Origin of the sequence: Streptomyces sp. NPDC048172, from assembly GCF_043202595.1 — a bacterium.
Classification (GTDB): Bacteria; Actinomycetota; Actinomycetes; order Streptomycetales; family Streptomycetaceae; genus Streptomyces.
Map to the genome: position 1 here is coordinate 1 of NZ_JBIDAT010000009.1, position 55,143 is coordinate 55,143.

General features: G+C 73.9%; 53 protein-coding genes, 1 pseudogene and 1 riboswitch (1 of these 55 only partly in view). Of the genes and pseudogenes, 25 read left to right on the forward strand and 29 right to left on the reverse strand.

Features of this window, described 5'->3' with window-relative positions:
- Positions 1-89: 89 nt before the first annotated feature.
- Positions 90-992, reverse strand: coding sequence for an SDR family oxidoreductase (locus ACGF3A_RS33870; protein ID WP_393734277.1), 903 nt, complete (start codon positions 990-992; stop codon positions 90-92).
- Between the two features lie 71 nt (positions 993-1,063).
- On the opposite strand from ACGF3A_RS33870, the gene ACGF3A_RS33875 reads away from it, so the two are divergent.
- Complete coding sequence (locus ACGF3A_RS33875; protein ID WP_393734278.1) at positions 1,064-1,816, forward strand: TetR/AcrR family transcriptional regulator; 753 nt, start codon at positions 1,064-1,066, stop codon at positions 1,814-1,816.
- 117 nt (positions 1,817-1,933) lie between these two features.
- Here ACGF3A_RS33875 and ACGF3A_RS33880 read toward each other — a convergent pair whose 3' ends face one another.
- Positions 1,934-3,091 carry a TetR family transcriptional regulator gene (locus ACGF3A_RS33880; protein WP_393734279.1) on the reverse strand — a complete coding sequence of 386 codons (1,158 nt, stop codon included), beginning with the start codon at positions 3,089-3,091 and terminating at the stop codon, positions 1,934-1,936.
- A 184-nt stretch (positions 3,092-3,275) separates the two neighbouring features.
- Between ACGF3A_RS33880 and ACGF3A_RS33885 the strand changes: the two genes are divergently transcribed.
- Together ACGF3A_RS33885 and ACGF3A_RS33890 are read left to right on the forward strand one after the other, a co-directional pair.
- Positions 3,276-3,926, forward strand: coding sequence for a transcriptional regulator (locus ACGF3A_RS33885; RefSeq protein WP_393734280.1), 651 nt, complete (start codon positions 3,276-3,278; stop codon positions 3,924-3,926).
- Positions 3,923-5,527, forward strand: a complete 1,605-nt coding sequence (locus ACGF3A_RS33890) for a pyruvate, phosphate dikinase (protein WP_393734281.1) — start codon at positions 3,923-3,925, stop codon at positions 5,525-5,527. Before ACGF3A_RS33885 ends, ACGF3A_RS33890 begins: the two co-directional genes overlap by 4 nt.
- A 57-nt stretch (positions 5,528-5,584) precedes the next feature.
- On the opposite strand, the gene ACGF3A_RS33895 is transcribed toward ACGF3A_RS33890, so the two are convergent.
- The 3 genes from ACGF3A_RS33895 to ACGF3A_RS33905 form a co-directional block, all read right to left on the reverse strand.
- Complete coding sequence (locus ACGF3A_RS33895; RefSeq protein ID WP_393734282.1) at positions 5,585-6,235, reverse strand: class I SAM-dependent methyltransferase; 651 nt, start codon at positions 6,233-6,235, stop codon at positions 5,585-5,587.
- A gap of 195 nt (positions 6,236-6,430) precedes the next feature.
- Positions 6,431-6,805: a VOC family protein gene (locus ACGF3A_RS33900; RefSeq protein WP_393734655.1), complete on the reverse strand. Its 375-nt coding sequence runs from the start codon at positions 6,803-6,805 to the stop codon at positions 6,431-6,433.
- A 55-nt stretch (positions 6,806-6,860) separates the two neighbouring features.
- Entirely contained in the window at positions 6,861-7,637 is a 777-nt protein-coding gene (locus ACGF3A_RS33905) for an oxidoreductase (RefSeq protein WP_393734283.1), read from the reverse strand.
- A gap of 122 nt (positions 7,638-7,759) precedes the next feature.
- Here ACGF3A_RS33905 and ACGF3A_RS33910 point away from each other — a divergent pair, with 122 nt between their 5' ends.
- Together ACGF3A_RS33910 and ACGF3A_RS33915 are read left to right on the forward strand one after the other, a co-directional pair.
- Positions 7,760-8,320 carry a TetR/AcrR family transcriptional regulator gene (locus ACGF3A_RS33910; protein WP_393734284.1) on the forward strand — a complete coding sequence of 187 codons (561 nt, stop codon included), beginning with the start codon at positions 7,760-7,762 and terminating at the stop codon, positions 8,318-8,320.
- A 211-nt stretch (positions 8,321-8,531) separates the two neighbouring features.
- Positions 8,532-8,741 carry a hypothetical protein gene (locus ACGF3A_RS33915; protein ID WP_393734285.1) on the forward strand — a complete coding sequence of 70 codons (210 nt, stop codon included), beginning with the start codon at positions 8,532-8,534 and terminating at the stop codon, positions 8,739-8,741.
- Positions 8,742-8,842: 101 nt separating this feature from the next.
- On the opposite strand, the gene ACGF3A_RS33920 is transcribed toward ACGF3A_RS33915, so the two are convergent.
- A complete protein-coding gene (locus tag ACGF3A_RS33920) occupies positions 8,843-9,235 on the reverse strand; it encodes a nuclear transport factor 2 family protein (RefSeq protein WP_393734286.1) in 393 nt (130 codons plus the stop codon).
- A 71-nt stretch (positions 9,236-9,306) separates the two neighbouring features.
- Between ACGF3A_RS33920 and ACGF3A_RS33925 the strand changes: the two genes are divergently transcribed.
- Positions 9,307-9,888: a PadR family transcriptional regulator gene (locus tag ACGF3A_RS33925; protein WP_393734287.1), complete on the forward strand. Its 582-nt coding sequence runs from the start codon at positions 9,307-9,309 to the stop codon at positions 9,886-9,888.
- Positions 9,885-10,682, forward strand: a complete 798-nt coding sequence (locus tag ACGF3A_RS33930; protein WP_393734288.1) for an SGNH/GDSL hydrolase family protein — start codon at positions 9,885-9,887, stop codon at positions 10,680-10,682. Before ACGF3A_RS33925 ends, ACGF3A_RS33930 begins: the two co-directional genes overlap by 4 nt.
- Positions 10,683-10,724: 42 nt before the next feature.
- Here the strand turns inward: ACGF3A_RS33930 and ACGF3A_RS33935 are convergent, their stop codons facing one another.
- The 5 genes from ACGF3A_RS33935 to ACGF3A_RS33955 form a co-directional block, all read right to left on the reverse strand.
- Positions 10,725-11,294: a type 1 glutamine amidotransferase domain-containing protein gene (locus ACGF3A_RS33935; protein WP_393734289.1), complete on the reverse strand. Its 570-nt coding sequence runs from the start codon at positions 11,292-11,294 to the stop codon at positions 10,725-10,727.
- A gap of 278 nt (positions 11,295-11,572) precedes the next feature.
- A complete protein-coding gene (locus tag ACGF3A_RS33940; protein WP_393734656.1) occupies positions 11,573-12,349 on the reverse strand; it encodes an ABC transporter ATP-binding protein in 777 nt (258 codons plus the stop codon).
- Between the two features lie 74 nt (positions 12,350-12,423).
- Complete coding sequence (locus ACGF3A_RS33945; RefSeq protein ID WP_393734657.1) at positions 12,424-13,464, reverse strand: FecCD family ABC transporter permease; 1,041 nt, start codon at positions 13,462-13,464, stop codon at positions 12,424-12,426.
- 32 nt (positions 13,465-13,496) lie between these two features.
- Positions 13,497-14,540 carry an ABC transporter substrate-binding protein gene (locus ACGF3A_RS33950; protein ID WP_393734658.1) on the reverse strand — a complete coding sequence of 348 codons (1,044 nt, stop codon included), beginning with the start codon at positions 14,538-14,540 and terminating at the stop codon, positions 13,497-13,499.
- Positions 14,541-14,613: 73 nt separating this feature from the next.
- Positions 14,614-14,824, reverse strand: a riboswitch (cobalamin riboswitch).
- 40 nt (positions 14,825-14,864) lie between these two features.
- Positions 14,865-16,373 carry a SulP family inorganic anion transporter gene (locus ACGF3A_RS33955; RefSeq protein WP_393734659.1) on the reverse strand — a complete coding sequence of 503 codons (1,509 nt, stop codon included), beginning with the start codon at positions 16,371-16,373 and terminating at the stop codon, positions 14,865-14,867.
- A 251-nt stretch (positions 16,374-16,624) separates the two neighbouring features.
- On the opposite strand from ACGF3A_RS33955, the gene ACGF3A_RS33960 reads away from it, so the two are divergent.
- Positions 16,625-17,014 carry a MerR family transcriptional regulator gene (locus ACGF3A_RS33960; protein WP_393734290.1) on the forward strand — a complete coding sequence of 130 codons (390 nt, stop codon included), beginning with the start codon at positions 16,625-16,627 and terminating at the stop codon, positions 17,012-17,014.
- 30 nt (positions 17,015-17,044) lie between these two features.
- Here ACGF3A_RS33960 and ACGF3A_RS33965 read toward each other — a convergent pair whose 3' ends face one another.
- Complete coding sequence (locus ACGF3A_RS33965; protein WP_393734291.1) at positions 17,045-17,668, reverse strand: TetR/AcrR family transcriptional regulator; 624 nt, start codon at positions 17,666-17,668, stop codon at positions 17,045-17,047.
- Positions 17,669-17,762: 94 nt separating this feature from the next.
- On the opposite strand from ACGF3A_RS33965, the gene ACGF3A_RS33970 reads away from it, so the two are divergent.
- The 3 genes from ACGF3A_RS33970 (at position 17,763) to ACGF3A_RS33980 (ending at position 20,968) form a co-directional block, all read left to right on the forward strand.
- Positions 17,763-19,100, forward strand: a complete 1,338-nt coding sequence (locus ACGF3A_RS33970; RefSeq protein ID WP_393734292.1) for an MFS transporter — start codon at positions 17,763-17,765, stop codon at positions 19,098-19,100.
- A 66-nt stretch (positions 19,101-19,166) separates the two neighbouring features.
- Positions 19,167-19,685, forward strand: coding sequence for a MarR family winged helix-turn-helix transcriptional regulator (locus ACGF3A_RS33975; protein WP_393734293.1), 519 nt, complete (start codon positions 19,167-19,169; stop codon positions 19,683-19,685).
- Positions 19,686-19,717: 32 nt separating this feature from the next.
- Complete coding sequence (locus ACGF3A_RS33980) at positions 19,718-20,968, forward strand: Bcr/CflA family efflux MFS transporter (protein ID WP_393734294.1); 1,251 nt, start codon at positions 19,718-19,720, stop codon at positions 20,966-20,968.
- Between the two features lie 11 nt (positions 20,969-20,979).
- Here ACGF3A_RS33980 and ACGF3A_RS33985 read toward each other — a convergent pair whose 3' ends face one another.
- Positions 20,980-21,930, reverse strand: a complete 951-nt coding sequence (locus ACGF3A_RS33985) for a universal stress protein (protein WP_393734295.1) — start codon at positions 21,928-21,930, stop codon at positions 20,980-20,982.
- 183 nt (positions 21,931-22,113) lie between these two features.
- Here ACGF3A_RS33985 and ACGF3A_RS33990 point away from each other — a divergent pair, with 183 nt between their 5' ends.
- On the forward strand, positions 22,114-23,100 hold the full coding sequence (locus ACGF3A_RS33990; protein WP_393734296.1) for an Acg family FMN-binding oxidoreductase: 987 nt from the start codon (positions 22,114-22,116) through the stop codon (positions 23,098-23,100).
- Positions 23,101-23,128: 28 nt separating this feature from the next.
- On the opposite strand, the gene ACGF3A_RS33995 is transcribed toward ACGF3A_RS33990, so the two are convergent.
- The 3 genes from ACGF3A_RS33995 to ACGF3A_RS34005 are packed head-to-tail and all read right to left on the reverse strand — an operon-like array spanning position 23,129 to position 25,492.
- The gene (locus ACGF3A_RS33995) at positions 23,129-23,674 is read right to left on the reverse strand and encodes a class I SAM-dependent DNA methyltransferase (RefSeq protein ID WP_393734297.1); all 546 of its coding nucleotides are present in this window, start codon (positions 23,672-23,674) and stop codon (positions 23,129-23,131) included.
- A 32-nt stretch (positions 23,675-23,706) separates the two neighbouring features.
- Entirely contained in the window at positions 23,707-24,777 is a 1,071-nt protein-coding gene (locus tag ACGF3A_RS34000) for a sensor histidine kinase (protein ID WP_393734660.1), read from the reverse strand.
- Between the two features lie 10 nt (positions 24,778-24,787).
- A complete protein-coding gene (locus ACGF3A_RS34005; protein WP_393734298.1) occupies positions 24,788-25,492 on the reverse strand; it encodes a response regulator transcription factor in 705 nt (234 codons plus the stop codon).
- An 87-nt stretch (positions 25,493-25,579) separates the two neighbouring features.
- Between ACGF3A_RS34005 and ACGF3A_RS34010 the strand changes: the two genes are divergently transcribed.
- The 3 genes from ACGF3A_RS34010 to ACGF3A_RS34020 all read left to right on the forward strand — a co-directional run bounded on the left by ACGF3A_RS34010 (position 25,580) and on the right by ACGF3A_RS34020 (position 28,261).
- Entirely contained in the window at positions 25,580-26,227 is a 648-nt protein-coding gene (locus ACGF3A_RS34010; protein WP_393734299.1) for a D-alanyl-D-alanine carboxypeptidase family protein, read from the forward strand.
- A gap of 68 nt (positions 26,228-26,295) precedes the next feature.
- Positions 26,296-27,324 carry an endonuclease/exonuclease/phosphatase family protein gene (locus tag ACGF3A_RS34015; RefSeq protein WP_393734661.1) on the forward strand — a complete coding sequence of 343 codons (1,029 nt, stop codon included), beginning with the start codon at positions 26,296-26,298 and terminating at the stop codon, positions 27,322-27,324.
- Between the two features lie 130 nt (positions 27,325-27,454).
- Positions 27,455-28,261, forward strand: a complete 807-nt coding sequence (locus ACGF3A_RS34020) for an SDR family NAD(P)-dependent oxidoreductase (protein ID WP_393734300.1) — start codon at positions 27,455-27,457, stop codon at positions 28,259-28,261.
- 13 nt (positions 28,262-28,274) lie between these two features.
- Here the strand turns inward: ACGF3A_RS34020 and ACGF3A_RS34025 are convergent, their stop codons facing one another.
- Positions 28,275-28,880, reverse strand: a complete 606-nt coding sequence (locus tag ACGF3A_RS34025) for a hypothetical protein (RefSeq protein ID WP_393734301.1) — start codon at positions 28,878-28,880, stop codon at positions 28,275-28,277.
- Positions 28,881-29,006: 126 nt separating this feature from the next.
- On the opposite strand from ACGF3A_RS34025, the gene ACGF3A_RS34030 reads away from it, so the two are divergent.
- Positions 29,007-29,957 (forward strand): phosphotransferase family protein, encoded by a 951-nt coding sequence (locus ACGF3A_RS34030; protein ID WP_393734302.1) that lies wholly within the window; start codon positions 29,007-29,009, stop codon positions 29,955-29,957.
- 24 nt (positions 29,958-29,981) lie between these two features.
- Here ACGF3A_RS34030 and ACGF3A_RS34035 read toward each other — a convergent pair whose 3' ends face one another.
- Genes ACGF3A_RS34035 through ACGF3A_RS34050 form a run of 4 tightly spaced genes read right to left on the reverse strand, consistent with a single transcriptional unit; the run spans position 29,982 to position 34,551 of the window.
- Positions 29,982-30,275, reverse strand: a complete 294-nt coding sequence (locus tag ACGF3A_RS34035; RefSeq protein ID WP_393734303.1) for a transcriptional regulator — start codon at positions 30,273-30,275, stop codon at positions 29,982-29,984.
- Complete coding sequence (locus ACGF3A_RS34040; protein WP_393734304.1) at positions 30,272-30,766, reverse strand: hypothetical protein; 495 nt, start codon at positions 30,764-30,766, stop codon at positions 30,272-30,274. Before ACGF3A_RS34040 ends, ACGF3A_RS34035 begins: the two co-directional genes overlap by 4 nt.
- A gap of 27 nt (positions 30,767-30,793) precedes the next feature.
- Positions 30,794-33,544 carry a cation-translocating P-type ATPase gene (locus ACGF3A_RS34045; protein WP_393734305.1) on the reverse strand — a complete coding sequence of 917 codons (2,751 nt, stop codon included), beginning with the start codon at positions 33,542-33,544 and terminating at the stop codon, positions 30,794-30,796.
- A 14-nt stretch (positions 33,545-33,558) separates the two neighbouring features.
- On the reverse strand, positions 33,559-34,551 hold the full coding sequence (locus ACGF3A_RS34050) for a polyphosphate kinase 2 family protein (protein ID WP_393734306.1): 993 nt from the start codon (positions 34,549-34,551) through the stop codon (positions 33,559-33,561).
- 525 nt (positions 34,552-35,076) lie between these two features.
- Here ACGF3A_RS34050 and ACGF3A_RS34055 point away from each other — a divergent pair.
- The 3 genes from ACGF3A_RS34055 (at position 35,077) to ACGF3A_RS34065 (ending at position 40,664) form a co-directional block, all read left to right on the forward strand.
- The gene (locus tag ACGF3A_RS34055; protein WP_393734307.1) at positions 35,077-36,231 is read left to right on the forward strand and encodes a PP2C family protein-serine/threonine phosphatase; all 1,155 of its coding nucleotides are present in this window, start codon (positions 35,077-35,079) and stop codon (positions 36,229-36,231) included.
- Between the two features lie 170 nt (positions 36,232-36,401).
- Positions 36,402-38,126, forward strand: a complete 1,725-nt coding sequence (locus tag ACGF3A_RS34060; RefSeq protein WP_393734308.1) for a hypothetical protein — start codon at positions 36,402-36,404, stop codon at positions 38,124-38,126.
- 90 nt (positions 38,127-38,216) lie between these two features.
- Positions 38,217-40,664 carry an NB-ARC domain-containing protein gene (locus tag ACGF3A_RS34065; protein ID WP_393734309.1) on the forward strand — a complete coding sequence of 816 codons (2,448 nt, stop codon included), beginning with the start codon at positions 38,217-38,219 and terminating at the stop codon, positions 40,662-40,664.
- 213 nt (positions 40,665-40,877) lie between these two features.
- Here the strand turns inward: ACGF3A_RS34065 and ACGF3A_RS34070 are convergent, their stop codons facing one another.
- The 3 genes and pseudogenes from ACGF3A_RS34070 to ACGF3A_RS34080 all read right to left on the reverse strand — a co-directional run bounded on the left by ACGF3A_RS34070 (position 40,878) and on the right by ACGF3A_RS34080 (position 43,752).
- Positions 40,878-42,395 carry a potassium/proton antiporter gene (locus ACGF3A_RS34070; protein WP_393734310.1) on the reverse strand — a complete coding sequence of 506 codons (1,518 nt, stop codon included), beginning with the start codon at positions 42,393-42,395 and terminating at the stop codon, positions 40,878-40,880.
- 40 nt (positions 42,396-42,435) lie between these two features.
- Positions 42,436-42,759, reverse strand: coding sequence for a DUF3040 domain-containing protein (locus ACGF3A_RS34075; protein ID WP_393734311.1), 324 nt, complete (start codon positions 42,757-42,759; stop codon positions 42,436-42,438).
- Positions 42,760-42,794: 35 nt separating this feature from the next.
- Positions 42,795-43,752 (reverse strand): annotated as a pseudogene (locus ACGF3A_RS34080) (SLC13 family permease).
- A 237-nt stretch (positions 43,753-43,989) separates the two neighbouring features.
- Between ACGF3A_RS34080 and ACGF3A_RS34085 the strand changes: the two are divergent.
- The 3 genes from ACGF3A_RS34085 (at position 43,990) to ACGF3A_RS34095 (ending at position 46,286) form a co-directional block, all read left to right on the forward strand.
- A complete protein-coding gene (locus ACGF3A_RS34085) occupies positions 43,990-44,943 on the forward strand; it encodes a HAMP domain-containing sensor histidine kinase (RefSeq protein WP_393734312.1) in 954 nt (317 codons plus the stop codon).
- Positions 44,940-45,608, forward strand: a complete 669-nt coding sequence (locus tag ACGF3A_RS34090; protein ID WP_393734313.1) for a response regulator — start codon at positions 44,940-44,942, stop codon at positions 45,606-45,608. Before ACGF3A_RS34085 ends, ACGF3A_RS34090 begins: the two co-directional genes overlap by 4 nt.
- 180 nt (positions 45,609-45,788) lie before the next feature.
- A complete protein-coding gene (locus ACGF3A_RS34095) occupies positions 45,789-46,286 on the forward strand; it encodes a GtrA family protein (RefSeq protein WP_393734314.1) in 498 nt (165 codons plus the stop codon).
- 16 nt (positions 46,287-46,302) lie between these two features.
- On the opposite strand, the gene ACGF3A_RS34100 is transcribed toward ACGF3A_RS34095, so the two are convergent.
- Positions 46,303-47,181 (reverse strand): NAD(P)-dependent oxidoreductase, encoded by an 879-nt coding sequence (locus ACGF3A_RS34100; RefSeq protein ID WP_393734315.1) that lies wholly within the window; start codon positions 47,179-47,181, stop codon positions 46,303-46,305.
- 48 nt (positions 47,182-47,229) lie between these two features.
- Positions 47,230-48,021, reverse strand: a complete 792-nt coding sequence (locus ACGF3A_RS34105; RefSeq protein WP_393734316.1) for an alpha/beta fold hydrolase — start codon at positions 48,019-48,021, stop codon at positions 47,230-47,232.
- Positions 48,022-48,136: 115 nt separating this feature from the next.
- Between ACGF3A_RS34105 and ACGF3A_RS34110 the strand changes: the two genes are divergently transcribed.
- Positions 48,137-48,646: a MarR family winged helix-turn-helix transcriptional regulator gene (locus ACGF3A_RS34110; RefSeq protein ID WP_393734317.1), complete on the forward strand. Its 510-nt coding sequence runs from the start codon at positions 48,137-48,139 to the stop codon at positions 48,644-48,646.
- Here ACGF3A_RS34110 and ACGF3A_RS34115 read toward each other — a convergent pair whose 3' ends face one another.
- Complete coding sequence (locus tag ACGF3A_RS34115) at positions 48,647-49,255, reverse strand: CatB-related O-acetyltransferase (RefSeq protein ID WP_393734662.1); 609 nt, start codon at positions 49,253-49,255, stop codon at positions 48,647-48,649. It abuts the gene before it with no gap.
- A gap of 38 nt (positions 49,256-49,293) precedes the next feature.
- Positions 49,294-49,977: a DUF5701 family protein gene (locus ACGF3A_RS34120; protein WP_393734318.1), complete on the reverse strand. Its 684-nt coding sequence runs from the start codon at positions 49,975-49,977 to the stop codon at positions 49,294-49,296.
- A gap of 164 nt (positions 49,978-50,141) precedes the next feature.
- Here ACGF3A_RS34120 and ACGF3A_RS34125 point away from each other — a divergent pair, with 164 nt between their 5' ends.
- The gene (locus tag ACGF3A_RS34125; RefSeq protein ID WP_393734319.1) at positions 50,142-51,026 is read left to right on the forward strand and encodes a LysR family transcriptional regulator; all 885 of its coding nucleotides are present in this window, start codon (positions 50,142-50,144) and stop codon (positions 51,024-51,026) included.
- Here the strand turns inward: ACGF3A_RS34125 and ACGF3A_RS34130 are convergent.
- Complete coding sequence (locus ACGF3A_RS34130; protein ID WP_393734320.1) at positions 51,015-54,404, reverse strand: BTAD domain-containing putative transcriptional regulator; 3,390 nt, start codon at positions 54,402-54,404, stop codon at positions 51,015-51,017. The genes ACGF3A_RS34125 and ACGF3A_RS34130 overlap by 12 nt on opposite strands.
- A 104-nt stretch (positions 54,405-54,508) precedes the next feature.
- On the opposite strand from ACGF3A_RS34130, the gene ACGF3A_RS34135 reads away from it, so the two are divergent.
- Positions 54,509-55,143, forward strand: partial view of an FAD-dependent oxidoreductase gene (locus ACGF3A_RS34135; protein ID WP_393734321.1) — the start only. Its footprint extends 928 nt past the window's final position; 635 of the gene's 1,563 nt are visible here — the first part of the coding sequence; the start codon lies at positions 54,509-54,511; the stop codon falls past the right edge of the window.

The following is a 55,143-nucleotide window of genomic DNA, read 5'->3' on the forward strand; positions in this document are numbered from 1 at the left end:
AGTGGCTCCTTCCTCCGCCTTGCGATCGCACGCACCAGACGCCACCGGGCCCGCCCTTCGGGCGGACGACGCTACTTTGAAGACACTCCCTAGCGGAAGTCCTCCACGCGGTCCCGTGCCCATTGCGCGAACGTCCGTGGCGAACCGCCCGTCACGGACCGCACGGTGGGCAGCGGGCCGAGGGTGCTCGGGTCGAAGTCCCCGGCGGTCCCGGCGTTCCCGGCGTTCCCGGCGTCCGCGGGGTCGGCCGGGTTGCCGTCGTAGTCGGTGAATCCCAGCAGGAAGTCCGCGGCCTCGGCGGCGAGTCCCCCGATCCTCCGGTAGATCTCCCGCGCCTCCGCCGCGGTGACCTCCTCGAACCCGACCTCTTCGCCGAGCGCGTCGGCGATGGCCCTGACCTGTTCGCGCGAGGTGATCATCTCCGGTCCGTTGACGTCGTACGCCTTGCCGTGGTGCCCGCGCCCGTTCTCCAGCAGGGCCGCGAGCGCCGCGTCGGCGACGTCCCGTTCGTGCACGGGGAACCAGGCCGAGTCCGGGTTCGCGTCGCGCACCACCCGCTCGGCCCGGATCGACGGCCCCCACAGCGCCAGCTTGTTGGCCGCGAACTCGCCCGGCCGGATGTGCGTCCACTCCACGCCGGACCGCACGCCGGACTCCTCGACCGCCCGCTCGACCGGCGGATGGAACGTCGTGTCGAAGCCGCCGGTCACCGCGCCCGACGAGAGCACGACGATCCGCTGTACGCCCGCCCGCACGGCACGCTCGACGATCTCCTTCGCCGTCGACGGCTCCGGGAAGAGGAACATCCGGTCCACGCCGTCGAAGGGCACACTCTCCGGCGCGGTGAGGTCCCCTTGAACGACCTCGGCGCCGGGCAGTTGCGCCCTCGCCGGGTTCCTGGTCAGGGCCCGCGCCTCGATCCCCGCCTCGACCACGCCCGCCGTCACATGCCGTCCCACGTTCCCGGTCGCCCCGGTGACCAGCACTCGCACTTGCGCCTCCCTTTTCCGTACGGCCTACGGATATTTTTTACCGTACCATCTACGGAAAAGGAGGAGGCGCGATGGAACGCAGCGGCGGCGGAGACCCCCGGGAGACCCTGCGCCTGCTCTGGCGCTCCCCGCAGGCCCGTTCGGGACGTGGCAGACCGCCCAAGGTCTCCCTGGAGAAGATCGTCGCCGCGGGCACGGCGCTGGCGGACCGGGACGGGCTCGACGCCATGACCATGGAGCGGCTCGCGGCGTCCCTCGGCGTCGGCACGATGACGCTCTACACCCACGTGCCCGGCAAGGCCGAGCTGGTCGACCTGATGGTCGACTCCGCCCGGCAGGAGCTCGACCTGACCCCCGCGGGCTCGTGGCGTGACCGGATCGAGCGCTACGCGCAGCAGACCACGGCGCTGCACGGACGCCACCCATGGCTGCGCGCGGTCTCGACCGTACGGCCGCCCCTCGGCCCCGGCCTGCTCGCCAGGGACGACTTCCTGCTGGCCGCCCTGTCCCTGACCGGCCTGTCCGCCGCCGAGAGGTCGGCGGCGAGCGACTCCCTCGTCACCTTCGTCGACGGCGCGGCCGCCGCCCTGGCCGAACACACCCACGCCGAGCGGATCAGCGGCCAGTCCGACGAGGACTGGTGGGCCGACCGCCAGGAGTTCTGGGAGTCCTTCTTCGACCCGGCGCGCTATCCGGCGATCGAACAGACCTGGCACAACGGCGGCTTCGACCGTGACGCGGCCAAGGCCGCCGCGAACGCGTTCGAGTTCGGCCTCCGCGCCCTGCTCGACGGCATCGCCGCGACGGCCGAACGGAATCGCTGACCGCACGGACACGCCCTCGGCGGACGGGGCGTCGGCGAGCGGAGAGCACGGGACCGGTGAGCCGTGGGCCCCACGGCGCCCACGGTGCACACGTACGACGGAACAGAACCCGCCGCCCTACTCCTCCGTCGCGCCGCTCCCACTCCCGCTCCCGGCGCGTGCCCCGCCCGCGCCCCGGAGCTCGGTCGCGGCGACCGCGTACCCCGCGCCCCGGCCCTCCGCGCGGGCCACGACGAGGCCGTCGCGCACCCGGACCGCGGTCTCGGTGAGGTCGTCGGGGACGGGGTGCCCGAGGGCGGCGGAGACCGTTCCCCCGTCTCCCCCGCCCGCTCCCTCGTCTCCCTCGTCGAACACGACGCGCAGTGCGGGGAGTTCGCCGGGTGGGAAGACCCGGCGCAGGGAGGCGACGAGGTCGATGACGCGCAGTCGGGCCAGCTGCCCGGCCTCGTCGGGGCCGTCCGTCACCACCACCACCGTCACCGCGTCCCCCGGGGCGGCCGAGCGGACGGCCTCCTCGGCGGCGGACAGCCGCCGTACGCCCAGGGCGACGACCACGCCGTCCTCGGCCAGGGCGACCTGACGGCCGGTCAGCTCGTCGCGTACGGCGGAAGGCGGCGACCACGGGTCCCGGGCGGACCGGGCCGGGGCGACGAAGGGCAGGTGGGGGAAGGCCGCGTCGTCGGCGAGCGGGAGGCTCGCCAGATGCTCGGCGGCGCGGGCCAGGTCGAAGGGGTCGCCGACACCGGGCGCGTTCTCCGCGAGCGCGGCCGCGCCGTGCAGCAGGGTCAGCGTCAGCTCGGCCAGCCGTACCCGCCGGGCGCCGTCCGGGGCGTGGTGTTCGAGCGCGAGTGCCAGCAGCACGGCCTCGAACCGCAGGATCTCAGCCAGCGCGGCGCGGGACGGCTCGGTCTCCAGTACGCCGGTCAGCGAGCGGAGTTGCAGCCGGCCGCTGCCCGGGGTGTCCGCGCCGAGCGGGAGGCGTTCCAGCCAGACCCGGGCGAAGGCTCCCAGCGCCGGCCCGGTGGAGCCGGGTGGGACCGCCGGGGGCTCGGCGGCCGTACGGGCCCGGTCGGCGAGGTCGCCGAGGACCGCCAGGTAGAGCGCCCGCTTGCCGGTGAAGTTGGAGTAGACGGCGCCCCTGGTCAGCTCGGCGCGATCGGCGATGCGGTCGATCTTGGCCTCCGCGTACCCCCGCTCCGCGAACTCCCGCCGGGCCGCGTCGAGCACCGCCGCACGGGTCCGGCCCTGCTGCTGGGCCCGGGTCAGTCTCGCCATCCGTATCCCCTTCCACTCGGGCCGTGTCATGATACAGAGGGCATCCAGATGATGGCGTCATCGGAATGTGGTGAACATCGGAAGTGGGTCCGTGAGCGACTCGGGCCGCCGCCAGGAGTGACACCTCGACATGAACGGACCCCAGAGCATGAACGAACGTCAGAGCATGGGCGGATCTCAGAGCATGAACGGCCCCCCGAGCATGGACGGACCCGGGGCCGCCACCGGCCACGCGAGCCTCCTGGTGCTGCGCGGCCTGCGCTGCGCCGGTGCCGCCGGTCTGCACCGCCTCCACCTCGTCACCGGGCTCGACGAGGCCGATGTCGAGTCCGAGCTGATCGACCTCGGCCGCGCCGGTCTCGCCCGTCGGCTGCCCGGCGGCCTCCCGGGGACGGGGTGGCAGCTCACCGGCGCGGGCAAGGACTCCGACGCCGAACGGACGGCCGGGGAACTGGAGTCGGCGGGGGCCCGGCCCGCCGTGACGGCCGCGTTCGAGCGGTTCCTCGTCCTCAATCCGGAGCTGCTCGACCTGTGCACGGCGTGGCAGCTCCGCCCCGTCGACGGCATGCTGAGCGCCAACGACCACCGCGACCCCGCCTACGACGCCCGGGTCCTCGCCGGCTTCGTGGAGCTGGACCGGCGCGCGTCCGGCGTCTGCGCCGAACTGACCGCGGCGCTCCCCCGGTTCGGCCGCTACCGCACCCGCCTCGCCGGGGCCCTCGACCGCGCCGCCGCCGGCGAACTGGCCTACGTGACCGACGACACCGCGTCGTACCACACCGTCTGGGCCGAGCTGCACGAAGACCTGCTCACCACCCTCGGAAGGGAACGATGAGCCCGCGCCCGGACCCGGCCTGGATCCGGCCGCTCTCCGCAGAGGCCGAGGAGACGGCCGACGTCCTCGGCGGGAAGGCGCACGGCCTGGTGCTCCTCGACCGGCTCGGACTGCGCGTGCCGCCCGGGTTCGTCCTCACCACCGGGGCGTGCCGCGCCTTCCTGCGGGACGGGCGCGTCCCCGACGGTCTCGGCGGCGAACTCCGGGCGGCCGTGGCGGATCTCGAACGCGCCACGGGACGGAGGTTCGGTGGCCCCGACCGGCCGCTCGCGGTCGCCGTCCGCTCCGGCGCGGGCGTGTCGATGCCGGGCATGATGAGCACCGTCCTCAACCTCGGGCTCACCACCGGGGCCACGGAGGGACTGGCGGCCGAGACGGGCGACCGGGCGTTCGCGGCGGACTCGCGGCTGCGGTTCCTGACCGGCTTCGCCTCGGCGGTCACCGGTACGGACGCGGCCGCGCGCGCCGTGGGTGCCGCGAGCGGAGGAGCGGAGGCCGTCGAGCGGCTCGTACGGGAACGCTGCGGCAGGGAGATCCCCGACGACGCGGCGGGCCAGCTGGAGTGGGCGGTCGAGGCGGTGTTCTCGTCCTGGAACACGCCCCGCGCGCGGACGTACCGCACCCTGCACGGCATCCCGGACGACCTCGGCACCGCCGTGGTCGTGCAGTCCATGGTGTTCGGCAACCGCGACGCCCGCAGCGGCACCGGAGTCGCCTTCAGCCGCGACCCCCGTACCGGCGAGAACCTTCCGTTCGGCGAGGTCCTGTTCGGGGGACAGGGAGAGGATGTCGTCTCCGGCAGGTCGAGGACCCGGCCGCTGGGCGACCTCGCCACGCGCGAACCGGCAGTCTGGGCCGAGCTGTCGGACGCCCTGCGCCGGATCGAGGAGCACTGCCGCGACGCCTGCTACGCCGAGTTCACCTTCCAGTCCGGCGAGCTGTGGATGCTCCAGGTGCGCCCCGGGCGGTTCGTCGGCGCCGCCGCCGTCCGGGTGGCCACCGAACTCGCCGAGGCGGGCACCATCGGGCGCGCCGAAGCGCTGCTCCGCGTCTCCCCGCGGCAGTTGCGACTCGTACGGACGCCGCGCATCGACCCGTCCGGGGCGTACGACCTCCTCGGCCGCGGCATCGGCGCCGTGCCCGGCGTCGCGACCGGGCGCGTCGCGACGACGGTGGACGCGGCGGTGCGCATGGCGCGGGAGGGCCCGGTGATCCTGGTCCGCCCGGAGACCTCGCCGGACGACATGCGCGGCCTCGCCGCCGCCACGGGCATCGTCACCGCGCGCGGCGGACCGGCCAGCCACGCGGCGGTCGTCGCACGCTCCCTGGGCAAGCCCGCGGTCGTCGGCGTCGACGGCCTCACGGTCGATACGGAGGGCGGCCGCGCGGCGGTGGACGGACGCGCCGTCGGCACCGGCACCCTGCTCACCCTCGACGGGACCAGCGGCGAACTCGCCCTCGGCGCCCCGCGCGTGGTCACGGACACGGCCGACGCCCCGCTGCGACGGCTGCTCGCCTGGGCCGACGAGATCTCCGGCGACGACTCCGCCCGCGACGAGACCCACCGCCTGTCAGCGGCCCACGCGGCCCTGCGCCGCTGACGCGACACCAGGCACCAGGCACCAGGCGCCAGGCGCCAGGCGCCAAGGACCATCCCCCTAGCGGCGAGCCAGCAGCACTCCGCCGAGCGTGCGTGCGGCCGTGGTGAGCGTGGGGTCGGGCTCGGCGGTGAAGCCCGCCTCGTCGAGCCAAGAGGCCACTTGGTCCGGCTGTCGACGGCGGACGTAGGACTCCGGCCACTCCGCGCCATCCGCCGCGCCGTCCCGCCGCGACTCGGGCGGGGCGGGGTCGCCGACGTGGAAACCCAGCAGCAGCAGACCGCCGGGCCGCAGCGCCCGGCGGAAACCGGCGAGGACCGGGGCGATCGCGTCGTCGGGGACGTGGATGATCGAGTACCAGGCGAGCAGCGCGGCCAGCGAGCCGTCCGCGAGGCCGAGCCGGGTCATGGACCCCACCTCGAACCGGACGCCCGGATGCTCACGCCGCGCCACCTCGATCATCCGGGGCGACAGGTCGATGCCGAACGCGTCCACGCCGAGGTCCCGCAGATGGGCGGTGATCCTCCCGGGCCCGCACCCCACGTCCGCCACGGGCCCGCCGCCCGCTGCCCGCACCCGCTCGGCGAACACCGCCATGACGTCGCGCTCTGGCGGCAGTTCGGACAGGAGGTTCCGCGTCTCGTCCGCGTAGCCGGTGGCATCGGCGTCGTAGGACGCCCGGGTGTCCGCCAGCCATCCCCCGCTGGTCACGACGGCCGGGGCGTCGCGCTGATCGGGCCCGAAGGGCAGCGGCCGACGGCCGGGCGGACCGCCGTACCGGCGCCGGTGCGGCGTTCGCGGTCGATGGTGATCGTCACGGTGCTCACGGGTCGTTCCTCTCTCCGTCGTCCCAGGTGACCGGCGCGAGGGAGTTGGCCCCGCTGCTTCACCCTCAGGACAGTCAGGCTAGGCCGGTCGCAGACAGAAGGGGTGTCCGGCGGGGCTGGCGTAGACACGGCTGGTCTGCTGCGCGTCCTGGGGGACGTCGCCGGTGGGCCGTAGCCGGGTGGCGCCCGCTCCGGTCGCGAGGCGGTCGGCGGTGGCCAGTTCGTCGACGGCGAAGTCGAGGTGCATCTGCTGCGGGGCGCCGTCCGGCCAGCCCGGGGCGACATGGCCGGGGGCCGCCTGGATCACGAGGACCGGGACGCCGGAACCGGGCGCCTGGATGAAGTGGTGGGTGGGTGTGCGGGTGACAGAGCCGCCGAGCAGCCGGTGCCAGAAGGCGCTCTCGGCCTCCGGTTCGGCGGCGTCGATGATCACGGAGCTGAGGGAGATGTGCACGGTGCCGTCCTCTCGTACGTACGTGTGGGGGATGCCGATCGCCACGCGGAGCGCCTCAGAGCGCCGGGACGATGCCGCCGTCGACGCGGAACTCGGCGCCCGTGAGCCACTTGGCGCGCCCGGAGGCGAGGAACGCGATCATCTCGGCGACGTCCTCGGGGTCGCCGGGCCGGCCCATGGGCACCTTCAGGTGGTCCACGATCTGCCGCTCGACCACGTCCCGTCCGACGCCCTGCCGGTCGGCCATCCGCTGGAGGTGGGCGGCGGCGCCCTCCGTGACGACGAAGCCCGGCAGGACGCACACGACGCGCACCCCGTGCTCGCCCACCTCGGTCGCCAGCTCCCGGCTGTAGGCGTTGAGCGCCGCCTTGGCCGCGGCGTAGGACGCCTCCGTGCGCTGCGGAAGACGGCTCGCGATCGAGGAGACGTGCACGACGACGCCGGACCCCCGCTCCACCATCCCCGGCACCAGGGCCCGGTCCAGGCGCACGGCGCCGAGCAGGTTCATCTCCAGGTCGGCGCGCCAGGACTCCTCCGACCTGCTCAGGGTCGGCGCCGGGGCGCTCGCCGCGCCCGCGTTGTTCACGAGCACGTCCACCCCGCCCACACGGTCGGCGACCCGCCGCCCGAGCTCCGCCACGCCCCGCTCGGTGGAGAGGTCGGCCCGGATGAACGTGGTGGCCGCCAGGTCCTCCCCCGGTTCGCTCCGCGACGCCGTCAGTACGGTCGCGCCCGCGGCGGCGAAGCGGCGTGCGGTCGCCGCGCCCAGGCCGCGGCTGCCGCCGGTGACCAGCACCCGGAGCCCGTCCAGTCCTTCTCCCACGATCGTCATGAGCGCCCTCCCATAAAATGAACCCGACTCCGGAAACCATACACAAACGGAGTCGGACTCACCTTATGGAGGCTCCGTTGTCATCGCTGTCATCGTCGTCATCGTCGTCGTCATCACGTCCGATGCGCGCCGACGCGCGGCGCAACCGGGAGGCGCTGCTGACCGCGGCGCGGGAGGCGTTCCTCGGCGGCGACACCGACGCGCACGTCGAGGAGATCGCCCGCAGGGCCGGAGTGGCCGTGGGCACGCTCTACCGCCACTTCGAGACCCGCGAGGCCCTCGTCGAGGAGGTCTACCGCAAGGAGGTCGACGAACTGTGCGCCGCGCCCGGGGAGCTCCTGGACCAGCACGCGCCGCACGAGGCCCTGCGGCGCTTCCTGCTGCTCCTCGTGGACCACGCCGCCGTGGGCAAGGGAATGGGCGCCGCGCTGGAGAGCATCATGGCCACGGACTCACCGGTCTTCGACACCGCCCGGTCCCGGATGGCCGACGCCCTCACCCGCCTCCTCGACGCGGGCACCGCGGCAGGCACCCTCCGCGAGGGCGTCACCGGCCCCACGCTGCTGCGCGCCCTGGGCGGCATCTGCGCGATGCACGCCACCGAGGGCTGGCAGGACGAGGCCCGGCAGATCACCACCGTCCTCTTCGACGGCCTGCGCCACGGCGCCCCGCGGGCGAGTTGAGCCGTCACCGGAGCCACCGCCCGCCCGCGTGACGGTGCGCTGGGGCGAGTGGCGGAGGCCCGGGCCGCCACGGGGCTGTCGGGCGCGGCCGACGGAGTGACTCCTCGGTCGTCCGTGCATATCCGGGACAACCGCGCGGGCAGCTCTCCTCCGTCCTGAACAGGAAGAACGGCTGCGGCATGCCCAGCCGGTGCCCACTGAGGAGTTCCACGTGAAGACCACCCAGGCGATCGCCGCTGCCCTGCTCGTCGGAGCCGCCGTCCTCGGCGCCGCAGGCTCCGCTTCCGCCGCCCAGACCGGCGGCGACCCGATGTCGGGCATCTCCCTCCAGGCGACCGACGCGTCGCTGGCCAAGGCGGGACCCGTGGCGGCGGGCGGCGGCAGCCACACGAAGGCGGGCCTCGTCGGCCCGTCGTTCTGACCCTTCGACGCGCGGTCACCCCGGCGCGAGGACGGGCCCTGCCCGGCCTCCGCCCGGGGCGGCGTCTCCCGAGGCCAGAGGGGCCCGCGCCTCGGTGACGGTCACGTTCCCGCCGCCTCCGCGGCGATGCGGTCGAACTGGGCGCCCATCGCCTCCGCCAGCGCCTTGGCCGCCGACAGCGGGCGCACCATGACCTGGAAGTCGTCGATCCGGCCGTCCACGTCGAGGTGCAGGAAGTCGCAGCCGTGGACCTCCAGGCCGGAGACCCGGGCCCGGAAGACCAGCGCGTGGTCGCGGCCGTCGGGGCCGGTGATCTCGCGGACGTAGCGGAAGTCCTCGAAGACGCGGGAGACCCCGCGCAGGATCGCCGCGGTGATCGCCCTGCCCTCGTACGGGCTGAAGGCGACCGGACTGGTGAACACCACGTCGTCGGCCAGCAGTTCCTCGATCGCCTCGTGATCCCCGGCCTCCACGGCCGCGCGGAACGCCTCCATGCGTCTCACCTCATAGTCAATTCGTTGAATAAGTGCGGATGAGAGTAATCGCATGCGCTACCGTGAGCCACATGGCACTGCGCAACGCGGTACTCGCCGCCCTCCTGGAGGGCGAGGCGTCCGGATACGACCTGGCCAAGGGCTTCGACGCGTCGATCGCCAACTTCTGGATGGCCACCCCCCAGCAGCTCTACCGCGAGCTGACCCGGATGGAGACCGAGGGGCTGCTCGCCGCGCGCGTCGTGCGGCAGGAACGGCGGCCCGACAAGCGGCTGTTCTCCCTCACCGGGGCCGGGCGCGCGGCGCTGCGGGAGTTCGCCGCCGAGCCGCCCCGGCCGGGCAGCATCCGTGACGAGCTGATGGTCAAGGTCCAGGCCCTGGACGAGGCCGGTCCCGAGGTCGTACGGGAGTTCGTGGAGGAGCGCGCCCAATGGGCCCGCGGCAAGCTCGACCGCTACCACCGGCTGCGCGAGCGGCTGCTCGACGGCCGCTCCGAGGACGACCATCTGCGCGACGCCGAGCGCGTCGGCCCCTACCTCACGCTGCTGCGCGGCATCTCCTTCGAGGAGGAGAACCTGCACTGGTGCACCCGCGTCCTGACCGTCCTCGACGCCCGCGCGGAAAGCCGGGGCAGGGCGGGGGACCCCGCATGAGCGACGGCCGCTACGGCCACTACGATCGCTACCGGCGTTACGTCGCCCTCGGCGACAGCCAGACCGAGGGCGTCGGGGACGGCGACGACGCCACGGGGCTGCGCGGCTGGGCCGACCGCCTCGCCGAACGGCTCGCGGGCGCGAACCCCGGCCTCGAATACGCCAATCTCGCGGTCCGGGGCCGTCTCGCCGGGCAGGTCCGGGCCCAGCAGCTCGCCTCGGCGCTAGAGCTGCGCCCGGACCTGGTCACCGTCCTGGCCGGGATGAACGACCTCATCCGTCCCGGTTACGACGCGGACGAGGTGGCCGGTCATCTGGAGGCCATGTTCGCCGCGCTGACCGCCGCCGGCGCGCGGGTCGCCACGCTCACCTTCCCGGACGTCTCCCGCATCACCCCGCTCGCCCGGCCCCTCGCGCCCCGGGTGGCCGTGCTCAACGACCGTATCCGCGCCGCCGCGCGACGCCACGGGGTCCTCGTCGCCGAGACCCACGGCCATCCGGTCGTCACCGACCCCCGGCTGTGGAGCACCGACCGCCTGCACGCGAGCCCCCTCGGCCACCAGCGGATCGCCGACGCCGTCGCCCACACGCTCTCCGTCCCCGGCGCCGACACCTCCTGGGCCGAGCCGCTGCCGCCCGCGCCCGCTCCCGGGCGCGTCAGGGCGACGGCGGCCGAGCTGCGCTGGGCGGCGACGTTCCTCGGCCCCTGGGCGGGCCGCCGCCTGCGCGGCCGCTCCTCCGGCGACCATCGCACCGCCAAACGCCCCGAGCCGCTGCCGGTGGCGGTGACGTGACGGTGACGGTGACGGCAGGGGCCTGAACCGCGCCGGTCCGGGTCAGTCCGTGGCCGTGACGAGGGCCGTGCGCATCTCCCGGACGAAGGCGTCCAGGTCGTCGGGAGTGCGCGAGGTGATGAGCGTCCAGCCGCCCGAGCTGTCGGTGGCGGCCTCCTCGTCCACCCAGTCGCCGCCCGCGTTACGGATGTCCGTGGCCAGCGAGGGGTACGAGGTCAGCCGCTTGCCCTTGACCACCGCGGCCTCGACCAGGGCCCAGGGGCCGTGGCAGATCGCGGCGACGGTGCTCCCGGCGGAGGTGAAGGCGCGCACCAGCTCCACGGCGTCGTCGTCGAGCCGCAGCGCGTCGGCGTTCAGGGTGCCGCCGGGGAGGAGGAGCAGGTCGTAGTTGCTGTGGTCCGCCTGGGCGACGGTGAGCGCCGGGGTGAGGCTCTCGCCCGGATCCTTGTCACCGACGAGCGTCTGGACGATGCCCGAGGAGACGGCGGCCACGTCGACCTCGGCGCCCGCGGCCAGCAACTCCCGTACGGGTACGAAGAGTTCGTCCTGCTCGACGCCGTAGTTGGAGACGACGGCCAGCACGCGCTTGCCCGTCAGGTTCTCGTCCGCCATGGCTTCCGCCCTTCCGTGCCGTGTGTGCTCGCGGGGTTCCCGCGTGCCCTTCCGCTGCCGCGGGAAACACGGGAGGCCCGGTCTTCGGGCCGACGATCCGGTCGGGCCCGCCATGGCCACCCGTCCCGCTCCCGACCGTAAGCCCCGTGCCGCGTGCGCGCAGCCGGGCGCCCCTCGGGCGGGGCCCTTCGCGGGGCCCCTTCGCCCGGGGCCGGGGCAGGTGCCCCGTCGGCGCCGCCGCCGCGACCGGCGTCCTGGCCCTCGGGCGCGGCGTGCGTTCAGGCCCGGTCCGGCGGAACCGATTCGCGGCGGAGGAAGCGGATGACCGGGTGGCCGGGGGCGTGCGTGATCTCGGTGCGTACGCCGTAGACGTCCTGGACGAGGGAGGGCGTGAGGACGTCGGCCGGGGTGCCTTCGGCCACGGTCCGGCCGTCGCGCAGGACGAGCAGGCGGTCGCAGTACATGGCGGCGAGGTTGAGGTCGTGCAGGGCGATCACGGTGGTCACCGGCAGGCTCACGACGAGGTCGAGCAGGTCGAGCTGGTGCTGGATGTCGAGGTGGTTGGTGGGCTCGTCGAGGAGGAGTTCGCGGGGCTCCTGGGCGAGCGCGCGGGCGATCTGGGCGCGTTGGCGTTCCCCGCCGGAGAGGGTGTGCCAGGACTGGGCGGCCCGGTCGGTCAGGCCCGTACGCGCGAGGGCCGCGGTGACGGCCGGTGCGCCGGGGTCCGGTGCCGGGGACCACGCGCGGCGGTGCGGGATGCGGCCCAGGGCGACCACGTCGCGGACGGTGAGTTCGGTCCGGGTGTGCGCGTGCTGCTCGACAGCGGCGACGCGGCGCGCGGTGGCGCGGCGGCCGACCTCGGGCAGGGGGCGGCCGTCCAGGGTGACCACCCCCGTGGAGGCTGCGAGCACGCCGGAGAGCAGGCGCAGCAGCGTCGACTTGCCCGAGCCGTTGGGGCCCAGCAGGCCGACGGTCTCGCCGGGGCGCAGCGCGAGCGTGACGCCGTCGACGAGGAGACGGCCGTCGGCGCGGCGCCCCACGCGCTCGGCACGCAGGCCGGGGCCGGGGTCGGGGTCGGGGTCGGGGCCGAGGCCGGGGTTCTCCGGGCACGGTGTCGGCTCGTACGTGCTCACGCTCGCCTCCGGTCGCGGTAGAGGACGGCCACGAAGGCCGGGACGCCGATGAGGGAGGTGACCACGCCCACCGGCACCTCCTGCGGGTCGACGACGGTGCGGGCAAGGGTGTCGACCCACACAAGGAAGACGGCCCCGGCCAGCGCGGTGACCGGCAGGAGCCGGGCGTGGCCGGGGCCGGTGAGCGCGCGGGTGGCGTGCGGCAGCACGAGGCCGACGAAGCCGATCGCCCCGGCGCAGCTGACGAGGGCAGCGGTCAGCAGCGCCGTCACGCACAGCAGAACCGTACGGGCGCGGGCCACCCGCACCCCCAGTCCGGCGGCGGCCTCCTCGCCGAAGGCGAAGGCGTCCAGCGTGGTGGCGTGGCCCAGGCAGACGACGAGGGCGACGACGAGTACGGCCGCGCACAGCAGCACCTGGCCCCAGTCGGCCCCGGAGAGCGAGCCGAGCAGCCAGAACAGCACGCCCTTCGTCGTCTCCGCGTCCGCGGAGGTGAGCACGGTGAACGAGGTCAGCGCCGAGAAGAGCTGCATGGCGGCCACGCCGGACAGCACGACGCGGTCGGGACTCGCGCCCAGGGTGTGGCTCAGTACCAGGACCATCGCGAAGGAGAGCAGCGCACCGACGAAGGCACCGGCGGACAGCGACACCGCTCCCGCTCCGACCCCCAGCACGGCCACGGCGACGGCGCCCGTGGAGGCGCCGGAGGAGACGCCGAGGACGAAGGGGTCGGCGAGCGAGTTGCGCAGCAGCGACTGCATCACGGCGCCGCACAGCGCGAGTCCGGCGCCGCAGACCGCGGCGAGCACGGTACGCGGCATCCGCAGGTTCCACACGATGCCGTCCCGCAGCGGGGTCAACTCGCTGCGCTCCCCGCGCAGATGGGCCGCGACCGAGGTCCAGACGTCGGTGGTGGAGATGTCGGCGGGCCCGATGGTCACCGCGAAGGCGAGGGAGAAGGCCAGCGCGGCGAGGCCCGCGCAGGCCAGCAGCGGCGTACGGAGCGTACGGGCGGCCGTAACGGTGCGGACGGTCACGGCGGTACGTGCGGTATGCGCGGTACGGGACGTCACTTGGCGAACCCGAGGTCCCGCAGCCCCTCGGCGACCTGCTCGACGCCCTCGACGGTCCGGATCGAGGGGTTCATCGCCTGACCGCTGAGCAGGATGAAGCGCTTCTTCTTCACGGCGGTCAGATGGCGCGTGGCGGGGTTCTTCTCCAGGTACGCGATCTTGGCCTTGGCGCTCTCCGCCGTCTCCGACTTCCGCGTCAGGTCGCCGAGGACGAGGACGTCCGGGTCCCGGTCGGCCACGGTCTCCCAGTTGATCTGCGGCCACTCGTCCTCGGTGTCGGAGAAGGCGTTCTTCGCGCCGACGGCGCGGGTGATCGCGCCGGGGGCGCCGCAGCAGCCCGCGAGGTAGGGCGACTGGGCGTTGGCGAACCAGTACATGAGGGTGGTGTCGCGGACTTCGAGGCCGTCGGTGGCCTTCCGTACGCGCTCCTTCAGCCGGGCGACGAGCCGGTCGCCCCGCTTCTCCACGTGGAAGGCCCGGGCGAGGTCCCGTATCTCGCCGTAGACGGTGCCGAGGCCGAGCGGCTCGCTGCGGGACCCGTCGCCGCCGCTCTCGTTGACCTTGCCCGCGGCGCAGTCCGACGGGGAGACGTACGTGGGCACGCCGAGCTTCTCGAACTGCTCCCGGGTGGCCACGCCGCCCTTGCCGAGCGTGGAGACGAAGGAGGCGGTGACGAAGTCGGGCTCGGAGTCCAGGACCTTCTCGAAGGAGGGGTTGTTCTCGGCGAGCCGCGGCACGGAGCCGTTGGCCTTCCCCAGCCCCTTCATCACCGGGTCGGTCCAGGTGGCCGTACCGGCCAGCCGGTCTTCGAGGCCGAGGGAGAGCAGGATCTCCGTGGTGCCCTGGTTGAGGGAGACGGCGCGGCGCGGCGGCGTCTTCAGCTCGACCTCGTGGCCGCAGTTGCCGAGCGTACGCGGATAGCCGGGGGCCGCCGCCTTCTCCTGTCCGGCCCCGCCCCCGCCACCACCTCCGCACGCGGTGAGCAGGAGTGCCGGGGCGAGCAGAAGGGCCGCGCCGCTCCGGGCGCGGAAAAGGGGCATACGAGACACGGGTGTGACCTTGTGCTGTCGGGGCTCGGGAACGCGGAGCCTGGCCTGCGGGATCCCTCGACGCGCGGGGCGTCGAGGTGCCAGCAGGTCTTCGGACTCGGGTTCGTCCGGACGGAGCGCCTTCCCGGTGCCGTGCGCGCCGGTCCTTCGACCGGCCCGCACCGCCCCAGTGGCGACACGTGCCCCGCCCGTCCCCCTCACCGCTGCGCGTCAGTTCCGGATTCTCACCGGATTCCCTGGCCTCGGAGGGCGCGACTGGCCCCGGCAGCGTATCAACAGGGCGATCGCCCCAGCTCGCGGTGGGTTCCGGTGCCGTCAGTCGCCGCCCGCGAGTTCGCCGGTGAGCTTGGCGTGCAGGCGGGCGCTGGGCTGGTTGAGGCCGATGATCTCGACGGCCTTGCCGCGCTGGGCGTACTTCGTCTCGACGGCGTCGAGCGCGGCGACGGAGGAGGCGTCCCAGATGTGCGCCGCGGTCAGGTCGATGACGACCTTGCCGGGGTCGCCCGCGTAGTCGAACCGCCCGACCAGGTCGTTGGCGGAGGCGAAGAAGAGTTCGCCGGTGACGGAGTAGACGACGCTGCTCCCGTCGGGGTCGGTGACCGAGGTGACGTCGGCCAGGTGCGCGACGCGGCGGGCGAAGACGACCATGGCGGTGAGGGTGCCGACGACGACGCCGATGGCCAGGTTGTGGGTCGCGACCACGCAGGCGACGGTCACGACCATGACCGTGATCTCCCCGGCGGGCATCCGCCGCAGCGTCTTCGGCGCGACGGAGTGCCAGTCGAAGGTCGCGAAGGACACCATGACCATGACGGCGACGAGCGCGGCCATGGGGATGTCGGAGACCACGGGCCCGAAGACGACGCAGAGCACCATCAGGAAGGCCCCGGCCAGGAAGGTGGAGAGGCGGGTACGGGCGCCGGAGACCCGTACGTTGATCATCGTCTGGCCGATCATCGCGCACCCGCCCATGCCGCCGAAGAAGCCGGTGACGATGTTGGCGACGCCCTGGCCGACCGACTCGCGGGTCTTGGAGGAGCGGGTGTCGGTGATCTCGTCGACGAGCTTCGCCGTCATCAGCGACTCCATCAGCCCGACCAGGGCCATCGCGAGCGCGTACGGCGCGACGGTCGTCAGCGTGTCCACCGTGAACGGCACGTCGGGCAGGCCGGGTACGGGCAGCGAGGAGGGCAGTCCGCCCTTGTCGCCTACGGTCGGCACCGCGATCCCGGCCGCGAGGGTGATCGCGGTGAGCACGACGATGGACACCAGCGGCGCCGGGACGGCCCTGGTGACCTTCGGGAAGAACACCATGAGCGCCAGCCCGCCCGCGAGCAGCGGATAGACGGCCCAGGGCACGTCGTGCATCTCCGGCACCTGCGCCAGGAAGATCAGGATCGCGAGGGAGTTGACGAAGCCGACCATCACGCTGCGCGGCACGAACCGCATCAGCTTCGCCACCCCGAGCGCGCCGAGCACGATCTGGAAGACCCCGGCCAGGATGACGGCCGCGACCAGATACCCGAGCCCGTGCTCGCGGTTGAGCGGCGCGATGACGAGGGCCACGGCGCCGGTCGCCGCCGAGATCATGGCGGGCCGCCCGCCGACGACCGCGATCGTCACGGCCATCGTGAACGAGGCGAACAGCCCGATCGCCGGATCCACTCCCGCGATGATCGAGAACGAGATCGCCTCGGGTATCAGCGCCAGCGCCACGACCAGCCCGGCCAGCACCTCGGTACGCAGCACCTTCGGGGAGAGCGAGGAGGGACGGAGACGGTACGGGCCGCGCGGACCGCGCAGGCGCGCGCCCGGGGACAGCATGGGTGAGGGCAAGGGGAAGAACACCTGTCGGGCTCGGGCACACCGCGCCGACGGGCGGCCGGACGCAGGCGTGCGTACGCGTCACCAGGGGCCTCATCGCCCCCGGTGCGGGAAGTGGGGAGGTGCGGGGGACAATTCCCGCACCGCGGGTAACGGCAGCGGAGACTGCCGCTCCGACCCTCGGCAACTCTACCCTAACGTTAGGGTAGAGATCTGACCCCGCCCGAGTGAGCGACGAGGAAGGCACCCGCGTGAGCAGCGAGCACATGCAGATCGGCGAGGTCGCGGCGCGCACCGAGCTGTCGCTGCGCACCATCCGGCACTACGAGGAGACCGGCCTCGTCCGCCCCTCCGCCCGCTCGCAGGGCGGCTTCCGGCTCTACACCGAGTCGGACGTGGCGCGGCTGATGGTCATCCGCCGCATGAAGCCGCTCGGCTTCACCCTCGACGAGATGCGCGACCTGCTGGAGGCGACGGACCGTCTCGACTCCGGCGAGGAGCTGTCCGACGCCGAACGGACGGCACTGCTGGAGCGGATCCGCGGCTTCGAGGAGGCGGCGCAGCGCCGGGTGGCCGATCTGCGCACCCAGCTCGCCCGCGCGGAGGAGTTCGCCGCCACGCTCGCGGCACGCCTCCCTTAGAGACGTACGCACCGTCGGCGGCCCTACGCCTCACGGGCCCCCGGGAACCTCCCCCTGGCCGAAGAGCTGGTCGAGGTGGCCGCGCAGGATGCTCAGGGCCGCCTGCGGGGTGCGCTGCCCCACCAGGACGCCGGTCCCCAGACCGTGGCTGAGTGCGAGGAGGCGGGCGGCCTCGCCCCGCGCGTCCCGCTCCTGACCGAGCGCACCGTCGTCCTGCGCGCGGCGCAGCGCCTCGGTCAACTGCCGCTCCAGCCGGTCGGGTCCGGCCACGAAGGGCTGGGCCGCCAGCTCCGGATCCGTCATGGCCAGCGTCGCATACGAGGTCCACACCAGGTGGAAGTCGCGGCTGGGCCCGTCGGTCGGCAGCGCCTCCGCGAGGAAGGCATCGATGAACGCGTGTGCCGTCACCGGACCGGGCAGAGCCCCCAGCCGCGCCGACCACCGCTGGTGGCTCTGCTCCTCCAGCCGTTCCAGGGCGGCGTGCATCAGCTTGCCCTTGGTCTCGAAGTAGTACTGCACCAGCCGCAGCGACACGTCGGCCTCGGCCGCGACGCCGCGCATCGTGACCGCGTGCAGGCCCTCGCGCGCGGCCAGCCGGACCAGCGCCTCGGCGATGTGCGCCCGCCGCCGGGCGTGATCGACTCGTTTCGGCACTCCGCTGCTCCGTTCCCTCTCGCTCGCGTCGCTTTTGATGATACATCTGTACCATCAAAAGCGGGCGATGCGTGGCGGAGGGCGGGAGGGGCGGATGAGCATGGCGGTGCTGTGGCTGGCCTGCGCGGCCCAGTTCATGGTCGTGCTCGACGTATCCGTGGTGAACGTCGCCCTGCCCTCGATCCAGTCCGCGCTCGGCTTCGACCCGGTGGGCCTGCAGTGGGTGGTGGGCGGCTACGCCCTCGTCTTCGCGGGCTTCCTGCTGCTCGGCGGCCGACTGGCCGACCTGTACGGACGGCGCCGGGTCTTCCTGTGGGGACTGGCCCTCTTCTCCGCCTCCAGCCTGGTCGGCGGCCTCGCCACCACGCCCGGCGTGCTGATCGCGATGCGCGCCGTCCAGGGCCTGGGCGCCGCCGTGCTCGCCCCGGCCACCCTGACGATCCTGACGACCAGCTTCCCCGAAGGGGAGGGCCGCACCAGGGCGTTGGCGGTCTGGACCGCCGTCAGCTCCGCGGGCGGCGCGGCGGGCAACCTCATCGGCGGCGTCCTCACCGAATCCCTCTCCTGGCGCTGGATCCTGCTGATCAACGTCCCCATCGGCGCCGTCGCCGCCGTGACCGCTCTCCGCCTGCTGCCCGCCGACGCCGCGCGAGCCACGCGGCGACGGCTGGACGCCGCAGGAGCCGCGCTGGCGACCGTGGGCGTCACGGCAGTCGTCCACGGCGTGACGCAGTCCCGGACGCACGGCTGGAGCGGGACGTCGACGCTCGCCGCACTGGGCGTGGGCGCCGTGGCGCTGTCCGCGTTCTCCGTGGTCGAGACGCGGTACGCCCCCGCTCCCCTGCTGCCCCCGGGACTGATGCGGCTGCGCGCTGTCCGTACGGGCAACGTGGTCATGCTGCTGGCCGGGGCCTGCTTCATCCCGATGTGGTACTTCCTCTCGCTCTACATGCAAGACGTCCTGCACTACGGCGCGTTGGCCACCGGCGTGGGCTTCCTGCCGCACACCGTCGCCGGAATCGCGGGCGCCCGCCTCGCCCCGGCCGTGATGCGGCACACCGGCGCCCGCGCCCTGATCGCGCTCAGCGCCCTGCTGTCCGCGGCGGGCTTCGCATGGCAGAGCCAGATCGGCGCCGACAGCGGCTACTTGAGCGGCCTGCTCGGCCCCGCACTCGTCATGTCCACCGGCATGGGTCTGCTGATCACCCCGCTCACCGCCACCGTCACCTCCGGCATCGACCCGCGCGACGCGGGCGCGGCCTCCGGCCTGATGAACGCCGCACGGCAGATCGGCGGCGCCGTCGGCCTGGCGGCCCTCGTCGCGCTCGCGGCCGATTCCTCTCGGCATGTGTTCCTGGCCCTCGCGGGCATCTGCGCGACGGTGGCCGTTCTCGCGGCGACACTGCCACCCCCCACCAGGGATAGAAAGTGAACACGTACTTTTCCACTCCCCATTACGGGTTGATGAGCGAGACAGATAAGCATTAGCTTGTCATTCATGGATGAGGTTGCGGGCTCGTACGACGAGCGGGATCTGTTGCTGGCGGAGTCGTTGCGGTGGGGTGTCTCCCGGCTGTCGTCCCGGCTGCGTGCCGAACAGCCGGGCAGCGGGCGGGCGCTGACGCGGCTGGCCGCCTCGGTGCTGGCGAACCTGCGCCACGGCGGCCCGCTCACCCCCTCGGAACTCGCCGGGATCGAGGGGCTGCAGACCCAGTCGCTGACCCGGGTGCTCAACGACCTGGAGGAGCAAGGTCACATCCGCCGCACCCGCAGCGAGGTGGACGCGCGCCGGCAGGACATCACGCTGACCGACGCGGGCCGGGACGCGCTGCGCGCGCACGTACGGGACGGCAACGCGTGGCTGGCGGCGGCGCTGCGGCAGACGCTCTCCCCGGCCGAGCGCGGGGTGCTGCAGATCGCCGCCGGGCTGCTGGAGCAGGTCGCCGTGGCCGAGGTCGACGGAGAGGCACCGAAGGACTCCCGCGCCTCCGGCGACGGCGCGCCACCCGCGCTGTGAGGCCGTCGAGGCCCTTGAGGTCCTTGAGGCCGTTGAGGCCGTTGAGGCCGGACGCGCGCGGCACCGCGCACCCGCCCCGCGCCGAGAAGGGCGCACCGCGCTCGCGGGGGCGGCTGCTGCTGGTGCTGGCCGGGCTGAGCGGGGCCAGCCCGCTGGCCACGGACATGTACGTACCCGGACTTCCGGACGTGGCACGGTCGTTGGGCACGGACGCGTCCGGCGCGCAGACCTCGCTGACGGCCTTCCTCGCGGGCATCATCGCCGGGCAGCTCCTACTGGGTCCCCTCAGCGACGCGGTCGGACGGCGCCCGGTCCTGCTGTGGGGCACCGCCCTGTTCACCCTCTTCTCCCTCGCGTGCGCGGCGGCCCCCACGCTCGCGGTGTTCGATGCAGCGCGGGTGGGGCAGGGTGCGGCGGGGGCTGCGGGGATCGTGGTCTCCCGCGCGGTCGTCACGGACCTGTTCGACGACCGCGAACTCGCCCCCGTCTTCTCCCGCCTGGGCGCCATCACCGCCGCGGCTCCCGTACTGGCGCCACTGGCCGGAGGCGCCCTGCTGCTGCTCCTGCCCTGGCGCTCCGCCTTCGCCGCTCTCGCCCTCGTCGGCCTGCTGCTGACGGCGGGCGTGGCGCGCTGGATCCCCGAGTCGCATCCGCCGCGGGCGCGCCTCGGTGGCGGACTGTCCGGGAGCCTGCGGGCGATCGGCCGGGTCGCGGCGGACCGTGCGGTGCTCGCGCCCGTACTCACCCTCGCGTTCGGCGGCGCGGCGGTCTTCGCGTACATCGCCGGGACGACCTTCGTCTTCCAGGACATCCACCACCTCTCCCCCGCCGTCTCCAGCCTCGTCTACGGCGTCAACGCGCTCGGCAACATGACGGGCAGCCTCGCCTACGGCCGCCTCGCCCGCCGCCGGTCCACCGAGACCCTGCTCGTGGCGAGCAGCGCGATGGCCCTGACGGGCCCCGTACTCCTGCTCCTCGTCCAGGCCGTCACCGGCACCGGCACCGGGATGCTGCTCACGTGGCTGTGCCTGCTGCTGGCCGTCACCGCGTTCGGCGTCTTCTTCCCCGCCGTGGTCACCCTCGCCCAACGCCGCGGACGCGCCGCCCCGGGAGCCACCTCCGCCCTCCTGGGAGGCGGCCAGTTCCTCCTCGGCGCGGCCGCCTCCCCCCTGGTCGGCCTCTTCGGCACCCACAGCCCCGCCCCCATGGCCACGGTGATGGCCATCAGCCTCCTCCTGGCCACCCTCGCGGCCCTGGCCACCCGGAGGGCTGCGTCCGCCTGACGTACGTCGGGTCAGGCCGCCGTGCGGGCGGTCATGGCCGTGTCCCGGCGTACGACCGTGAGCGGGCACTGCGCGTGCTGGAGGAGGGCCTGGCTCACCGAGCCGAGCAGCAGTCCGGTGAAGCCGCCCCTGCCGCGTGCGCCCAGGACCAGCAGTTGTGCGTCGGCGCTGGCGTCGATGAGTGCGGGACGTACGTGGGCCCGCTCGGTACGGACCGAGGCGCGGACGTCCGGGTGCGTCTTCCGGTGGGCGGCGATCGCGAGTTCGGCGACCTCCTGGTCCCGCGCCCGGTCCGCGTCGTCCCGGCCCGTGTCGCGCGGGTAGTCCTCGAAGAGCAGCGCGTCCATGGCGCTCATGCCCGCCGGGGCCGGGCCCGGGCGCGGGGGCGAGACGTGCAGGGCCACGAGCGGGGCGCCGCGCAGCCCGGCCTCCGCGAAGGCGAAGGCGGCGGCCGCGTCGCTGTCCTCGGAGCCGTCGACGGCCAGGAGCACCGGACCTTCCGGCGCCTCCCGCCCCCGGTGTACGAGGACGGGGCACGGGGCGCTCGCGCTCATGTGCACGGCGACGGAGCCCACGGCGGCGGCGAAGGCGCCCCGGCCGCTGGAGCCGAGCACGAGCAGGTCCGCCTCCTGGGCCAGCACGTCCAGCTCTCTCAGGGGCTGGCCGATGACGATCTGCCAGGTGACCTCCACGTCCGGCTCGGCCTCCGTGGCCCGGTGCACGGCGTCCGTCACGATCTGTTCCGCCTGCTGGTGCAGGGCGCTGTCCGGCGGGGGCAGCGGCATGCGGGCGGTGGCCATCAGGGGCCAGGCCAGTACGTGCACCACGTGCAGCGCCCCGCCGCGCAGCCGCGCCTCGCGCGCGGCGAGCGCGGCCGCCTCGGCGCCTGCCTCGGAGCCGTCCACCGCCACCAGCACACGGCTCTCGCCCCGGTCCTCGCCCTGCGCCCCAGGTGCCGTCATCCGAGCCACCTCCAGCATCGGCGGCCCGGTCCGGCCGCCCGGAGCCCCAGCATGGACGGGGCCCGTCCGGCACGCATGTCGGCGGTCCCGACGGCGGTCGCGACCGCGTACGCCACGACGGGCGGCGTGGACCGGCACCGCATACGCTGGACGGGAGCGCTCGGCCCCTCAGGGAGGTGCCCCGTGACAGGAGAGGTGCTCGACGCGGAGACGGTGGCGGCACTCGTGGAAGACGCCACGGCCGCTCCCTCCATGCACAACGCGCAGCCGTGGAAGTTCCGCTTCCTCCCCGGCAGCGGCACCTTCCAGGTGCGCTCCGACCTCGACCGCGCCCTGCCGAAGGCCGACCCCACCACCCGCGCCCTGCACCTGGGCTGCGGTGCCGCCGTGTTCAATCTGCGGGTCGCCGCGGCCCACGCGGGCTGGGACCCGGCCACGCGGCTGCTGCCCGACCCCGAGGACACGGAGCTGCTCGCGACCGTACGGCTGGCGGAGCCCGTCGCGCCCGACGGCGTCCTCACCCGGCTGTACCCCGCGGTCCACCGGCGGCACACGAGCCGCGCCCCGTTCACCGGCGAGGAAATCCCGGCGGACGTCAGGGACGCGCTCGGCGAGGCCGCTCTCGCGGAGGAGGGGCGGCTGACGTTCCCCGACGCGTGGCACGTGGAGTCCCTGCTGGAACTCGTCCGGGACGCCGAGGACCTCGACACCCTGAACCCCGTCGTCGCCCGGGAGACCGCGCACTGGGTGCGCGTGGACGACGCCGCCGGTGCGGCAGAGGACGGGATCCCCGCGCACGCCCTGGGGCCGCGCAAGCACGGCGGGAAGGCGCCGGTGCGGGACCTCGCGGGCGGGCGCGCCGTGGCGGGCCGGGAGACGGCGGCGTTCGAGCAGACGCCGCAGATCGCCCTCCTCGGTACGGTCTACGACCGTCCGCTGGACTGGCTGCTGGCCGGGCAGGCGATGGAGCGGGTCCTGCTCGTGGCCACCCTGAACGGGCTCTCGACCGCCCTCAACTCGCACGCCCTCGAATGGCCCGAGCTGCGCTGGGACGCCCGCGACCCGCGCTCCGCCATGGGCTACGTGCAGATGATGCTGCGCCTCGGGTACGGCCCGGAGACGCCCGCCACACCGCGCCGTCCGGTGCAGGAGGTGCTCGAATTCGAGTGACCGCCCGCTGCCGGGAACCTGCCAGCGCTCAGCCGTGCCTGCGGTGCACCGAGACCGCGTACGCCCCGCCCTCGTAGGGCTCGCGGGACCATGTCGCGTACCGCGTCTCGGGGGCGAGGCCCGCCGCCGCGCAGTGCGCGTCGTAGTCGTCCGCCGTGTAGCCCCGGTCCAGGGAGAAGCCCGCGACCAGGTGGCCTCCCGGCCGTACGTGCGCGGCGACCCCGGCGACCAGCTCGGGCTCCGTGCCGGGCGCGGTGAACAGGGGGACGTTGCCCGCCATCACGACCACGTCGAAGGTCGTCCCGAGGTCGAGACCGGCCAGGTCGCTCAGGCGCCAGGGGATGCCGGGGGCGAGGCGCCGGGCGGTGGCCAGCATCGAGTCGTCGACGTCCACCCCCACCACGTCGATCCCGTGCCGCGCCAGCTCGATCGCGACCCTGCCCGTACCGCACCCCGCGTCCAGGACGCTGGACGGCCCCAGCGAACGTACGAGCGTCGCCTCGCCGTGCACGTCCTTGCCCTCGGCGGCGATGCTGTCGAACCTCGCCTGATACTCCTCGCCGTTCCACGCCATACGTCCACCCTGGCACATCCGCCACTGGTGCCTCACCCGGCGGGCAGCTCCACGGTGACGCGGAGGCCGCCCTCGGGGCGTGGGGTGAGGGTGAGCGTGCCGTCGTGGGCCCGGGTGATCGTCTGGGCGATCGTGAGGCCGAGGCCGACGCCCGCGTGGTCGGCGTGCACGCGTTCGGTGCCGCGCTGGAACGGTTCCGTGAGCGTCGAGGCCCGCTCCGGGCCGATCCGCTCGCCGGTGTTCTCGACGGTGAGCACCACGGCGCCGGGGCGGACCTCGGGGCGGGCTTCGGTGCGGACCCACGCGGTGCCCCGGTCGGGCAGGTTGTGGACGATCGCGTTGTGCACGAGGTTCGTGGTCAGCTGCAGCAGGAGCGCCTGCGAGCCGGTCGTCGGGGCGACGTCGCCGCTGGTCCTGAGCGTGACGCCGTGCCGTTCCGCGAGCGGGAGGAGCGTTTCGGTGGCCTCTTCCGCCAGGAGGGAGAGGTCGACGGGCTCCGGGACGAAGGAGCGCTGGTCGGCGCGGCTGAGCAGGAGCAGGGCCTCGGTGAGGTCGATCGCCCGGGTGTTGACGGCGTGCAGACGGCCGATGATCTCGCCGGTGTCCTGGCCGGGGTCGGTACGGGCCACGTCGAGCAGCGCCTTCGAGACCGCCAGGGGGGTGCGCAGCTCGTGGGAGGCGTTGGCGGCGAATCTCCGCTGCTCGGCGACGTGCGCCTCCAGCCGGGCGAGCATCACGTCGAAGGCGTCGGCGAGTTCGCGGAACTCGTCCTTCCGGCCGGGCAGCCGGATCCGGTGGGAGAGCGATCCGCCGGTGGCCATGCGGGTGGCGTCCGTGATCCGGGTCAGCGGGGCGAGCATACGGCCGGCGAGGATCCACCCTCCCAGGAGGCCGAACAGCAGCAGGAAGACCATGGCCGAGACGGCCGCAGGGGCGAAGGTGCCCACGAGGAGCTGGCGATTGGGGTTGTCGTAGAGGGTCCGGCGGTCCCAGTCGTCGGGCACGTACTGCAGGAGGAACATCCACACGGCGGCCAGCAGCAGGCAGCCCGCGACCATCACGAACCCCGCGTAGCTGAGGGTGAGTTTGAGGCGCACGCTCAGCCCGGGTGCTCTAGGCACGCTCGCCTCCTCCCCCGCCCTGTCCGGCTGCGCCGGGTGCCGTGTCGATGCGGTAGCCGACGCCCGGCACGGTGGCGATGACCCAGGGTTCGCCGAGGCGTTTGCGGAGCGCCGAGACGGTGATGCGTACGGCGTTGGTGAACGGATCGGCGTTCGCGTCCCACGCCCTTTCCAGGAGTTCCTCGGCGCTGATGACACCGCCTTCGGCGGCGATCAGGACTTCGAGCACCGCGAATTGCTTTCTGGTCAGCGCGACATAACGGCCGTCCCGGTAGACCTCCCGGCGGAACGCGTCGAAACGCAGGCCCGCGATCTCCCGTACGGGCGGTCTGTTGTGGGCGCGTCTTCGGTCGAGGGCCCGGAGCCTGAGCGCGAGTTCCTGGAGTTCGAAGGGTTTCGTGAGGTAGTCGTCCACGCCGAGTTCGAATCCGGTGACCTTGTCGCCGAGCCGGTCGGCCGCGGTGAGCATGAGGATCGGCATGCCGCTGCCGGAGGCGACGATGTCCTGGGCGATCTCGTCGCCGGTCGGGCCGGGGATGTCGCGGTCGAGGACGGCGATGTCGTAGGCGTTGACGCCCAGCATCTCCAGGGCCGTACGGCCGTCGCCCGCGATGTCGGCCGCGATCGCCTCCAGGCGCAGGCCGTCGCGGATCGCTTCCGCCAGAAAGGGCTCGTCCTCGACGATCAGCACGCGCATGACCTCGATGCTACGAGGCGGCACATATCGTCGGCGTATCGAAAACCCCATACGTGCCGGCAACACCGCGCTTCCTTCACTGGCGGTATGGACCACACTCCGCGCTCGGCGCGCATCCCTCTCCGCCGGATTCACCGGCGATTCCTCGTCGGCCTGATTGCCGTCTTCGCGGCGATCGCCGCGCTCCTCAGTTATCAGGCCAGGAATTCCTCGTCCTCCTCGCCTCCCTCCTTCTCCTCTCCCCCGGGCTCCTCGTCTCCCCCGGGTGCGAAGGACGAGGCCGACGGCGCCGTCCCCGACGGCACGACGGTCCTCGACGAGGGCGTCCCGGCGGTGGACAGGCTCAGGCCGGAGCTGCGCGAGGCGCTCCGCCGGGCGGCGCGGGCCGCGCGGGACGCCGGGGGCGACGTGCTCGCGTTCTCCGTCAACAGCGGCTGGCGTTCCGCGGAGTACCAGGACCGGCTTCTTCGCGAGGCCGTCTCCAAGTACGGCTCCGAGGCCGAGGCCGCCCGGTGGGTGGCCACCGCCAAGACCTCGCCCCATGTGTCGGGGCAGGCCGTCGACATCGGCAGCTCCAACGCGACGGCCTGGCTCTCCGAACACGGCGACGAGTACGGCCTCTGCCAGGTCTACCGGAACGAACCCTGGCACTACGAACTGCGCCCCGAAGCGGCCGAGGACGGCTGCCCGCACATGTACGCCGACCCCACCCAGGACCCGAGGATGCGCAAGTGACCGCCGACGAGCGAGGGCAGACGATCGAGCGGACCGAGTCGGCTGAGGGGACCGAGCCGACTGAGCGGATCGAGGCGACCGAGCGAACCGAGGAGGAGGACCTCGCGCGGGAGCCCTCCCCCCGGCCGGGGCCCTGGCGGCGCGGCCTGGTGCTCGCTGCGACGGCGCTGCCGCTCGGCCTCCTCATGCTGCTGCACGCGCACGTCACGGACCGCGCGGGCCTCGGCAGCCTGCTGGAGACCTTCCTGCCGTGGTCCGGCCTGTTCGTCCCGCCGCTGCTGGCCGGGGCGCTGTGGCGCCGCTCCGCCTCCGCGCTGCTGGCGCTGCTGCTGCCGACCGTCGTGTGGCTGAGCCTCTTCGGCGGGCTGCTGACCGACAAGTCCCACGCGGGCGCGGGCAGCGCGCTGACCGTGGTCAGCCACAACGTCGGCGCCGACAACCCCGACCCGGCCCGCGCCGCCCGCGAGCTGACCGCCTCCGGCGCGGACGTACTGGCGCTCCAGGAGATCACCCCGCAGGCGAGGCCGCGGTACGAGAAGGCGCTCGCGAGGGCCTACCCGCACCACGCGGTGCGGGGCACGGTCGGCCTGTGGAGCAAGCTGCCGCTGTCGGGGACGCGGCCGGTCGACACGGCGACGGACGTCGGGCCGCTCGCGGACACCAAGCCGCTCGCACGCAGGCTGGCCGACACCCGGGCGCTGCGCACCACCGTGGCCACGGACAAGGGCCCGCTGGCGGTGTACGTGGCCCACCTCGGGTCCGTGCGCGTCCTGCCCCGGACCGGCTTCGCGACGGACGACCGGGACCGTGGCGCGCGGGCGCTCGCCAAGGCCGTCGCCGCCGAGCGCGAGCGCCGGGTGGTGCTCCTCGGCGACCTCAACGGCACAGCGGACGACCGCGCGTTCGCGGGCCTCACCGCACGCCTGCGCCCGGCACAGGAGGCGGCCGGGGACGGCTTCGGCTTCAGCTGGCCCGCGACGTTCCCGGTGGCGCGGATCGACCAGATCCTGGTCCGGGGCGTGGAGCCGGAGAGCTCGTGGGTGCTGCCCGCCACCGGCAGCGACCACCTGCCGGTGGCGGCCGGGATCGGCTGGTGAACGGCAGAACGTCGTGACCGTTTCCCGCCAGCCCTCGTACGGCGCACGGACCAGGATCTCCGTCATGCAGAGCCCGCCGGGCGGAACGGAGCCGGGCGGAGCCGATACCGAGAAGCACAGGAGTACCGCTATGGATCTTCGACTTTCCGGACGTGTCGCCGTGGTCACCGGCGCCTCGAAGGGCATGGGCCTGGCCATCACCAGGACGCTGCGGGAGGAGGGCGCCCGCGTGGTGGCGGCCTCCCGCAAGAGCAGCCCGGGCCTGGACGCGCTCGCCGGTCCCGGTCTCGTGCACGTACCCGTCGACCTGATGGACGAGGACGCCCCGGCGCGCGTGATCGAGCGCGCGGTGAGCGAGTTCGGGCAGCTGGACATCCTGGTGAACAACGCCGGTGGCCCGCCGCCCGGCGTCGAACTGCCGCGCGGCTCCTTCCTGGACGCCTCGCTCGACGACTGGCGCGGGATGTTCGAGTTCAACCTCTTCGCGGTCGTACGGGCGGTACGGGCCGCGATCCCGCACCTGCTCGAGAGCGACGCCGCCTCGATCGTCAACATCACCTCGGGCAACGCCCGCCAGCCCTCGCCGATCAACGCGGACTACGGCGCGGCGAAGGCGGCCCTGGCGAACCTGACCAAGCAGCTCTCCGGGGAGTTCGCCCCGCAGGGCATCCGGGTCAACGCCGTGGTGCCGGGCGTGACCCGTACCGAGTGGTGGACCGAGGAGGGCGGCGTCGCCGACAGGATCGCCGCGCAGGCGGGCACGGACCGCGACTCGGTCATCGAGCGGGTCGTCCCCGAGATGATGGACCTCGCCACCGGACGCTTCGTGGAGCCCCAGGAGATCGCCGACGCGGTCGCCCTGCTGGCCTCCCCGCGCTCGGGCAGCACCACCGGAGCGGAGTTCGTCGTCGACTCGGGCCTCCTCAAGGAGGTGTGAGCCGAGGTCTGCTTCAGAGCTCCTTCAGGAACAGCGTGCGGGCGTACGCGTCGAAGTCCGCGAGGTGCGCGGAGATGAAGTCCACCTCGTGGCCGACGACGTAGAAGACCACGTCGACGCCGGACTCCTCGGCCCGCCAGGCGTACCGGACGGAGATCATCGGCCCCGCCTCGTGGTCGTGCCAGCGGTTCACGGCGCGGATCCCCTCGCCGAGCCGCCCGCCCGGGAAGACCTCGGGCGCGAACGGGTGCGTCAGCTCGTCCGCGTTGCCGCGCACGGCCGTGCGGAGCACCGTCTCCCGGTCGCCCTCGATCGCGGTGACGACGGCGAACGCCTGGTGCGGGGGCGTTCCGGGCTCGGGCGCGAAGAGGTACGCGTAGTGCGCGGGGAAGGTGGAGAAGAGCGCGGAGTACTCCACGAGCCAGTCCCGCAGCTTCTTCACCTTCCGCCTCTTCGGCTGCTCCCCGTGCGTGAGCAGGATCGCCCTGGCGCACTCCCCGGCCCATTCCTTGCGCCAGTCGTCGTGCTTCTCCCCCAGCGGCATGGGGAACCAGGGCTCCTCCGTCTCGGAGTCCACCATGTAGACCAGATGCGCCTGTATCTCACTGGGCTGCGTCATTCGGCTTCCCCCGCACTTCTCCTCGGGCCCCGCGGGCCGGGGCCGGGGCCCGCAGCCTAGTACGGGCGTACGGGCCCCCGGCCAAACACTTGGCGTGCGCCGTCGTCCGGATGATGGGGTGGCGCGATGACTGATCACGAGGAGGCGGCGGCCGTCCGCCCGTTGGCACTGGCCTGGGTCGGCCGGCATCTGGAGGACGGGGAGCGGATCGTCGGGGTCGAGGCGCTGCACGGCGGCGTGACCGCGGAGATGCGCAGGCTGACCGTGGGGACGCGGGAGGGCGGCACGCGGGAGCTGGTGCTGCGGATGTTCGTGGACCCGTTCTCCCTGCGGAACGCCGAGGAGTGGCTGGGCCGGGAGGTCGCGGCCCTGACCACGCTCGCGGGGACCGGCGTACCGGCTCCCGGGCTGGTCGCGGTGGATCCGGCCGCGGCGCACTGCGAGTATCCGGCGCTCCTGATGACCCATCTGCAGGGCCGGACGGTCCTCGACGACGAGGGGGTGGAGGCGCGCGTTCCGCTGTTGGCCCGGCAGCTCGCGGCGATCCACGCGGTGCGGCCCGCCGAGCGGCCCCTGACGTACGTGGCGTTGACGACCGCCGACACCGTCGTCGTCCCGGAGGGTGCGGACGCGGCGGTGTGGGGCGCGGCGATCGAGGTGATCCGCGAGCCCGCGCCGCCGTACGAAGGGCGGTTCCTGCACCGGGACTTCCAGCCCGGCAATGTGCTGTTCGACGTGCGGTCCGCGGTCCGGATCAGCGGTGTCGTCGACTGGGCGGGCGCCTCCTGGGGCCCGGCGGATGTCGATGTGGCGCACTGCTCCACCATCCTCGCGCTGCTGCACGGCCCCGAGTGGGGCCACCGGTTCGCCGGGGCGTACGAGGAGGCCGGTGGCGTGCTGGCCGCGACCGTGGGCGAACGGCGGTACTGGCAGGTGCGGGACGCGCTGGCGTTCTCGGAGGAGGTACGGCTGGTGGCGCGGCCCTGGCGGGAGGCGGGGCGGACCGAACTGACGCCCCGGTTCGTGGAGAAGCGGCTCGACGCCTACGTCACCAGCGTGATGGACAGGTGGAGCTGAGCCCTCTCGCCCGTCCCGTTCGCGTCACTCCCCGACGATCGCCCGCAGCGCCGCCCGGTGCGCCCCGTACGCCTGCCGTCCCTCGCGGGTCAGGCTCAGCCAGACGCGCTGGCGCGTGTCCCGTACGGCCTTGCGCTGTGCGACGTATCCGGCCTCCATCAGGACCGTCACATGCTTGCTGAGCACCGAGGCGGACACGTCGAGCTGCCGCTGGACCACCGCGAACTCGGCCTCGCCCGCGGTGTCGAGCAGCGCGCAGATGCGCAGCCGGTTCGGGGCGTGGATGGTGGCGTCGAAGCCGCCCTCGTCGGCTCTCATGCGCCCTTCCGGTGCAGCCGTACGAAGGTGCGGTGCGCGGCGAGCGAGACGGCGGCGCCGACGAGGGAGGCGGCGAAGAGCCACGCGGGCTGCGCGGTGAGGCGGAAGACCAGGACCGCGCCGACCAGCAGGGCGGGCAGTCCGGTCATGAGGGCCAGCACGGCGCGCCGGGGCAGGACGTCCATGCGCAGGGCCACGCCCGTCTTCCTGCGCCAGTTGGCCCCCGCGACCGCGAAGAGCGCCAGGAACCCCACGGTGAGGATCAGCATGATCACGAGCCAGGCGCCGGACGGCAGCAGCCACTCGGGGCTCGCGACCACGCCCCCGTAGACCGGCGGGATCGCGGCGATGTAGACCGTGAGCGTGGCGGTGAACCAGCGCGGCCAGGGCGTCGCGGAGAGGGCCGCGGTCGTCGCCTGGACGTGCCGCACCTCGTCCAGGGCCGCGCGGGCCTGCTGCGGAGTGGGACGGATTCCCCCGTTGGTTTCCATGACGGAAACAGTACGGCCCGCTTTCCGTTACGGCAAGACTTGATTTTCCGTCCCGGAAACTCGCCGGGCGAGGAACTTGCCGGACTCCCAGAGCACGAGCAGCGCGAGCGGCGGGATCAACGTCCAGGCGAACTCCCGCAGTTCGAGCGCGGTCGTGTCCAGCAGGCGCTGGAAGACGTCCATCTGCGTGACCAGCACGGCGAGCGCGAGCTCCACGAGGATCGCCCGGTTCATCTGCTTGCTGTCGAAGCTGGCGGTGGTCAGGACGGTGCCCGTCTCGCTCCGGCACTCCAGCGCGGCGACGACCAGGCAGAGGGCGAAGGACGTGAACGCCATCGACTGGCCGACCTTGGCACTGTCGAAGTGCGACTCGCCGAGCTTGATCATGGAGAGCAGGCCGATCGTGATCGCCAGCCCGGAGAGGCCGACCGTGATCATCACGCCGCGCGTCAGCACCGGCTCGCCACGCGGACGCGGCCTGCGCTCCATGAGCCCCGGGCTCTGCAGGTCGAAGCCGAGCGCGAAGCCGAAGGCCGCGTTGACGAAGAAGTGGATCCACAGCACCTGCGCCGGGGTGAAGGGCTCACCGGAGGCGATGTTGAAGAGGGAGGCGCCGAGGAACGTCAGCACGAAGACGACGAGGAGCACGAGGACGAAGCGGATGTACTTGGTGAGGTTGTCGTAGATCTTGCGGCCCTGCTCGACGGCGAAGACGATCGTGGCGAAGTTGTCGTCGGCCAGCACCATGCGCCCGGCGTTCTTGGCGACCTCCGTCCCCGACCCCATGGCGATGCCGATGTCCGCCGCCTTGATGGCCGGTGCGTCGTTGACGCCGTCGCCCGTCATGGCGACCACGTGGCCCTTCTGCTTCAGGGTGTCGGCGAGCAGCACCTTGTGCTCGGGCGCGACCCGGCCGACGACGCCGATGTCGTCGATCCTGGCCAGCCGTTCGCTCTCCGGCAGCGCCGCGAAGTCCGCGCCGAGGACGGCCTCCCCCTCGATGCCGAGCTGCCGTGCGATGGCGGCGCCCGTGACGAGGTCGTCGCCGGTCACCATCCGCACCCGGATGTGCGCCGCCTGCGCGTCGGCCACCGCGCCCCGCGACTGCTCCCGGGGCGGGTCGACCATCCCGACCAGGCTCGTCATCTCCAGCCCGGTGACATGGCCGAGCAGATCCCCCGCCGGGTCGAACGCCGCCGGATCGAACACCGCCGGGTCGAGGTCGCACCGCGCCGCGGCCATCACCCGCAGGCCCTCGCCTCCCATACGCGCGATGTGCTCCTGCGCCCGCCTCTCCGCCTCCGCGTCCCACGGCACCGACGCACCCTGCGCCGACGCGGTGGCGGCCCGGGCCAGCACGGCGGGCGCCGCGCCCTTCACGAAGCACCGCACCACGGGGCGGCCCGCCGCGTCCGTCGCGGAGTTGAAGGTGGCCATCAGCTTGTACGAGGGGTCGAACGGCAGCGTGGCCAGCCGGGGGAACCGCTCCCTGGTGGCGTCGACGTCCAGTCCGGCCTTGTGGCCGAGGACCAGCAGGGCGCCCTCGGTGGGATCGCCGACCACCTCGCCCCGTACGAGCCCGGCGTCGTTGGCGACCAGGTACGGCAGGATCGCGTCCTCTATGGCGGGCGAGCTGCCGACGGCGTGGTGGACCTTGCCCTCCAGGCTGTACCCGGTGCCGGAGACCGTGTAGCGGTCGCCCGGGTCGACCACCTCCACGACGGTCACCTGGTTCATGGTGAGCGTGCCGGTCTTGTCGGAGTTGATCGCCGAGGTGAAGCCCAGCGACTCCACCGACGGCAGGTCCTTGATGATCGCCTCGCGCCGTGCCAGGTCGATCCCGCCGATGGAGAGGATCGTCTGCGTCACCGTCGGCAGGGCCTCCGGAATGGCGGCGATCGCCAGGGAGACGGCGGCCACGAACAGCGCGTCCCACGCGTCCCCGTGGCTGCGCCCCAGCACGAACATCACGATCATCGTCAGTCCGGCCGCGCCCGTGATCCACAGCGTGAGCCGGTCCAGCTCCCGCGTCAGCGGCGAGGACTCGCGCGGCGTCGCCGAGAGCATCCCGGAGATCCGGCCGAGCTCCGTACCGGCCCCCGTGGCCGTGACGAGCACCGTCCCGCTGCCGTGGGTGACGGGGGTGTTCATGAACGCCATGTTCGTACGGTCCCCGGGCCCCAGCCCGTCGCCGGAGAGCGGCCCCGACTCCTTGGCGGCGGGCACGCTCTCGCCCGTCAGCGCCGACTCGTCGATCTGCAGGGCGCTGGCCGCCACGATCCGGCCGTCGGCCGCGACCTCGTCCCCGGCCGTGAGGAGCACGACGTCGCCGACGACGACCTCCTCCGCCGGAATCTCGGCCTCCGCACCGTCCCTGCGCACCCGCGCGGTCGCGTTCAGCATCGACTTGAGCGCGTTCATGGCGCTCTCCGCCTTGCCCTCCTGACGCATCCCCACGACCGCGTTGATCACCGTCAGTACGAGCAGCAGGACGCCGGTGGTCCACTCCTCGATCACCAGGGACACCACGGCGGCGCCCACCAGGACGAGCTGCATGTAGCTGCGGTACTGGGCGAGATAGCGGCGCCAGGGCGGCAGCGGCTTCTCCTCCGGAAGCGCGTTCGGACCGTGCGTCCGCAGCAGCTCCGCCGCCCGCGCCGAGGTCAGGCCCACGGCCTGGTCCACGTCGAGCGCGGCGGCGACGTCCTCCGCCGCGAGCCCGTACCACTCCCGGCCGTGGTCGGCGCGCCCGCCCGGGACATCTGTCTGCGCGGTCATGGCACGCCCCTTCGCTAGCGCTGTCCGCCAGGGTGCTTGCTCTTCTTCTTGCGGGGTTTCGCGGCCGTACCGGCGGCTGCCTCGTACGGATCGGCCGCGGCGCCCTCGGGCGCCTCACGTTCCAGGTCCCGCTTGACCTCGGCCAGTTCCTTCCGGGTCCGGTCGCTGACGTGCGGGTACTGCGGGTCGAGCCCGATGAACGTGTGCGCCAGCACCGCACCGGCGCAGATCCGCGCGAACCACTTGTGGTCGGCCGGAACGACGTACCAGGGAGCCCACTTCGTGCTGGTGGCGGAGAGCATCTGCGAGAACGCCTCCTGGTAGTCGTCCCACCGGGCACGCTCGCGGACGTCCGCCGCCGAGAACTTCCAGTTCCGCTCGGGAATGTCGATGCGCCGGAGGAAACGGGTCCGCTGTTCCTCCTTCGAGAGGTTCAGGAACAGCTTCACGAGCTTGAAGCCGTTGTCGTTCAGATAGCGCTCCCAGTCGTTGATCGCGCGGTAGCGCCGCTCCCACACGTCCGGGCCGCGCGCCGCCCCCGGCAGCCGCTGCCGTACGAGGTGCTCCGGGTGCACCCGCACCACCAGGACCTCTTCGTAGTGCGAGCGGTTGAAGATCCCGATCTCCCCGCGCCGGGGCAGGCTGCGGGCGTAACGCCACAGGAAGTCGTGGTCGAGCTCCTCTGCCGACGGCGCCTTGAACGAGGTCACCCGCACACCCTGCGGATTGACTCCGCTCATCACGTGCCGGATCGTGCCGTCCTTGCCACCGGCGTCCAGCGCCTGGAGGCACACGACCACCCCGTAGGTCTCCTGCGCCGCGAGCCGCCGCTGGTAGTCGGCGAGCAGCTCGACGCCGCTGCGCAGCAGTTCGACGCCGTCGCGCTTCCGCCGGATGCCCGCCTTGTAGCCGGGATCGAAGTCCTCCGCGAGATTCACCTTCGTGCCCGGCTCGACCCTGAGCGGCCCGATGAACTCCGCTATCCGTTCGGCCCTGCTGTCGGCCATCGTCCGCCCGCCCCTCGTCACCCCGCACCGCACCGCACCGCCAGAATCACTCCGGCCGACGACGGCGGGCCTCACCCTCCGAGGGTGATTCGGGGCGTACGGGATCGAGTCGGCGCGGGTCGCGGCGCCGTTGCCGAGGGATGCGGGCGGGAATACGCTGCGGGGGACGGTTCGCCCCTGACCCTGGCGAGCGGCGTCCACCGTGCACGGTGTGCGCGGTGTGGGCGCGTGCAGACGACCCCCGGCGCCAGGGCCCGTTCCTTCCGTGACGGGCGAGCGGCCTTCGGCGTTCCTCTTCCTCCGCGACCTCGGACAAGGAAGGGGCGGGGGTGGCCTGGGCCGTGCGAGGGGGTTCCGCGTCCCGGGCCGTACGGCGGCCGCCTCCGAGCCATCCGGAGGCGGCCTGCCGCCGCATCGGGCTCGATGGCCACGTCCCCGCCCCCGGCCGGTGCGTTCGCGGTACGTGGCGCGCCCGGGCGGCGTGGGTCGCCGGGAACCGGGCGGGGCTCGGGCTATACAGGGACGGTGGGTCGACAAGAGCGTCCCGGCGGGGCCGGGCGGGCATGGCTGCCACGTCCGGTACTGCTGGGGCTGCCGCTGGGTCTGATCGCTGTGGTGGCGGTGATCGACGTCCTGGCGCCGCCCGAGGTGCATCTCGGGCCGCTGCTCGTCGCGGCTCCGGCCGTCACCGCGGCGTTCGGCGGGCCATGGCTGATCGCCTCGATGGGGGCCGTCGCCGCGGCGACGCAGCTCGGGCTCGGAGTGGCCCGGCGCGGCTGGCTGACCCTCAACCACGAGATACAGGTCCTCGCGATCATCATCGTCACCGTGGTCGTCGCGCTCTTCGCGCTGCTGCGCGAGCGGCAGGAGCGGGAGATGACCCAGGTGCGGTCCGTCTCGGAGGCCGTGCAGCGCGTGCTGCTGCGGCCGCTGCCGCCGCGCCTGGGGCCGCTGCGCGTCGCGGCCGTCTATCTGGCCGCCGAGGCGGAGGCGCAGGTCGGGGGCGACCTGTTCGCCGCGTCCCGTACCGAGGGGCGGACCCGGGTGCTCATCGGCGACGTACGGGGCAAGGGGCTCGGCGCGATCAGCGACGCCGCGCTGCTGCTCGGCGCCTTCCGGGAGGCCGCGCACCGGCACACCGACCTCTCCGCGCTCACCCGGTACCTGGAGCAGAGCGTGGGACGGGGACTCGCGGAGGACGCCGTGGCCGGGGACGGCCCGGATGACGGAAGCGACGTGGGGGACGTGGGGGACGTAGGGGAGGACTTCGTCACCGCCGCCGTCGTGGAGATCCCGGACGACGCGCCCGAGGTCCGCGTCGTCAGCTGCGGCCACCCTCCGCCGCTGCTGCTCCGCGGCCGCCGGGTCGTCCCCCTCCTGCCCACGCACACGGAGCCGCCGCTGGGCCTGGGCGAGTTCGCCGGCTCCGGCTACCGGGCCGACACCTTCGCGCTGGAGCCGGACGACCGGCTCCTCCTCTACACCGACGGCGTCATCGAGGCACGCGACGAGACGGGCACGTTCTACCCGCTGGCCGAACGGGCCGCCGACTGGGCGGGCGACGATCCCGAGGTGCTGGTGCGGCGGCTCAAGCACGATCTGCTCGCGTACAGCGGCGGCAGCCTGGGCGACGACGCCGCCATGGTCGCTCTCCACCGCGCCCCCGGAGGGCCGCCCTAGAATGCTGCAGATCATGTGCCGGGACCGGAGGGGTTGCAGTTCGGCTTGAAATGCAATAGCCGCACGATAGCCGCGAGCCGCGAGCCGCGAGCCGCGAGCCGCGAGCCGCGAGCCGCGAGCCGCGAGCCGCGCAGGCTCCGCAAGCTGCGCTGAGCGCGAAGGGGTTCGGGGTGGCCGCGCGGTCCGCTGACATCCCGTTCCTGCGCGTTCCGGTCGGGGACGACGCGCACCGTTGGAGCACCTTCCCCGGCGAGCGGACGCTCGTCGTCGCGACGCGCACCCTCACCTCCACCATCCGGGTCCTGGAGTCGCTGCCCGCCGTGCTGCGCGGCGACCCGCGCGTCACGGTCGTCTTCGCGCACGACCCGACCTCCGCCTTCAGCGACGGCTCGCTCGACCTGCTCCATGACGCGGGCTGCCGGGTCATGCCCTGGGAGCAGCTGTCCCGGATCACCCCCGATCTCATCCTCAGCGCGAGCGAGAACATCGAGGTGCCGGACGGTGACTGCCCGGTGCTCGTGCTCCCGCACGGGATCGGCTTCCAGAAGTACGTGCCGGACTCGCGCTCCGCGCGCAGCAGGCTGTCGGGCGTCGCGCACGACGCGCTCCTCGCGACGGGCCGCGCGTGGACGGCCGTATCGCATCCGGAGCAGGAGCGGCAGCTGCTGGCCGCGCACCCGAAGACGGCCGGGCGCACGCTGCTCGTGGGCGACCCCTGTCTCGACGAGCTGCTCGTCAGCGCGCACCGGCGCGGGCACTACCGGCGCGCGCTGGGCGTCGGGGAGGGGCAGCGCCTGGTCATGGTGAGTTCGACGTGGGGGCCGACCTCCCTCATCGGCCGCCACCCGGACCTGCCCGCGCGGCTGCTGGCCGGGCTGCCCTGGGACGCGTACCGGGTCGCGCTCGTGCTGCACCCCAACGTGTGGTCGGCGCACGGCGCCTGGCACCTGCGTACGCTCCAGGCCCGGGCCCTGGACGCCGGTCTCGTGCTCGTCCCCCCGGTCCACGACTGGCGTCCCGCGCTCGTCGCCGCCGACGCCGTCGTCGGCGACCACGGCTCGGTCACGCTCTACGGCGCCGCGCTGGGCAAGCCCCTGGCGCTGGCCGCGTACGGGCAGGACGCGGTCCCCGGCACCGCGGGCGCCGCGCTGGCGCGGCTCGCCCCGCGCTTCGACCCGGAGCGCGAGGCGCTGCCGCAGCTCGCGGACGTCCTGCGGACCCACGAGGGCGAACCCGGGCGGTACGCGCCCGCCGCCGCCCGCGCCTTCGACGCGCCGGGCACGGCCCTGGCCCGGCTGCGTACGGCCGTCTACGAGCTGCTCCGGCTGGAGCCGCCGCCCGCCACGCCGCCGTCCCCGCTGAGCCTGACGCCCCCGGACGCCACGGCCGGGGCCGTCGTCGCCTCGTGGGTGGTCACCACGCGAGCCCGTACCGGGGATGACGGCGCGTCGGCCGTACGCGTGCGCCGTGTCCCCGCCGCCGTCTCCGAGGGGCTGGACGAGGACGACGGCTGCTTCGCGCATCTCGCGGCCCGCCCCGACGAGGAGCGCGACCGGCGCCTGATCGAGAGCGCCTCGGTCCTGGTGGGCTCCTCCCCCGCGCCGACCACGGCGGCGGCCCACCGCTGGGCCCGCGACACGCTCGCCCGGTGGCCCGGCGCGCTGCTGGCGGCGACCGCGCTCGCCGACGGGGACGACGGGGACGGCGGGGAGTGCCTGGTGGCCCTCCGCGACGGCCGGGCCGTACGGACGGCCGGGGTGCCGGACCCCGGGCTGGCCGCAGCCGTCGTCCACTTCCGGCTGCGGGCCGGTGACACGCCCGACGGCGGCGCGGTGGCGGTCCGCGTCGGGGGCGGCCTCGACGGCACCGTACGGCTGCGCCCGTTCCCGTTCTGACCTGCGCGTCCCCCAAGTGGCCCTCTACACACTCCTCCTCGCCCGCACTACGGTGGTCCCCCACACACCCGGTAGGTGAAGGGGCGCTTGGTGGCAGTCGAGGTCGCGGCGGTCGCCGCATCTGGCGCGACGAGCACATTGGTCGGACTCGCGGTCACGGAGGCGTGGACACGGACGCGGACCCTGCTCACCCGCGTGTTCGGCCGTCGCGGGGACGGGACGGCGAGCGAGGCCGACGAGGAACTCCGCGCGGCGTTGGAGGAGTTGACCGCCGCGCTCCAGAGCGAGGACCCGTATGCGCGGGAGGACGCCGCCGACCGCCTGCGGCGCAGGCTGCGCCGTGCGCTGCGGGAGGAGTCCGAGACCGCGCGTGAGCTGGTCGCGCTGCTGCGCGAGTGGGGCGACGAGGACGAGCCGACACCGGCCCCGGCCCCGGCCCCGGTAGCGGCGGCCGGCCCCGCCGCGATCTCGTACGCCGTGCCGCCCGCCCTGCGCCCGGAGGGCCCGCCCTCACAAGTCCCGGCCCTGCGTACCCGCTTCATCAACCGCGCGGCGGAGCTCGACGACCTGGAGCGCTCGGCGGGCGGCTCCCCGCACGTGGACGTCCGGCTGCTGGCCGGGCCGCCCGGCGTCGGGAAGTCCGCGCTGGCCCGGCACTGGGCGCACACGGTGCGCGAGCGCTTCCCCGGCGGGCGGCTCTACGTCGACTTCGCGGCCCCGCGCGACGGCTCGGGCACCGGTCACGGGATCGGTGCCGACGTGACCGACGCCGTCGGCCACTGCCTGCGCGCGCTCGGCGTGGACGAGACCCTCCTGCCGCCGTCCCTGGAGGAGCGCACCGCGCTCTTCCGCAGCCGGACAGCCCAGCTCCGGGTGCTGCTCGTGCTGGACGACGTGACCTCGCCCGCGCAGGTACGGGCGCTGATCCCGGAGGGGCCGGGGAGCGCCGTGCTCGCCACGAGCACCTCGAAGCTCGGCGAACTCGCCCTCGACGGCGCCCGGCCGCTCCCCCTGGACCCCCTCACCACGGAGGCGGCGCTGCTCCTGCTGGCCGACCGGTGCCGCGCGGAGCGGGTCGAGGCGGAGCCCGGGGCGGCGCGGCGCGTGACCGAGCTGTGCTCCGGGCTGCCGGTCGCCCTGCACGTCGCCGCAGCGCGCCTGGTCAACGAACCGCGGCTGACCATGGCCGCGCTCGCCGCCGAACTCGCCGACGAGGCACGGCGGCTCCCCGCACTCAGCGTAGGAGGGCAGTCGCCGGTGACCGCGGTCCTCGACACGTCCTACCGCCGGCTCTCCCCCGAGCTGGCGCACGGCTACCGGCTCCTCGGCTGGATCCCGGGCCCCTCCTTCGACACCGCCACGGCCGCCGCCGCGCTCGGCTCCGGCTTCGCCTCTGCCGAAGTGCTGCTCGACGTCCTGGAGGACATGAGCCTGCTGGAGACCGGGCGGGACCGCCGCCACCGGTTCCACGGCCTCGTACGCGCCCATGCGCGCGAGCGCGCGGCGGAGGAGGAGCCGGAGGGCGGCGAACGCGAGGTCGTACGGCGGGTGCTGACGCACTACCTGGCCCTCACCGCGTTCGCCGACCGCGCGGTGCGCGCCGACCGGCTGCGCGTCGCGGACCTGGACGCGCTGCTCGCCGGGCGCGCCGACCCGTTCGCCGCGCCCGGCGGTCCCGGGCCGCTGGACTGGCTGGAGGCCGAGCGTCCCGCCCTCATGGCGACGCTGCGCGCCGCCGGACCGCACCGGCTGCACACCCCGGGGTGGCAGCTCGCGGAGAGCTTCACCGTGCTCTTCCTGCACCACCGGCACCTGGGCGACTGGCGGGAGTCCCTGGAGCTGGGCGCCCGGTACGCGAACGCCGCCGTCGCCCCGGCCGCCGAGGCCCGGCTGCGCACCCTCCTCTCCCGCCCGCTCCTCGACCTCGGCGAGGACGGGCAGGCGGGCGACGAACTCACCATGGCCCAGGCGTGCGCCGAGGTGGCGGGCGACCCGGTACTGCTGGCCTCCACGCTGGAGTTCACCGGCCGTTACTGGGACCGGACCGACCCCGCCCGCGCCCTCGACGCCTACCGGCGCTCCATGGAGCTGAACGAACGGGGCGGCGAGCCGCGCGGCGCGGCCATCGCCGCGTTCTTCCTCGGCCGCGCCCAGTCCGCGAACGGCGATCCCGAACTCGCCCTCGCCACCCTCCGGCAGGCCCGTACGGACCTGCTCGCGCTGCCGGACCCCGATCACCGTATGGCGGCCCGTGCCACCGCGGCGCTGGGCCGCGTCCTGGACGTTCTCGGCCGTACGGAGGAGGCCGTGGCCACGCTGCGGGAGGCGGCGGAGACGCTCCGGGAGCGCGAGGGGTACGCGTACGAGGCCGAGGCCCTCGAAGACCTGGTGCGCGTCGCCGACCGCCCCGGCGCCGACAGGTCCCGGCTGCGCGCGGACCTGGCCCGGATCGTGGAGATCCACGAGGAGATGGGCAGCCCGCGCGCCGAGGCTCTGCGCGAGCGGTTGCGCGCCGTGCAGGAGGGCGACGGGCTCTAGTCCGTCGCCGCTGGGCAGGGGCTGCCCCGTGCCGTGCGTTGCAGGCTGCGGCCGTCGTCGTGGCTTGTCGCGCAGTTCCCCGCGCCCCTGACGGGGCGCTCCGGGGAGCGCCCTCAAGGGGCGCGGGGAACTGCGCGAGCAACCACCCATAACCCGCAGCCTGCGACGGACAGGCGGGGCAGCCCCTGCCCAGCAGCCTCCGCCGGACACGGCTTAGCCGGAGTGGGCAGACGGTTCAGGGGAGCCTCGTTCGCCGTGCCAGTGGGCGAGTTTGCCGCGCCGCCCGACCGCCCGCAGCCGCCGTTCGACGGTGTCCTTGAGCTCGGGGGTGGTGATGAGGAGCAGCTCGTCCCCGCCGCGCAGCACCGTGCCGGGATGCGGGACGAGCGCGGTGCCGTCGCGGACGACGAGGGTGACGGCCGTGGGGTGGGGCAGCCGGAGTTCGAAGACGGCGACGCCCGTGAGCCGGGATCCGGGCGGGACGGTGGTGGTGAGCAGGTCGGCGTCCAGGACGTCGAGCGGCGCCGTCTCGACGTGGACGTCGTGCAGGGCGTCCGGCTTGGTCAGCCGGAGGGCGCGCGCCACGGTGGGCAGGGTGGGCCCCTGGAGCAGGGTGAAGAGGACCACCAGGACGAAGACGATGTTGAGCAGGTGCCGGGCGCCGTCCACCCCGGCGACGATCGGGAACGTCGCGAGCACGATCGGTACGGCCCCGCGCAGCCCCGCCCAGGAGACGAAGGCCTGCTCGCGCCACGGCGTACGGAACGGCAGCAGGCAGGCGGCGACGGAGAGCGGCCGGGCGACCAGGAGGAGGATCAGGCCCACGCCGACGGCGGGCAGGATCGCGGGCGGCAGTTCGCTGGGGGTGACCAGCAGGCCGAGCATGACGAACAGCCCGATCTGGGCGAGCCATCCGGCGCCCTCGGCGAAGGAGCGGGTGGCGGCCCGGTGCGGCAGCTTGGCGTTGCCGAGGACGAGCCCGCACAGGTAGGCGGCGATGATGCCGCTGGCGCCCGCGGCGCCTCCGGCGGCGAAGGCGACGATGCCGAAGCCGACGGTGGCCAGCGGGTAGAGGCCGGTGGCGGGCAGCGCCGTGTGCCGCAGCGCCGCGACGCCGAGGCGTCCGGTGAGCAGGCCGAGCGCGCCGCCGACGGCCAGTTGGTAGAGCACGTTCCCGGCGATGGCGGTGGGGCTGGGCAGGTCGGTGGTGGCGGCGCTGAAGACGAGGACGAGGATGATGGTCGGGGCGTCGTTGAAGCCGGACTCCGCCTCCAGCAGCCCGGTGACCTTCTGCGGCAGCGGCAGGGCGCGCAGGACCGCGAAGACGGCGGCGGCGTCGGTGGAGGAGACGATCGCGCCGAGCAGCAGGGCCAGGTGCCAGTCCACGCCGAGCAGGTAGTGCGCGCCCGTGGCGGTGACGGCGACGGAGAGCGCCACCCCGGCGGTGGCCAGGACGCCCGCGGGGGCGAGGAGCCGGCGTACGTCCGTCCACCGCGTGCTCAGTCCGCCCTCGACGAGGATCACCGCCAGCGCCGAGGTGCCCAGGGCCTGGGCGAGCTGCGCGTTGTCGAAGTCCAGGCCGATCACGTCCTCGCCGAGGACGATGCCGACGGCGAGGAAGAGCAGCAGACTGGGCAGCCCGAGCCGGCTGGCCATCCGGGCGGCGGCGATGCTGGCGAGCAGCACGCCGCCGCCCGTCAGCAGCACCAGGTAGAGCTGCTGCAAGGTCATCTCGTTCTCTCCGTGGTGGTGGTACGGCTACGGGCGGGGTTCACGGCGCGTCCGGGGGCTCGGACCCCTCAGGCCTCTCAGGCCTCTCAGGCCCCTCGGGCGCCTCGGACTCCTCGGCGGGCGGGGGCAGCAGATGGACGGCGCAGCCGACGGCGGCCAGGCCCGCGGCGATGAGCAGCCCGTGGCCGATCGCGATGCCGATGCCGAGGCCCGTCAGGGACACGGTCAGGGCGAGCCAGGCCCGTCGCCGCCGGTCCTCGCGCGGGCGGCACGGGCGGCCGCCCGCCAGGGCCCTGGCGAAGTCGGGGTCCTCGCGCTCCAGCTGGGCGGCGATGTCCTCCAGCTTTTCGTCGAATCCGGCCATGGCTCCTCCTCCTGCGGGTCGTTCCGTGCGTTCCGTCAGGCCAGGGCGAAGTAGCGCAGCCACACGTACAGTCCGGCGACCGTCACGGTGACGGCGGTGACGAGGAGGCCGTAGCGGCTGAACTGCCAGAACGAGATGTGGTGGCCCGACCACCACAGCATCCCGGCCTCCTCCTTGCCGCCCGCCGCCGCGACGATCTCCGAGACGACGGGGCTGACGGAGGCCACGAACGGGATGTTGTCGATCACGGCCGAGGGGACGACCGAGCCGAAGACCAGCGCCATGGACGTACCGAGCAGTTCGCCCTCGGTGGCGCGCGCGGCGGCCTCGCCCAGGTCGCCGATCACGCCCGTGCGCACCAGCGCGCCGACCATGACGAACAGGCCGGTGAAGAAGGCGAGGGTCTCCCACTCCACGTCCCGTACGACCTCCGCCGGGCTCAGCCGGGAGGCGGCCAGCAGGACCAGGCCGCCGGTGATCGCCACCACCGAGGGCTCCAGGTGGAGCACGGTGTGCAGGACGAACGCGACCATCACGAGCAGGACGACCACGCCGCTGACGATCAGCAGCCGTACGTTCTTCAGCGCGTCCCGCGCGCGCAGCTCCATGACCGCCCGGGCCCGCTCGGGGTCGCCGTGGAACGCGGAACCGGAACATCACCCGGGCCAGCAGCACGAGGACGCCCAGCCGGCGGCAGGCCAGGATCGTGACCGGCGCGATCAGCAGCACCGTGGTGACGTTGTCGAGCCACGCCGAGAGGAAGCCGGTGGCCAGGATGAGCAGCACCATCAGCCGGTACGGCCGTCCCCCGGCCCGTTTCGCCGCCCAGATCGCGATGAACTCGAAGACGCCGGTCCGCTTGAGCACCGCGCCGATCAGCAGCATGGCCACCGCGCCGCCGAGCGCTGCGGCGACGCGGTGCACCTTCTCCGTGGCGATCAGGAGATAGACCGCGGCGAACACCGCGACGGCCAGCCAGGCGGTGACCCCCATGGCCCGTCTCCTCACCTCGTACGGCCCGCGTCCTCCCCCGCCGCGCCGCCCCAGGTCCGCCGGGTACTCACCCTCGCCCGTGGCCGTACGGGGCCGCCATCGGTGGCGGCACCCATTTCCCGGGGGTGAGGACATGCAGACGGACTGCGGGAACGGGGGACTGTGCCGATGGACAAGGGGCCACCTGTCCACGGAGGGTGGCGGGTACCTGGTCGAGGCTGAGGAGGACGTGGCGCGGTGTCCCTGTTCTGGCGGATCTTCCTGCTCAACGCCGCGGTGCTGTTCGCCGCCGCGGCCCTGCTGCTGCTCGGGCCCGTCACCGTCTCGACCCCGGTGCTGCTCACCGAGGCGCTCATCCTGGCCGCGGGGCTCGCCGCCATGCTCACCGCCAACGCCGCGCTGCTACGGATCGGCCTCAGCCCCCTCCAGCGGCTGACCCGCGCCATGGCGACCACCGATCTGCGGCGCCCGGGGCACCGGCTCACGGCGTCGGGGCAGGAGGAGATCGCCGAGCTGATCGCGACGTTCAACGCCATGCTCGACCGGCTGGAGGCCGAGCGGGCCGCCAGCAGCGCCCTGGCCCTCTCCGCGCAGGAGGACGAACGCCGCAGGGTCGCGCAGGAGCTGCACGACGAGGTCGGCCAGACCCTCACCGCGGTCCTCCTCGACCTCAAGCGCGCCGCCGACCGGGCCCCGGACCCGCTGCGCGAACAGCTCGGCCAGGCCCAGGAGATGACCCGGGCCAGCCTCGACGAGGTCCGGCGCATCGCCCGCAGACTGCGCCCCGGGGCCCTGGAGGAGCTGGGGCTCACCAGCGCGCTGAAGGCGCTCACGAACGAGATCACCGCGCACGGCGACCTCACCGTCCAGAGCCACTTCGACTCCCCGCTCCCGAAGCTGGACCCCTCCGTCGAGCTGGTCCTCTACCGCGTCGTCCAGGAGAGCCTGACCAACGTCGTACGGCACTCGGGGGCCTGCCGCGTGGACGTCACCCTGCGCTCCGCGCCGGACGGCGTGGACCTGCTGGTCCGGGACGACGGCCGGGGCATCGGGCGTACGGCCGAGGGCGCGGGCATCAGCGGCATGCGCGAGCGCGCCCTGCTCATCGGCGCCGCGCTCACCCTCGGGCCACAATCGGGTGGCGGCACCCGGCTGCACCTCCATGTCCCGGCACTCCGAGGGAGCACATGACCATGGCCACGTCGGACACGACGACGAGGATCCTGCTCGCGGACGACCACGCCCTCGTCCGCCGCGGCGTCCGCCTCATCCTCGAAGGCGAACCGGACCTGACGGTCGTCGCCGAGGCCGACGACGGTGCCGACGCGCTCGTGAAGGCCCGCGAACACCGCCCCGACCTGGCCGTCCTCGACATCGCCATGCCCCGCCTCACCGGCCTCCAGGCGGCCCGCGAACTCTCCCGCCTCCAGCCGGAGGTGCGCATCCTGATCCTGACGATGTACGACAACGAGCAGTACTTCTTCGAGGCGCTCAAGGCGGGCGCCTGCGGTTACGTCCTCAAGTCCGTCGCCGATCGCGACCTGCTCGAAGCGTGCCGCGCGGCCATGCGCGACGAGCCCTTCCTCTACCCCGGCGCGGTCAGCGCGCTGATACGCGACTACCTCGACAGGGCCAGGAGCGGGGACGCGCCGCAGACCAGGACGATCACCGACCGCGAGGAGGAGATCCTCAAGCTCGTCGCGGAGGGCCACACCTCGCAGGAGATCGCCGGGATGCTCGTCATCAGCGCGAAGACCGTCGAACGCCACCGCGCCAACCTGCTCCAGAAACTGGGCCTGCGCGACCGCCTCGAACTCACCCGCTACGCGATCCGCGTGGGCCTCATCGAGCCGTGAGCCGTCACGGACCGGCTCATCCGCGTCCAGTTCATGCAGTGAGGCAGGCGCTGACCTGCAAGTGCGGTGCCACTCCCCTGCCTTGATGCCATCCGTGACACATGTGACGCCACCCGCATGGCTCGCCATGGCGCCAAACATGTGCCATGATGGCGCCATCGAACAACGAGGGGGCGGACCATGGGGACAGCACAGAGACAACCGCAGGCGGCACCGGGCGCGTTCGCCGCGTTCGCCCGCTTCGTGCTCTGCGGCGGAGGCGTGGGGCTCGCCTCCAGCTTCGCGGTGGCGGCCCTCGCCTCCCGGACCCCGTGGATCCTGGCGAACGCCTTGGTGACCGTGGTCTCCACGCTCCTCGCCACCGAGCTGCACGCCCGCTTCACCTTCGGCGCGGGCGGGCGCGCGACCTGGCGCCAGCACGCGCAGTCGGCCGGGTCGGCGGCGGCAGCGTACGGGGTGACCTGCGCGGCGATGCTCGTACTGCACCAACTCGTGGCATCACCCGGCGCGCTGCTCGACCAGGCCGTCTATCTCACCGCCTCCGCGCTCGCCGGTGTCGCCCGCTTCGCGGTGCTGCGCCTCGTGGTCTTCGCGCGGAACCGCGCGCGGACCGCGCCCGCCGTCCGCACCGTCCCCGTGACCGGCGCCCCGGTCACCGCCCTCTGCCGCGCCGCCTGAGCCGACGAGGCGTCCGTCACGGACGGCCGTGCGGGGCCAGCAGTTCGAACAGGCTGGAGAAGCCCTGGCCGCCGTGGCCGTCCGCGATCCGGCGGTCCATCAGCTTCTTGACCTCCCGCATCCGTACGGCCTCCACACCGGCGGACTCCCGGTGCCCGATCATGTCGTCCATCAGCGCGGCCTGGACGTCGAGCGGGCCGAGGTCCGGCGCGTACTCGCCGCGCTTGACCGCCTGGGCCATCGAGGTCAGCAGCGCCGGATAGGCGGGGACCGACGCGGCGACGCGCGCGCCGAACTCCTCCACGTCGACCCCCTCCGCCTGGACGAGGCGGAGCGTGTGCAGATAGCCGATCAGCAGCTCGTAGGCGACCGCGACCTGGGCGAGGAACTCCACGGCGGCGAGGCCCGCGTCCTCCCCGTGGTACGTCACGGTGCCCAGCTCGCGCAGCGTCTCCTCGTGCTCGGTGAAGGCGTCGCGGGAGCCGCTGAACGGGAACATGATGTCCGGCGTGCCGACGTACGGCGGGTCGCCCATGATCTTGCCGTCGAGGTACGCGGCGCCGTGCTCCCGCGCCCAGCGCTCGTACTCCCGGGCCTGGGACGGGGAGCCGCTCGTGAGGTTCACCAGCGTGCGACCCGCGACCGCGCCCTCCAGGGCGCCGAGCACCTCCTCGACGGCGGTTCCGTCGAGCAGGCAGAGCACGACGAGGGGGCTCGCCTTCGCCGCCGCCGCGGCGGTCGGGGCCGCCACGGCACCGGCGTCGGCCAGCGGCACGCTCCTGCTGGCGGTGCGGTTCCAGACGGTGGTGGGGTGGCCCTTCGCCAGGAAGGTCCTGGCGAGCGCCGATCCCATGGCCCCGAGGCCGAGCACAGTGACCGGTGTTGCTGTCGTCATGATGATTCCGTTCGCGTCGCGGGTGCGGGGTGGGTGCGGGGGTGGGGGTCAGGCGTCGAGGAATTCGCGGGTGAGCGCGATGATCCGGGTGGGGTCGGCGAACCAGTCCATGTGACCCTCGCCCGGGAGCTCCACCAGCTCGCTGCCGGAGATCGCCTTGTGCAGCTGCCGGGAGCCCTCGACGGGGATCATGGCGTCCTCGGCGAGGCCGACCACCAGCGTGGGTGCGGTGATCGCGGGGAGCAGGGGCCTGATGTCCACCTGTCCGCAGACCTCGATCTGGCGGGCGATCCCCTCCGGCGGCCAGGCGTCGGCGAGCGAGTGGGCCAGGCCCTCGTGGCCGAACCGGTCCAGCGCGGCGGCGCTGAAGCCGGTCAGCGCGGAGAACCGCTTGAGCGACTCGCGGTCGGTCTCCAACATCCTGCGCCAGGTCTCGAAGTAGAACCGGTCGCGCGGCCCGGTCGAGTGCGCCCAGCCGCCGACCAGGATGAGCCGTCGTACGAGCTCGGGGTGGGCCGCGGCGACGGCGGCGGCGCCGACCGCGCCGAGGGAGAAGCCGAGCAGGTCCACGGGGCCGTCGGAGCCGTCGGCCCCGTCGCGTATCGCCGCGGTGATCTGCTCGGCGATCAGGTCGACGGTCAGCTCGGTGCCGTCGTCCTCGGTGAGGCCGCTCCCGCTGAAGTTGGGGCGGATGACGGTGCGGGTGTCGGTGAAGTGGTCCACGACGCCGCCGAAGACCTTCTCGGCGTCGCCTCCCGCACCGTGGACGAGGGCCAGTCCGGGCCCCTGACCGTCGAGTTCGTAGTGGACACGGGTGTTGCGGGCAGCGGTGAACGGCATGCCGCACTCCTTGGGTGAGGACCGATTAAGTGAGTGCTAAGCTAATCACCGATTGCGCGACTGTCAATTAAATGAGTGCTCATCTAACGAGTACGTGTCTAGTGCGGGAGGATCCATGTCGGACGCGGTGGCTGCGGTACTGGAGCAGTGGCGCCGGGAGTGTCCCAGCCTCGACGTCTCACCGATCGGCGTCGTCGGGCGGATCATGCGGCTGTCCCGGCTGTGGGACAAGGAGATCAAGGACTTCCTCGCCGAACACGGCCTGGAGCCTGGCGAGTTCGACATCCTCTCCACGCTCCGGCGCTCCGGGGAGCCCTACGAGCTGAGCGCGGGCACCTTCCTCAAGGCATCCCTCGTGACGACCGGGGCGATCACGCTGCGGGTCGACCGCATGGCCGCGAAGGGCATGGTCGAGCGCGTCCCCGACGCCAACGACCGCCGCTCCGTGAAGATCCGTCTCACCCCCGAGGGCCTGGAGACGATCGACCGGGTCCTCCCCCTCCATCTGGCCAACGAGGCCCGCCTGCTGGACGGCATCGACGCCGAACAGCAGGCGGGCCTCGCCGCCACGCTCGCGGCGGTGCTGGAGGGACACGGCGACACCTCGGCACGCGCGGCGGGCTGATCACGCCAGTTCGGCCGCGGCCTCCTCCAGGGCGTCCACGCTGCCCGACATGACGGCGCGCATGTGCCGGGTGAGGTGCGGAAGCGGCCAGTCCCACCAGGCGACCGCCAGGAGGCGGTCCACGTCCGCGTCGCTGTAGCGGCGGCGGATGAGCTTGGCGGGGTTGCCGCCGACGATCCCGTAGTCGGGCACGTCGTCCACGACGACGGCGCCGGAGGCGATGACCGCACCGTGCCCGATCCGTACGCCCGGCATCACCAGCGAGCGGTAGCCGAACCAGACGTCGTTCCCGACGACCGTGTCGCCCCGCCCCGGCAGGCCCGTGATCAGGTCGAAGTGCTCGGACCAGGAGCCGCCCATGATGGGGAACGGGAAGGTGGAGGGGCCGTCCATCCGGTGGTTGGCCCCGTTCATCACGAACCGGGTGCCCTCGCCCAGCGCGCAGAACTTCCCGATGACCAGCTTCTCGGGGCCGTAGTGGTAGAGCACGTTCCGGGTCTCGAACGCGGTCGGCTCGTCCGGATCGTCGTAGTACGAGAACTCCCCCACCTCGATCAGCGGCGAGGTCACCAGGGGTTTGAGCAGCACCACGCGGGGCTGTTCGGGCATGGGGTGCACGACGGTCGGATCGGCGGGGACGGGCGGTGTCACGGGGTGGTCCTCCCGGTGGTCGAGGCGAAGCCCAGCCAGGTGTGGCGGTTGCCCCACCAGCACCAGCCGACCTTGGGGGCGTTGCGCCGCTCGCGGCCGTCGCGCCCCGTGCCGTTGCTGATCCAGAGGGCCGGGGTACGGGCGTCGTAGGCGCCGTTCGGCTTGCGCAGCCGGGAGCCGATGGTCATGAAGCAGTGGTTCCACTCCAGGGCCGCGGGCTGCTGGAGCAGCCAGTGGATGCCCTCGCTGAGCAGCAGCGGGCTGCGCCCCTCGGCTCCCAGCGCCGGAAGGGCCTCCTCCGGGCTCCAGTTGGCCATGCGGTCCCCGCGGTCCACGCCCGCGACGAGGTAGAGGGGCGCCTCGGGCAGCTCGATGCCGACGGGCGCGAACTCGTCGACGTCGGGCATGTCGGTGACGACGAAGCCGGGCTTCTCCTCGTGGCGGAGCAGGGGCGCCAGCGCTGAGGCCGGGGCCCGGTCCGGGTGTACGGCGAGCAGGGCACCCCCGCCCTCGCCCCCGCCGTCGGCGCCCGTCTCCGCCGCGAAGGCGCGCAGTTCGTCGGCGGAGAGTCCGGCGGTCCGGTGCACCCCGAGCTCGATCAGGCGCTCGGCCTGGACGGCGACGGAGGGGAGCGGCGGGAGCGGCGGGATCGAGGGGGGCGGGGAACTGGCGGTGGTCACGGAACTCCTCGGTTCATGGCACGGATCGTCGGGGCCGCGCGGCGGCCCGTCCGGGCCCATTCCAGACGATGCCCCGGCCTCGATCAACGGCGGATCGGATACCGTTCCATTATCCGTGGGTGATCGTTGCGCGGCGGCGCGCGGAGGGGCGGAGGGGGAGCCTCGTGGAGTTGCGGGACATCGAGGTCTTCCTGACCTTGGCCGAGGAGCTGCACTTCGGGCGCACCGCCGAGCGGCTGCACGTCACACAGCCGCGCGTGAGCCACGTGGTCAAGAAGCTGGAGCGGCAGGTCGGCGGCGCCCTCTTCGAGCGGACCAGCAGGCGCGTCTCCCTGACCCCGCTCGGCGCGCAGCTCCGGGACGACCTCGCCGAGGTCCGGGCCGGGCTGCGCAAGACCCTGGACCGCGCCACCCGTACCGCGCGCGGCGGCTCCGAGGTGCTGCGGCTCGGCATGATCTCCTGGAACACCGGCGACCTCCGCCCGGTGCTCGGCCCCTTCGCTGACCAGCACCCCGAGTGCGAGCTGCAGATACGGTCGTTGAGCTTCGCCGACCCGTTCGGGCCGCTGCGCGCGGGGGACGTCGATGTCGCGCTGCTGTGGCTGCCCGTGCGCGAACCGGACCTGACCGTGGGCCCGACCGTCTTCACCGAGTCGATTGTGCTCGCCCTCTCGGCCGCGCATCCGCTGGCGCAGAAGGAGTCGGTCAGCTACGAGGACCTCGTCGGCGAGGTCCTGATGGACGGTGTCACCCCGGACTACTGGCGCGAGGCCATCGTGCCCTCCCGGACGCCCAGCGGCCGCTCGCTCACCGTCGGCCCGACCGTCACCAACTTCGAGCAGATGCTCCCCATCCTCGCCACCGGGGAGGCCATGTCCCCCGTGCACGCGCAGGGCGTCCGCTACGTCCAGCGCGACGACATCGCCTTCGTCCCCCTGGAGGACGCCCCCATGGCGCACTGGGCCCTCGTCTGGCGCGCGGCGGACGAGAACGACCTGGTGCGCGCACTCGCGGACACCACCCGCACGCACGGTCCCCTATCTCTCTGAACGAGGGCCCGGGAAGGCGGTCCCGCTTCCGCCGTCCCCGGACAGGCGGGCCGGGTCGGCCTCGGCCGTGGCCGAGGCCAGGTCCAGCCCCCAGCCGTGTCCGTACGCGGCGACGAAGGCGCGCTCGCCCAGCGCGGCGTGCCCTCGCCGGGTGAGGGCACGGACCTGACGGTCCGTACGGTCGTGCGCGCCGCGCAGCCGGGACGCGACGCCCAGCAGGACGGCCGCCCCGCGGTGCTGCCCGTACGCCTCCGCGAGCGCGGCCGTGTGCACCGCCACCACGGCGAGGATCGGCAGGTCCCGGGCCTCGATCGCCGCCGCGTACGCGGCTGTCAGCGCCTTCTCCGCACCGGCCGGATCGCCCGTCTCCAGGCAGAGCGCGGCCCGTGCGCTTCCGGCCAGCGTGCGCGCGTGGTCGCCGGGGAACGGGGAGTCGCCGCGCAGTCCGCGTTCGGCCCGGTCGAGCAGCTCTCGCGCCCGTACGAGGTCGCCGTGCCGGAGCCGGAAGAGGGCGTCCCACACGTCGACCAGGGACGGCATCTCCGGCGCGTCCGCGCGCAGCGCCCGTTCCCGGGCCGCCTCGATCGTCGCGGTCACCAGGCCGGTGTCGCCGCGCCGCAGGTACAGGTCGATCCAGCGCAGCTCGCCGAGGACCTCGTCGGTGAGGCTGAGCGCGCCGAACTCGCCCGCCAGCTCACGGGCTTCGCGCAGATCGTCGAGCGCGCCGTCGAGGTCGCCGTCGTACTGCCGCAGCTGGGCGCGCATCGGCAGCACGTTGGCCTGGCCCCAGCGGTCTCCCGCCTGCCGGAAGCGGAGGAGGGCGGCCGTCACGTCGGCGCGCACGGTGTCGAGGCGGCCCGCGTTCTCCGCGAACTGGACCCGGAACATGCGCGCCAGCCCCGACAGCCACACGTCCTCGCCGTCGCCGTCGCCGTCGCCCTCTGCCTCGGCCAGCCGCTCGACGGGCGCGGGGACGGTTCGCTCCCCCAGCCGGAAGGCGAGCGCGAACGGGACGAGCACGCCGTACGGACCGGGCAGTTCCGGGTACGCGCGCAGCCGCGCGGCCAGCTCGCGGAGCGCCCGCTCGCGGAGCGCCGCCGTGCCGTGGGCCGTCCGCGAGGCGGGCGTGCCAGGCCCGCTCCCGGCGCTGTTGAGCAGGTGGAGTGCGCGGGCGCAGTCGCGCACGGCGTTGGGTGCCGGATCGGCCCCCGACACAGCCAGCGCCTCGCCCAGCCAGTGGGCCGCGTCCCGGTGCCGGCCGAGGATCAGCCAGTACCAGGTCAGGTCCAGGGCGAGCGCGACAGCGCCCGGGGCGTCGCCGGTGTCGCGGCGGCGGCGCAGGGCCGCGAGCGCGTTGTCGTACTCGGCGCCGATGGCGCGGAGGGCCTCCAGCTGGCCGGGCCCGCGCAGCAGCGGGTCGTACCGGGCCATCAGCGCGGCGAAGTGACCTGCCGCCAGATCGCGGACCGCGCCCAGCTCGCCCGCTCCGGCCAGCCGCAGTTGCTCGGTGCCGTACTCGCGCAGCGTCTCCAGCATGCGGTAGCGCCCCGGTTCGGGCGCGAGCTGGAGCAGCGAGCGGTCGACCAGCGCCGCGAGCAGTTCGGGCACCTCGGCGGGCGGCACCGCCGTGCCCGCGCAGAGCGCGACGGCCGAGGCGGCGGTGACGCCGCCGGGGAGGACCGCGACGCGGGCGGCGACCGTACGCTCGTGCTCGCCCAGCGGCTCCCAGCTCCAGGCGATCACCGCGCGCAGCGTACGGTGCCGCGGCAGCGCCGTACGGCTGCCCGTGGTCAGCAGCCGGAACCGGTCGGAGAGCCCGTCGGCCAGCTCGGGCAGCGACAGCGTCCGCAGCCGGGCCGCGGCGAGTTCGAGTGCGAGCGGCATCCCGTCCAGCCCGCGGACGACGCGCAGGACGTCGGGCAGCGTCGTCCGGTCCACCGCGAAGCCGGGGCGTACGGCCGCCGCGCGCTCGGTGAACAGACGTACGGCCGCGGCCCGTCGCGCCTCCTCGACGCCGTCGTCCGCTCCGGGCAGCGCGAGCGGGCCGAGCGGCACCAGCGCCTCGCCGTCGACGGCGAGGGGTTCGCGGCTGGTGGCGAGCACGCGCAGCCCGGAGCAACGGGCCAGCAGGGCCGTGACGAGGTGGGCCACGGCGTCGATCAGGTGCTCGCAGTTGTCGACGAGCAGCAGGCTCTCCCGGCCGCCGAGCCGGTCGGCGAGCACGTCCACCTCGTCGCCCCCGTCCCACTGCCGGGCCTCGAACAGCGCGCCGCCGCGCAACCCGGTCCCGGCGAGCAACGCGGCACCCACCTTGGCGGGCTCGGTGACCGAAGCGAGGTCGATCATCCAGACCCCGTCGCGGTACGCGCCCCGCTCACCGCCCCCGCGCCGCGCGGCCTCGACAGCGAGCCGGGTCTTGCCCGCACCACCGGGCCCGACGACGGTGACCAGCCGCCCGACGGCGAACAGCGCGTCGACCCGGGCGAGATCGCCGCCCCGCCCGACAAAGCTGGTCAGCGGCACGGGCAGAGCGCCGCCGGTCGCTGGTACCTGTTCCGGCCGTCCGGGCGGGGCGCGGTGGGTGGCGGGGCCTCGTAGGAGGGTCAGGTGGCGGGTGCGGAGGGCTGCGCCTGGGTCGGTGCCCAGGTGGGCGGTCAGGGTCGCGCGCGTCCGTTCGTAGAGGGCGAGCGCCTCGGCCTCGCGGCCCTGGGCTGCGAGGGCGTCCATGAGCAGTGCCGCCGCGCGCTCGTGGAGGGGGTGCTCGGCGAGCAGGGTGTGGAGGCGGGAGGCGGCGGCTTCGGGGCGGGCCAGGGCGAGTTCGGCGGCGGCGAGGTCGGCGACGGCCTCGACCGAGGCGTGGGCCAGCCGGGTCGCGGCGGCGGGCGCCACCGCGGCGACGGCCGTGGGCTCGGCCCCCGGACGTTCGCCCCACAGGGCCACGGCCTCGCCGAGCGCGGCAGCGGCAGCGACCGGGTCACCGGCGCGCAGCCGGTCGCGTCCGGCAGCGGCGAGCCGTTCGAAGCGGAGCGCGTCCACGTCGGCGGCGTCCACCGCCAGCCGGTAGCCGCCCGCGGCCTGCGCGACGGCCCCGGGCGGCGGGCCGAGGGCCCGGCGCAGCCGCGAGACGAGGGCCTGGAGCGCGTGGGCGGGGTCGGCGGGCGGGCTCTCGGGCCAGATCGCGTCGACGATGACGTCCCGCTCGACCGCCCGGCCCCCGGCGAGCGCCAGCCGTACGAGCAGCCCCCGCAGCCGCGCGCCGGGCACGGGAACGGGCACGGGGGCGGGCGATGCGTCGCGTGACGCCTCGAAGGCGCCGAGCAGCGTGACGCGGAGCCGCGCGTCCCCCGTCACCTCGTCACCCCGCCCGTTCCCGTCCATCCCGCCATCTTCGCGCGTGTGAGCGCCGTGTGCGTCCCGTGTGAGCGGTCCGCGCCAGCCTTCGGATGCCAGCCCGATCCAGAGATGCAGAGAGAGAAGTGCTGATGCGTGACGTGGTGATAGTGGGGGCCGGTCCAGTCGGTCTGTTCCTGGCCTGCGAGCTCGGCCTCGCGGGCTGTTCGGTCTTGGTCCTCGAACGGGAGCCGGAGCCGGGGTCCCCGTGGCGCGCGGACCCGCTCGGGATGCGGGGCCTGTCCGCCGCTTCGGCCGGGGCGTTCCACCGGCGCGGGATGCTGCGCCCGCTGCTGGCGACCTCGGGTCTCCCCGACCGTTCCGACCGTCCCGGCGACGGTACGGACGAAGCCGCGCCCCCTCGGAGCGCGGGGCACTTCGCCGGGATGGTGCTCGACCCGGCGCGGGTCGACCTCGACGCACTGCCGTACCGGGTGCCCGGCCCGGCGGCGGAGGGCGTGATGACGAACCTCGCGGCGATCGAGGCGGTGCTCCACGAGCGGGCGACCGCGCTCGGCGTGGAGGTCAGGAGGGGGGTCACGGTCGCGGGCATCGCCCGGGACGAGGAGGGCGTGACCGTGCGGGCCGAGGCGGACGGGCCGGGCCGTGAGCGTACGTACGCGGCGCGCTGGCTCGTCGGCTGCGACGGCGGGCGCAGCGCCGTACGGCGGGCCGCGGGCTTCGAGTTCACCGGCACCGAGCCGCAGTTCACCGGCTACGTCGTGCT

Coding starts and splice junctions, on each gene's coding strand:
- ACGF3A_RS34040 (WP_393734304.1), bottom strand. CDS start 30,766: ATGGAAACCAACGGGGGAATCCGTCCCACTCCGCAGCAGGCCCGCGCG.
- ACGF3A_RS33875 (WP_393734278.1), top strand. CDS start 1,064: ATGGAACGCAGCGGCGGCGGAGACCCCCGGGAGACCCTGCGCCTGCTC.
- ACGF3A_RS34070 (WP_393734310.1), bottom strand. CDS start 42,395: ATGACCTTGCAGCAGCTCTACCTGGTGCTGCTGACGGGCGGCGGCGTG.
- ACGF3A_RS33885 (WP_393734280.1), top strand. CDS start 3,276: ATGAACGGCCCCCCGAGCATGGACGGACCCGGGGCCGCCACCGGCCAC.
- ACGF3A_RS33910 (WP_393734284.1), top strand. CDS start 7,760: ATGCGCGCCGACGCGCGGCGCAACCGGGAGGCGCTGCTGACCGCGGCG.
- ACGF3A_RS33955 (WP_393734659.1), bottom strand. CDS start 16,373: ATGCTGTCCCCGGGCGCGCGCCTGCGCGGTCCGCGCGGCCCGTACCGT.
- ACGF3A_RS34105 (WP_393734316.1), bottom strand. CDS start 48,021: ATGCCGTTCACCGCTGCCCGCAACACCCGTGTCCACTACGAACTCGAC.
- ACGF3A_RS33975 (WP_393734293.1), top strand. CDS start 19,167: ATGGATGAGGTTGCGGGCTCGTACGACGAGCGGGATCTGTTGCTGGCG.
- ACGF3A_RS33920 (WP_393734286.1), bottom strand. CDS start 9,235: ATGGAGGCGTTCCGCGCGGCCGTGGAGGCCGGGGATCACGAGGCGATC.
- ACGF3A_RS34130 (WP_393734320.1), bottom strand. CDS start 54,404: ATGGACGGGAACGGGCGGGGTGACGAGGTGACGGGGGACGCGCGGCTC.
- ACGF3A_RS34075 (WP_393734311.1), bottom strand. CDS start 42,759: ATGGCCGGATTCGACGAAAAGCTGGAGGACATCGCCGCCCAGCTGGAG.
- ACGF3A_RS33905 (WP_393734283.1), bottom strand. CDS start 7,637: ATGACGATCGTGGGAGAAGGACTGGACGGGCTCCGGGTGCTGGTCACC.
- ACGF3A_RS33950 (WP_393734658.1), bottom strand. CDS start 14,540: ATGCCCCTTTTCCGCGCCCGGAGCGGCGCGGCCCTTCTGCTCGCCCCG.
- ACGF3A_RS34045 (WP_393734305.1), bottom strand. CDS start 33,544: ATGACCGCGCAGACAGATGTCCCGGGCGGGCGCGCCGACCACGGCCGG.
- ACGF3A_RS34110 (WP_393734317.1), top strand. CDS start 48,137: ATGTCGGACGCGGTGGCTGCGGTACTGGAGCAGTGGCGCCGGGAGTGT.
- ACGF3A_RS34025 (WP_393734301.1), bottom strand. CDS start 28,880: ATGACGCAGCCCAGTGAGATACAGGCGCATCTGGTCTACATGGTGGAC.
- ACGF3A_RS33970 (WP_393734292.1), top strand. CDS start 17,763: ATGAGCATGGCGGTGCTGTGGCTGGCCTGCGCGGCCCAGTTCATGGTC.
- ACGF3A_RS34050 (WP_393734306.1), bottom strand. CDS start 34,551: ATGGCCGACAGCAGGGCCGAACGGATAGCGGAGTTCATCGGGCCGCTC.
- ACGF3A_RS34090 (WP_393734313.1), top strand. CDS start 44,940: ATGACCATGGCCACGTCGGACACGACGACGAGGATCCTGCTCGCGGAC.
- ACGF3A_RS33890 (WP_393734281.1), top strand. CDS start 3,923: ATGAGCCCGCGCCCGGACCCGGCCTGGATCCGGCCGCTCTCCGCAGAG.
- ACGF3A_RS33880 (WP_393734279.1), bottom strand. CDS start 3,091: ATGGCGAGACTGACCCGGGCCCAGCAGCAGGGCCGGACCCGTGCGGCG.
- ACGF3A_RS34095 (WP_393734314.1), top strand. CDS start 45,789: ATGGGGACAGCACAGAGACAACCGCAGGCGGCACCGGGCGCGTTCGCC.
- ACGF3A_RS34100 (WP_393734315.1), bottom strand. CDS start 47,181: ATGACGACAGCAACACCGGTCACTGTGCTCGGCCTCGGGGCCATGGGA.
- ACGF3A_RS34020 (WP_393734300.1), top strand. CDS start 27,455: ATGGATCTTCGACTTTCCGGACGTGTCGCCGTGGTCACCGGCGCCTCG.
- ACGF3A_RS33930 (WP_393734288.1), top strand. CDS start 9,885: ATGAGCGACGGCCGCTACGGCCACTACGATCGCTACCGGCGTTACGTC.
- ACGF3A_RS34115 (WP_393734662.1), bottom strand. CDS start 49,255: ATGCCCGAACAGCCCCGCGTGGTGCTGCTCAAACCCCTGGTGACCTCG.
- ACGF3A_RS34010 (WP_393734299.1), top strand. CDS start 25,580: ATGGACCACACTCCGCGCTCGGCGCGCATCCCTCTCCGCCGGATTCAC.
- ACGF3A_RS33985 (WP_393734295.1), bottom strand. CDS start 21,930: ATGACGGCACCTGGGGCGCAGGGCGAGGACCGGGGCGAGAGCCGTGTG.
- ACGF3A_RS34005 (WP_393734298.1), bottom strand. CDS start 25,492: ATGCGCGTGCTGATCGTCGAGGACGAGCCCTTTCTGGCGGAAGCGATC.
- ACGF3A_RS33995 (WP_393734297.1), bottom strand. CDS start 23,674: ATGGCGTGGAACGGCGAGGAGTATCAGGCGAGGTTCGACAGCATCGCC.
- ACGF3A_RS34030 (WP_393734302.1), top strand. CDS start 29,007: ATGACTGATCACGAGGAGGCGGCGGCCGTCCGCCCGTTGGCACTGGCC.
- ACGF3A_RS33925 (WP_393734287.1), top strand. CDS start 9,307: ATGGCACTGCGCAACGCGGTACTCGCCGCCCTCCTGGAGGGCGAGGCG.
- ACGF3A_RS34035 (WP_393734303.1), bottom strand. CDS start 30,275: ATGAGAGCCGACGAGGGCGGCTTCGACGCCACCATCCACGCCCCGAAC.
- ACGF3A_RS33935 (WP_393734289.1), bottom strand. CDS start 11,294: ATGGCGGACGAGAACCTGACGGGCAAGCGCGTGCTGGCCGTCGTCTCC.